Raw genomic sequence first — 57671 nt, 5'->3', positions numbered from 1 at the left:
AGCTTTTAAACGTGCAATTAAATTTTCGGTTGTTTTGTGTTCGTTGTGCATGTGATGGCTGTGCATGTGCGTGCCAATTTCAAAATGCTTCAACAATTTTCCACTCGTTCTGGTGTCTTCGGCCAAAATCAAATCGACTTCTTTTAAAATGCGAATGGCACGAAAAGTCATATCTTCAAGATTGCCGATTGGCGTTGGAACGATATATAATTTAGACATAGTAATTTATATTTGAACACGAATTTCACTAATTAACACAGATTGTAATTGCTTTTAAAAATTTCACAAAGCAGGAATTCGTGTTAATTCGTGAAATCTGTGTTTTATTTTTTTATGAGAATTTTTTCTCTACAATTCCCAGAAAACGCTCTGCGTAGTCGTCTTTTCCTTCCCAATTATTATAATCCGGTTTTACCATAGTTTCTATAAATTCCTGAGCTTCTCCGTAGGTGTCAAAAGTCAGTAACTGATTTAAAACACGGCTGTAGTCTTCAGCACTGTTTCCGAAAAGGTTTTTGGTAAAAGCAATTCGGTCATTCAAATCAACGTGAAAACCTTTGGCTAATTTTTCGTTTAATGTTTCTGCTTTTCGTTCAGTCGGAGTTTCCAGAACCTCTGTTTCAATTTTTGTCTCCTGAAATTCATTAAGGGATGGAAAAGGAGTAGAAGAAACAGCTTCAAAACTGTCTACTTTTACAAACTGTGCATCGGCATAATTCACGCCAAGAATATCTTCAAAAGAGATGTGAACAGGATCTGGTTTTTTAGAATCCCTTTTTGGTTCTTCTTTCTTTATTTCTTCTAGCTCTAATTCAAAAGCAGGTTTGAAATCCGGAATTGGTTTTGACTCGTTTATGGTTCTGAAATAAAGCTCTTCGGCAGTTTCTTGTTTTGTTTCAAAAAGAGTTTCTTCGATTGTTTTAACGATTGGTTCTGCTGTTTTTTCAACTTCAGGTTCTGCAACTGCTTCAATCTCGGTTTCCGGAATCTCTTCTTCAGAGACTTCAGTGATAATTTCAGCTGGTGTTTCTTCAATGATTTTTGGTTCCGGAGTTGCTTCCGCTTCGCCCTCAATTGGAGTTTCTTCTGCAACAGTTTCTGCGATTGCAACCGGAGTTTCGATTCTAACTTCTGTCGGAATTATTTCTTCTTTTTCAAAAATAGATTCAACTTCCGATTCTACTTCGCTGCGCCCAATAGTTGGTTTTGCGTTGTCGAAATTTTCGTCGATGAATTTTAAAACCGCTAATTTCTCATATAACTTCTGCGTTTCAAGATACAATTGATTGATATCGGATTTATTTTTAAGTTTTAAAATTCGATGTGCAATGCTGATTAAATCGGCTTCCAATTTTTTTTTCATAACTGTTGAAATTATAGTGAATAGGGTATTTTAATATATTTTGTCTCTGAATGTCTTTATTCGTGAAGGAAATACGCGAAACATTTTTTATTTCTGTTAATAAGCGTTCGCGAATCTTCGATTTGATAAAAATTTTCTACTTTTGAAAAAACGTAAAACATCAAAATTTTGCGTCAATTTATTACCAGTACAAAGTAATAAAAACTATTCATTTTTAAAGGTAGAAAAATACAAAATGTTTCTCGAAAATACAGTAAATCACAAAGAACAATTTGGTTGGATTGAAGTTATTTGTGGATCAATGTTTTCGGGTAAAACCGAGGAGTTAATCCGCAGATTAAAACGCGCCCAATTTGCCAAACAAAGAGTCGAAATCTTTAAACCTGCTATTGATACCCGCTATCATGACGAAATGGTGGTATCACATGATGCCAACGAAATCCGCTCAACTCCCGTTCCGGCGGCAGCCAATATTGCAATTTTAGCACAAGGCTGCGATGTAATCGGAATTGACGAAGCACAATTTTTTGATGATGAAATCGTTACGGTTTGTAATGATCTTGCCAATCAGGGAATTCGTGTGATAGTTGCAGGACTTGATATGGATTTTAAAGGAAATCCTTTTGGACCTATGCCAGCACTTATGGCAACTGCTGAATATGTAACGAAAGTTCACGCGGTTTGTACCAGAACAGGAAATCTTGCCAATTATAGTTTCCGTAAAACAGATAATGATAAATTGGTTATGCTCGGTGAAACCGAAGAATATGAGCCGTTGAGCCGTGCAGCGTATTACAATGCAATGAAAAAGAATCAGGAGAAATAGATTTTTAATTCCTTTCAAGCCAAAATAGACATGCAAGACAAGCAAACTAAAAGAAAACAAAATCTCTTACTATTAATTGTGATTGGAATTGCAGTGGCTTTAGCTGTCTATTTTCAGTTTTTTCTTTCTGAAAATAAGGGTGAAGTAAAAACTGAAATAACGGAATTGGTTTCAAAATATAATAAAAATTGTCCGCTGAAAATTCAGGAAGGAATTCGATTGGATAGCGTCAATTTAGCGGAGGACAGTATAGTTCAATATAATTTGACATTGCTGAATGTAGAAAAACAAACTGCAGAGATTAATGTAATACAAGAAGAAATAAGAAAAAGTCTGATCAGTACCGCTAAAGCAAATCCGGGACTTCAGGCTTTTAGAGACAATGATTATACCTTGATTTACAGTTATAGCGATAAAAAGAAAGCTTTTTTGTTTAATGTGAAGATATTACCGGACCAATATAAATAATTTATAAGATTTTTATATAAAACAAAAAACCGACAAATTCAAAATTTGTCGGTTTTTTGCTTTGTCTAAACTGGACTGAAGTCCAGCTCTACAATATAAAATGTTCCTCCGGAACTATAGAAGAGCCTTCGGCTCGATCCATATTGTAGGGCTGGACTTTAGTCCAGTTTAATATAGATTACGGTGATTATATTAAATTTTAAAAAACCTAAATCTTCTTCCTCATTCTCGCAACCGGAATATCAAGCTGTTCACGGTATTTTGCAATTGTTCTTCTGGCAATCGGATAGCCTTTTTCTTTTAAGATATCAGCCAATTGGTCGTCTGGTAAAGGTTTCTTTTTGTCTTCTTCTTCAATGGTGTTTTTAAGGATCTTTTTGATTTCTAAAGTCGAAACATCTTCACCCTGGTCATTTTTCATCGCTTCAGAGAAAAACTCTTTAATCAGTTTTGTTCCGTATGGTGTTTCAACATATTTGCTATTCGCTACACGCGAAATTGTCGAAATATCCAATCCAACCATGTCCGCAATGTCTTTTAAGATCATTGGTTTTAGTTTGGTTTCATCACCATCTAGGAAATATTCTTCCTGATAATGCATAATCGCATTCATTGTTACAAAAAGTGTTTCCTGACGTTGTCTGATCGCATCAATAAACCATTTCGCTGAATCAAGCTTCTGTTTGATAAACTGAACCGCATCTTTCTGAGCCGACGATTTATCACGGGAATCTTTATACGTCTGCATCATTTCCTGATAATCTTTAGAAACGTGCAGCGACGGAGCATTTCTTCCGTTTAAGGTCAATTCCAGTTCGCCATCCACAATTCTGATAGCAAAATCGGGAACTACATTTTCGGTAACTTTATTGTTTCCGGTATAAGATCCGCCCGGTTTTGGGTTTAATCTTTCGATTTCGTGAATGGCTTTTTTAAGCTGTTCGTTTGAAACCGCGTATTTCTGCAATAATTTATCGTAATGTTTTTTTGTAAAAGCATCAAACTGATTTTCGATAATATCAATCGCTAAATCAACATATTCAGTTGGCGTTTTATGCTTTAACTGCAATAACAAACATTCCTGCAAGTCACGCGCACCAACTCCCGAAGGTTCCAGTTCGTGAATAACATGCAGCATTTTTTCGACCATCACTTCATCGGTATAAATACCTTGTGTAAAAGCCATGTCGTCCACCATATCAGCAACGCTTCTGCGGATGTAACCCATATCATCAATACTTCCAACAAGGAATTCAGCGATTTCGCGCTCTTCATCGTTCAGAATAAAAGTGTTCAGCTGATTGATCAAATCCTGATGAAAACTAATTGGCGATGCAAAAGGCGTTTCGCGTTCCTCGTCTTCACTATAATTGTTCACCTGAGTTTTATAATCCGGAGTATCGTCGTCGCTTAGATATTCGTCTATGTTAATGTCGTCTGCTTCGATTCTGTCTGATTCAGCATCATCATAATCGTCGTAGTCTTCATTGGCGAATTCATCGGCTTCATATTCGTCTTCTTTACCAGCTTCCAAAGCCGGATTTTCGTTCATTTCTTCTAATAAACGTTGCTCAAAAGCTTGCGTAGGCAATTGAATTAACTTCATCAGCTGAATTTGCTGTGGAGATAATTTTTGTGATAATTTTAAATTTAAAAATTGCTTTAGCATTTATAATGTTTAATCGTTTATTTGTTTAATCGTTAATTCGTTAATTCGTGAAAATCGGTTAACCGAATGAACGATTAACCGATTAAACCATTTTTAGAATTCCGCATTTCCAGGCGTTCTCGGGAAAGGAATTACGTCTCTGATGTTTGTCATACCCGTTACAAATAATACCAAACGCTCAAATCCTAAACCGAAACCTGCGTGTGTTGCAGAACCAAATCTTCTGGTATCTAAATACCATGATAATTCTTCTTCGTCGATTTCTAAAGCTTTCATTTTTTCGATCAAAACATCGTAACGCTCTTCTCTTTCAGAACCACCAACTATTTCTCCAATTCCAGGGAAAAGGATATCCATTGCGCGAACTGTTTCTCTTCCAGGTTCTGTGTTGTCGTTCAAACGCATGTAAAACGCTTTAATGTTTGCCGGGTAATCGTATAAAATTACCGGACATTTAAAGTGTTTCTCCACTAAATAACGTTCGTGTTCTGATTGCAAATCAGCTCCCCATTCTTCAATGATATAGTTGAATTTTTTCTTTTTATTTGGAGTTGAATCTCTCAGGATATCAATTGCTTCGGTATAAGAAACACGTTTGAAGTTGTTCTCCAAAACGAAGTTCAATTTCTCTAACAAAGCCATTTCGCTTCTTTCTGCCTGTGGTTTTGATTTTTCTTCTTCTAAAAGTCTTCCTTCTAAGAATTTCAAATCGTCTTTACAGTTGTCTAAAGCATATTTAATTACGTACTGAATAAAATCTTCAGCCAAATCCATGTTGTCATCAAGATCGTTGAAAGCAACTTCCGGCTCAATCATCCAAAACTCAGCAAGGTGGCGAGAAGTATTTGAATTTTCCGCTCTAAAAGTTGGTCCAAAAGTATAAATCTGACCCAAAGCCATAGCGAAAGTTTCTCCTTCTAATTGCCCAGAAACCGTTAAGTTTGTTTCTTTTCCGAAGAAATCTTCTTTATAATTTACTTTTCCGTCTTCTGTTCGTGGTGTATTGTCGAAAGGCAAAGCGGTAACTTTAAACATTTCTCCTGCACCTTCAGCATCAGAACCCGTAATGATTGGCGTATTTACATACACAAATCCTTTTTGTTGGAAATAGTTGTGAACCGCAAATGACAATACCGAACGCACGCGCATAATTGCTCCAAAAGCATTGGTACGAACACGTAAATGTGCATTTTCTCTTAAAAATTCTAAAGAGTGTTTTTTAGGCTGCATTGGGAATTTCTCCGCATCAGAATCTCCGAGAATTTCAAGTTGTTTCACCTGAATTTCATATTTCTGACCCGCTCCTTTGCTTTCTACCAAAGTTCCCGTTACCGAAACCGCAGCACCTGTTGTAACTCTTTTTAAAGTTTCTTCCGGTGTATTTTCAAAATCAACAACACATTGTATATTATTAATGGTAGAACCGTCATTAAGCGCGATGAACTGATTATTTCTAAAAGTTCTCACCCATCCTTTTGCATTTACTTCCTGTAGCGTCGTCGTACTGTTTAATAAGTCTTTAACTTTTGTGTGTTTCATTTTAATTTTAGATTTTAGATTGCTGATTTTAGATTAAATAAAACCAGTATTTTTTATATCGAATTGCAAATATAAACGATAATAATTAATTTTTGAAGCTGTTTCCTGCTATCCGCTATATCTTTTCCTTGCTAAAGAAGCAAGAAAAAGGATACCGCTCCTATCAGGGCTAGGGCTCTCGTTTTCAAAAAAAACAATTTTTCTTTTTTTTGTCATTTCTCTCATTTTTGTCATTCCGAGGAACGAGGAATCCCCGCAAGTAACTCTACAATCAAAATCGTCAATCTTTGGCGAGCTTCTTACGGAGATTCCTCGTTCCTCGGAATGACAAGATTGTGTGTAAAACCTTTGTCAAAGTTCAAAACTTTGACAAAGATTGTGTTTTATTAATTCGTGCTAATTCGTGAAATTCGTGGCAAAACTTTTACCCCTCTAAATTCTCCAAATCCTCTTTCTTCGCTTTCTTCTTCTCAAAAGTCAAAACTAAAGCCGGTAAAACCACTAAATTTGCAAACATAGCAAAAGCCAATGTACATGAAATTAGTCCACCAAGGGCAATCGTTCCGCTAAAGCTGGAAAGTGTGAAAGTAGCAAATCCTAAAATTAAAACTACTGATGTATAAAACGTACTGATTCCGGTTTCTCTCAAAGCACTGAAAACAGATTTTTTTACTTTTCCGTCGCTCTGAATTAAATCATGTTTGTACTTCGCCATAAACTGAATCGCATTATCAACCGAAATTCCAAATGCAATACTGAATACTAAAATCGTTGAAGGTTTAAGTGGAATTCCAAAATACCCCATCAATCCTGACGTAATGCAAAGCGGTAAAACATTTGTAATCACCGATGCAAAAACCATTTTGAAAGATCGGAATAAATACAGCATCAAAATAGCGATTACAAGAATCGCAAAAATCAGCGATTCAATTAAGTTGTCCACCAAATACGATGTTCCTTTTTGGAAAACCAATGCTTTTCCGGTAACGGTAACTTCGTAACGGTCTTTCGGGAAAATTTCATCAATTTTTGAATGTAATTTTTTCTCGACTTTCGCCATTTCATCGGTTCCAATATCTTTCATGAAAGTGGTGATTCGGGCGTATTGTCCGGTCGAATCAACGTAGGCTTTCATTAAATTTTCTTTGCTGTTTTTAGTCGCATTTTTAGCATAACCCAAAATAAAAGTCTGCTCCTGCGAAGTTGGCAATTGGTAATATTCAGGATTTCCATTATAAAAAGCCTGTTTCGAATATTTAACCAAATTCACAATCGAAACCGGTTTTGCCAATTCAGGCATTTCTTCAATTGTATTTTGCAACTCGTCCATTTTACGAATGGTCGATGCCTTCATAACACCTTTTTTGTGTTTGGTGTCAATCATAATTTCAAGCGGCATAACACCGTTAAACTCTTTTTCGTAGAATAAAATATCTTTAAAGAAAGAAGCGCTTTTTGGCATTTCACCAATCAAACTTCCTGAAACTTTCATTTGAGCAACGCCAATAACGCTGAAAACCAAAAGCAAACCATAAATGGTATAAATTACTTTTCGTTTATTTCTTACCACATTTTCAACAAAATCCAATAAAGTCGAAATGTAGGTTTTTGTTAAGTGATATAAGTGTTTTTCTCCCGGAACAGGCATGAAACTGTAGACAATTGGCACAATTAAAAGCGTCAATAAATAGACAGAAATTACATTGATCGAAGTCACCAAACCGAATTCAAAAAGCAAATCATTTCCGGTAATCATGAACGTTGCAAAACCAATCGCAGTCGTTAAATTCGTCATCAAAGTCGAAACTCCAATTTTAGAGATAATACGCTGTAAAGCCTTTGCCTGATTGTTGTGCAGTTTAATTTCCTGCTGGTATTTATTGATCAGGAAAATACAATTCGTAATTCCGATTACGATAATCAATGGCGGAATAATAGCCGTTAAAATCGTGATTTTATAATGAAATAATCCAAGCGTTCCAAACGACCAGATTACACCCACAATCAAAATACAGATCGAAATAAACGTGGCTCTGAATGAACGGAAAAAGAAAAAGAAAATCAAGGAAACCGTAAATAAAGCCGCCCCGATAAACAATCCGATTTCGCCTTTCATATCCGCAGCATTAATCGTTCTGATGTATGGCATTCCCGAAACTTTCAAATCGATTCCGGTTGTTTTTTCAAATTTATCGATCTTCGGAACTAAATTTTCCAGGATAAAAGTCTTTCTTTCCGCAGTATTTACCAGCGCTTTGTTCATGTAAATTGCTGAACGAACACTTCCGCTTTGTTTGTTAAACAACAGACCTTCGTAAAAAGGCAGATTATGAAATAAGTCGTATTGAATTTGTTTTAAATAAGCAGGATCAGTGGCTTTGCTTTGGTCGATAAACGGATTAAGAACGAATTTTTCGTTAACCGTATCTTTTTCCAGTTTCTTCAAATCATTTAAAGAAACAACCAAATCAACTTCTTTAGATTTTTTCAAACCCGTCATCAATTCATTCCAGGCGGCATAATTTTTTGGGGTGAAGAAATTTTTGTCCTGAAAACCAATTACAATCAGGTTTCCTTCCTCGCCAAACTTGTCCAGAAATTTTTGATAATCTTTATTTGCAACGTGATTTTTTGGAAGTAAGTTGGCTTCAGTATACGTCATAGCAAGGTTTTTCCATTGATAACCAAGGAAAATGGTTAAGGCTGCTACACCAACTAATATTGCGATTCTATTTTTAAGTATGATTCTGGCGATTTTTTCCCAAAACCCAACTTGTATAGTATTTTTCATAAGTTTTTAAAATGGATGCAAATGTAGTGAAAAGTGCTATAAATCATAAAAAATAGCTTTGGTTTTTACCTTTTGTTAACATAAATTAACAGGTTTATTTCTGAGAAATTTCTTTGTTTTCAGTAATTTCTACGTCAGCTTTTCTCATATTTGTACTAAATTTAAAAATGAGACGAAAATGAATTGGATTTTATTAGTAATTGCGGGCCTTTTTGAAGTTGGATTTGCCTCCTGTTTGGGCAAAGCCAAAGAAACAAGCGGAATTGTATCAACGTATTGGATGGGTGGCTTTTTTGTCTGCCTTTCAATCAGTATGATTTTACTTTATAAAGCCACGCAAGTTTTACCAATAGGAACCGCTTATGCCGTTTGGACGGGAATTGGAGCTGTTGGAACTGTTTTAGTCGGAATATTTATTTTTAAAGAACCGGCTACTTTCTGGAGAATATTTTTCCTTTCAACATTGATTGCTTCAATTATTGGGTTGAAGTTTGTTTCTAGTCATTAAAAAGATAGCACACGGATTTCGCGGATGAAACGGATTTTACGAAGATGAATTTATTTAGGAATTAAAAAATATGCCACAGATTTACTGATTCACACAGATTGAAAATCTTTAAAATCATTTTAATCTGTGGCAAAAAAATATTTCCCGCGGATTTCGTGGATTAAGCAGATTTTAGAATAAAAAATAATTCGCGCTTGTTAGTGAAATTGCTTCGCCAGTTCGCTAGCGCTCCGGTCGTGGCAAAAAAACTTTTTAACTTTACATAATAATGCAGGAAAACAATACCATCACTTTTATTTTTTTAGCGATAATTTTATTGCTGGTTGTCATCATTTGTTTTATGGTGTATCAATTAATGCAGGCCAAAAAGTCAAAAGATGATGCCGAAGAAAGTTTTTATGCTTTAGAAAGAAAAGTGAATGACTTGCAGTTAGAAACATTAGAATCAAAACTGAATCCACATTTGTTTAAGAATATTTTGAATTCGATTCAATCACACGCGTATCAAACTTATTTTGCTTTGGATAAACTTGCCAATGTTCTGGATTATATTTTATACGAAAGCAAAAAGAAATTTGTCACCGCCAAAGAAGAAATTGATTTTGCACTGAATCTTATCGAAATCAATAAAATTAAAATCAGTCCGCTTTTCGAATTAAAGATAAAAACCAACATCAATAAAGAAGATAAATTATACGACCAGCCGTTACTGGCACCGTTAATTTCGATTGACTTAATTGAAAATGCCTTCAAACACGCAGATTTGCAAAGTGCCGACGCTTTTATTTCGGTTGTTTTTGAGTTCAAAGACAATTCTTTTTTTATGACGGTTTCCAATAAAATCTCGGATAAAAAAGCGTTGAAAAAGGAGCGAAGCGGTTTTGGTCACGCCACTCTGGAACATCGTTTGAAAATCATCTACAAAAACAATTTCAAACTTGACAGGTTTGTAGAAAATGACATTTATATAGCTCATCTAAAAATAGATTTACTTGAATACAAAACTGAAATGCTTGCTTCTGGACGATGAGTTGCCCGGATTAATGTATCTAAAAATGCTTTGCGAACAAATTCCCGAAGTTGAAATCGTAAAGACGTTCAATAATCCGGAGAAACTTCTTGCCGAAATTCCCAATCTCGATTTTGATTTATTAATATCAGATATCGAAATGCCCGGAATTGACGGTTTGCATCTGGCTGAAATGATTCAGGATAAATTGGTGATTTTTTGTACCGCGTATAAAGAATATGCCGCCGATGCTTTTAATATTGATGCGGTAGATTATATTACAAAACCAGTAAAACTCGAAAGACTTCAAAAAGCAATCTCAAAAGCTTTAGAACGTTTCCATAAACCGGATTCGGCAAAAAAATTCATGCAGCTTAATACCGACAAAGGAAAAACGTTATTGTATTTTAATCAGATTCAGTACATCAAAACAGCAATTAGCGATAGTCGTGATAAAACAGTGCTTTTGGAAGACGGCAGCTTCCTGAATTTGAAAAATATTAAATTTGATACACTTTTGAAAGAATTGCCGGAAGCTGATTTCTGTCGAATTAATAAAAAAGAAATTGTCGCAGTAAAAGCCATTAAATTCTTTAATCACAACGAAATTGTTCTGCATCATTTAGAAAAAAACGGCAAAAATAGTACGCTAATTTTAAGTGAAACTTACCGAACAGATTTTCTGAAAAAGGTGAAAATCTAACTTATTACAAAGTTTTTCCGACTTGTTACATTGATTGAAAATTTGACTCAATTTTGCTTTTCCACTAAATATTCTGTGCAGATATTTGTTCAGTAATTTAAAAGAAAACGGGTTATGAATAATATTAAAAACTCTCTATTTTATGTGACAATTATTGGAGGCTTCGGCGCTCTGATATATTGGGTAATTTCAAAGGGAGCTTCGCTTGAAGTTGGCCGTGGGATTGTTCCAAAAAAAATAGAAAGCAATCATTGGAATGATTTTCTGCACTCCATGATTGAAAACCTGCAACATCCGCTGGCTATTTTATTGGCTCAAATTGTGACGATTATTTTGGTTGCACGTTTGTTTGGGTGGATTTTCAGAAAAATTGGTCAGCCTTCTGTAATTGGAGAAATGATTGCCGGTGTTGTTCTCGGGCCGTCTTTGGTCGGAATGTACTTTCCTGAATTTTCCGCAGCTTTGTTTCCGAAGGAATCTTTAGGTAATCTGCAATTTTTGAGCCAGATTGGTTTAATACTTTTCATGTTCGTGATCGGAATGGAACTCGATTTAAAGGTTCTTAAAAATAAAGCGCACGAATCGGTAGTAATTAGTCATGCGAGTATTGTAATTCCATTTGCCTTAGGATTGACTTTTGCCTACTTCATTTACGGAACTTTTGCACCCGAAGGAGTTGAATTTTCTTCCTTCGGATTATTTATGGGGATTGCGATGAGTATAACTGCTTTTCCGGTTTTGGCCAGAATTGTTCAGGAACGCGGCTTGCAAAAAACAAAACTCGGTACCATTGCGATCACTTGTGCTGCTGCTGATGATATCACGGCCTGGTGTATATTGGCTGTTGTAATTGCAATTGTAAAGGCGGGTTCATTCACTAGTGCTTTATATGTTATTGGTTTAGCTATTTTGTATGTAATTGTCATGTTGAAAATAGTTCGTCCGTTCTTAAAACGTGTCGGTGATTTGAATTCTACTCGTGAAAGCTTGAATAAACCAGTTGTTGCTATTTTCTTTATCACACTTCTGTTTTCTGCGTATGCTTCTGAATTAATTGGAATTCATGCTTTGTTTGGAGCATTTTTAGCCGGAGCAATTATGCCGGAGAACAATAAATTCAGAAATATTTTCATCGAAAAAGTAGAAGATGTTTCTATCATCGTTTTATTACCATTATTCTTTGTGTTCACTGGTTTACGTACGCAAATTGGATTGTTAAATGATCCGTACTTATGGAAGGTGACTGCCGTAATTATTGCAGTTGCCGTAACAGGTAAATTCTTTGGAAGTGCTTTAGCAGCTAAATTTGTAGGACAAAACTGGAAAGATAGTTTAGCGATTGGTGCTTTAATGAACACAAGAGGTTTGATGGAATTAGTTGTTTTGAACATCGGATATGATTTGGGTGTTCTTTCGACCGAGATTTTTACGATGATGGTCATTATGGCTTTGGTAACGACATTTATGACCGGTCCGGCTTTAGATTTTATCAACTTTATTTTTAAAGATAAAGTTAAGGCTGTTCCGGATGAAATTGGAAACAAAAGTAAATACAAGATTTTGCTTTCGTTTGCAACGCCTGAAAAAGGGAAAAAATTATTGCGAATTGCCAACAGTTTAGTTAAAAAACAAGGAGACAATTCGATTGTTACCGCGATGAATTTGTCTGTAAGTACCGAAATTCATTCATTTGATGTAAAGGATCATGAGCGAAAAATGCTGGTTCCTATAATTGAAGAATCAGAACGTTTGAGCCAAAATATGGTTGGCGTTTTTAAAGTGACAACGGATATTGATACAGAAATTATTGATACAGCCAATCAGGGAGATTATGATTTACTGCTGGTAGGTTTAGGGCAATCTATTTTTGACGGGACTTTACTAGGGAAGATACTGGGTTTTACAACCAGAATCGTTAATCCGGATCGTTTGATTGATAAATTTACCGGAAAAGAAGGTTTGTTCGAAAATTCTCCTTTTGATGAAAGAACACGTCATATTATTGCAAAGACTAAAATGCCTGTCGGAATTTTTATTGATAAGGATCTGGAAGAGGTAGATCGTATTTTTATGCCGATTTTCAGTAAAGAGGATTCGTTTTTGATTGATTATGCCAAGAAATTAATTAATAATAATGGTTCTCAAATAACGGTTCTAGATGCAAGTGGCGAAGTAAAAAACACGCGCGATATTCAGGAAAGTATCCGTTCGATTGAGCAAATTGCCCCAAACCATATTATGATTATGCACGACAGAACGATTAAAAAAGAATTTTTAGAAAGTCAGAACTTAATGATTATAAGTTTAGATAGCTGGAAAAAACTAATCGAGTCTCAAAGCACTTGGCTGAATAATACGCCTTCGGTTTTGATTTTGAAACCATGATCGAAAATTAAATTCCAATATAATAAATCCCAAATTCCAATTGTTATGATTGAAATTTGGGATTTTTTTGTGTGGTGTAATCTTTGTCAAAGTTTGAAATTTTGACAAAGATTGTGCGTTTTTGTTATCTCGATCCCGAGGCTTCGGGAGAGAAATTACACTCGTAACTCGCCAAAGATTGTTGATTCCCTTTGCGGAATTTCTAGTTTGTAATTTGGGATTTTTAAATATTGGAATTTAATTTACAATCCTAAATCAAGTACATACGAAATCTTCACCGCAATATTATCTTCTACTTTTGGTAATTGATTTGGTCCGTAACGGTAGAATCCGCCTAAACCAAAACCTTTAAAAATTCGGTTTAGTTCAATCCCTGATTCAAAATAACCTTTGTTTAAAGTTTTATAGGCCGGGCCAATATGCTGTTCCGGGTGTTCCATATTTCCCCAGGCCATTCTGGTAACCACTACTAATACCGGACGCACTTTTTTGAGGATCGTAATTCGGTCAAAACCATGTTTTACCTGAAAAAACACGTATTGGCTAGAGAAGAACTCATTAAAATACATGGTCTCGAAACTGTTTCTTCCGGCAAAAGTAATACGCTGAACGATCGTTTCTTTGGTAAGGTTGTTAGGCATGGTGTTGTACAAATGTGTAATTGGTACGTCGCCTATGGCATAACCCCCTTGAAATAATAAACTGGTTTTTTGACCGTTGAGGTATTTTTTTTCGTACTCGGTTTTGAAATCTATTTTACCAAACGTAAAATCATTCTGTAATACATTGGGTAACGATTGTGTGTATTGAAAAGTAAAGCGCGGAAATCTTTTATCTGATTCTGTTCTTCCGTTTGGCGTTTGCATAACATCACTAAACGGTGTCCAAACAATCGATGCCATAGCCGTCGTCATGATGTAACTTGAATATAATTGTCCGTGTAGATTAAACATATAATCAAATTTCGGTTCAACGTATGTTCGGGCTAATTCAAAAATAGCTTCAGTTTTCGGAATGATTTTAGTTTGAACATTTGCCTTCCAGCTGATGTATTTGTAAAATGTGCTAATATTGATGGGGCGTGGATCGTAAATTTTAAAAACACGTTTGTCAACTGCAAAAACGGTACTCGCGATCTCTCGAACGTCATCTGTATAAGATCCGTTTAACCAGGTGTTGGTCGTTTTGTCTAATAAAACCCCTGAACCTATATTGTATTTAAAAATACCGTCTTTTGTTCCGTAAGCAGTATATCCTTCAATTCTGAAGCTTTTAGAAAAACGATCGTTTGTAATTCCGCCAACTCCTAAACGAAATCCTTCGTAATTATTGTAACTGATGATTTTCTTTAAATCTAGGTCAATTGGGCCAAGTGGAACGTAGCCATTAATAATCTTTCGTCCAAGTCTTAAGCGATTTTCGATTCTTTTCTTAATTGAAATACTATCTAATAATTGATATGTTTTTTGGCCTTTTAAGTCCAGACTTTCTTTACGATATTCATTCCAGAAGCTTTCCGGCTTTTTTGCAGCATCCTCTTTAACTTCCATATAAAGAGAAGGATTTTTTATTGGATCTTCAGTGTTGTAATGAATGTCAAAATTGTTGCTTTCTGATAATAAATAAGTAAAGTCTGAAGCTGATTTTTTTCTGGTTGAAAAGGCGTCATCGACATCGCCATCAAACTGAATTGTTCCGCCCAAAATTTTAATGTCATCATTGTTTTTTCCTTTTACAATTTTGAACGTTGTGTTACTCTGGAACCAGATTTTTTCATTAGGAACATAGGTAAATTCGTGTATTCCGCTAATATCCAAAACACCTTTTATTCGCATTACTGCTTTCGCAATAGCGTAATTTTCCTGATCGATGTACAAAACTCCTTCCAGACCAGATGACTTTCTTTTTTGTTTATTTTTAAAGTAAATCATGTAGGTATTTCTGCCTTTTATGGCAACAGTATCGAGAAGTTTATAGTTATAATCTTTAAGTGCATTGTCTGCAATTGGGTTTTGGTATTTTGTTTCAAACAACTCATACTTTGGGTCGTAAATAGAAATGGATTGTAAATTGAAAGCCAAAACTTCATACACAGGTTGTTTAAAACCTGCCATTTTGGTGCCCAACACGGTCTCTTTTAATTTTTTGTCTTTAAATTGATATTGCGAAACTTTTTCAGTTTGAAACAAATGCTGTTTGCTGATGATCTCCTTGAATTTATAATCAGATGAATCTATATTGATTTTTTTCTTGTTGAAATCTTTATATGCCGCAGATGAGTCGATTCTGCCATCAATCGAATCCGGATTGGCAGTAACAATTAACTTGTTGTATGTTTTATATTCAAAACTACTAAGCTTTTTTTGTGGATTGTTACTGTTTTTATTGGCAATAACTTGCCTTAAAATCGCTAAAGCCGGATTTTCGTTTGAAATTACAACTTCATTTAAATTGTCCGTTTTCTGCGAAAGCGAAACCAAATAAAATTTTTTGTTGCTGAGGATTGTTATAATCTTTGTTTCAAAACCAATATAAGAAACCGCAAAAGTGGTAACGTTTGATGACGGGGTCACATTGAATTTTCCATCGACATCTGTGATTGTATTGTTATTGTCTGAAGTGGTAATCGTGGCAAACGGCAGCGGTTTGTTGTTGGAGTCGGTTACAATTCCGTTTATTTGAAATTGCGCCTGAATGGTAAGCGTAAAGAACAAAGTCAATAAACAAAATAGCTTCATACTGAGGATTATAGTTTCAAAAACGTAAAAATTGTTGTTTTTGGTATGCAAAAATAAGAATAAAAAAATCCGTCTGATACAAATTGATCAAACGGATTTTTATTTTGTGTCGAATAAAATTACACTTTCATGATCTCAGCTTCTTTCGTAGCTAATAATTCATCGATTTTTTTGATGTAAGCATTCGTTAAGTTCTGAACTTCTTCTTCAGCAGATTTACAAATATCTTCAGAAGTACCTTCTTTTTCTAATTTTTTAATGTCAGTATTGGCATCTTTACGTACGTTGCGAACACCAATTTTCGCATCTTCCGCTTCAGATTTTGCCTGTTTGGCTAATTCTCGACGACGGTCTTCTGTTAATGGCGGAACACTGATAATAATCATGTCTCCGTTATTCATTGGGTTGAAACCAATATTAGCTACCATAATCGCTTTTTCAATTACATGAAGCATGTTTTTTTCAAACGGTTGTAAAGTAATTGTTCTTGCGTCTGGAACACTAATTTTTGAAACTTGAGAAAGCGGCGTTGCAGATCCGTAATAATCTACAAAAACACTTCCAAGCATTGCCGGAGAAGCTTTTCCTGCGCGGATATTTAGAAATTCTTTTTCTAAATGCGCAATCGAACCGTTCATTGATTCTTCAGTACTTTCTAATATAAAATCTATTTCTTCGCTCATTTTTTTTCTCGATTTTTAGTCCCGAAGCTTCGGGATAGACTTTTGGATTTTTAGATTCTAAAAATAGGTCTGTCTAATTTACTAACTATAATTTTTATTTTTTAATGATTTATTGTCTATAGATTATCATAAAGTCGAATAATCTAAAAGTCCAACAATCGAACAATCTAAATATTAACTACTGTTCCGATATTTTCTCCTTCGCAGATTTTCAATAAGTTTCCAATTTTGTTCATATCAAAAACAACGATTGGCAATTTGTTTTCCTGGCTTAATGTAAAAGCGGTAGTGTCCATTACGTTTAATCCTTTTTTCAGAACGTCATCAAACGAAATGAAATCAAATTTAACTGCCGAAGCATTTTTTTCAGGATCGCAATCGTAAACACCATCAACGCGGGTTCCTTTCAGGATAACATCAGCATTAATCTCAATTCCTCTTAAAACAGCTGCAGTATCGGTTGTAAAATAAGGATTTCCGGTTCCGGCTCCAAAGATTACGATTCTGCCTTTTTCAAGGTGACGGTCGGCTCTTCTTTTGATGTATGGTTCTGCAATAGATTCCATTTTAAGGGCAGTTTGCAAACGCGTTTTCATTCCTTTGTCTTCAAGAGCGCCTTGCAAAGCCATTCCATTGATAACAGTCGCAAGCATTCCCATATAATCGCCTTGTACTCTATCCATACCGGCACTTGCTCCAGCAACGCCTCTAAAAATATTTCCTCCTCCAATAACAATAGCAATTTCTACTCCTTTGCTGTGAATCTGCTTAATTTCTTCAGCATATTCGGCTAATCTTTTTGGGTCAATTCCGTATTGTAAGTCACCCATTAAGGCTTCGCCACTTAATTTTAGAAGAATTCTTTTATATTTCATGTGTGTGTTGCGTTAATTTGTGCAAATATAGACATATTCTGATTTTTAAAAATAATGTTTTAAAAAATTAATTGCCCTTTTATCTTTAATTTTCTAAAGATTTTTAAGATTTATTTTCTCAAATCTGACAAAAGTCTTACGAGGGCATTTTAAAATCAGTAAATTTATAGTATTCAAAAAACAAAAGATATATGAAAAGTATTGTTGCCAAAGCACTATTCAATAGTCATTCTTATGCTGAATACCGAAAATTAGTTACCGATTTATTATCCGAAGGAAAATCTACCGGTAGCGTACAATCAGATAGCCTGACGAATTATTCTAAATTGAACGAGGCCCGAATGAACCGCTTAGAGAAAACTATCACAATCTCTGAAGATGTTATCTCAAAATTGCAAAACTTAGACAATCATTACATCTGGCTGGTAATTTCTGAAGGCTGGTGCGGCGATGCGGCTCAAATACTTCCCATCGTTAATAAAATGGCCCTCGACTCGAATAAAAAAGTCGACCTCCGAATTGTTTTGAGAGATGAGAATGATGAATTAATGAGTCATTATCTGACCAACGGCGGAAGAGCAATTCCGAAAATTATTGTGATTTGTAAAGAAGCCGGAATTGTACGTACAGATTGGGGCCCGAGACCAAAAGGAGCAACTGAATTAATGGCAAATTATAAAAGGGATTTTGGTGTTGTTGATGAAAAAATCAAAACCGATTTGCAATTATGGTATTTGACTGATAAAGGAGTTTCGGTTCAGGAAGAGCTTGTCGAGATTATGGAGAATATAAAATATAATCGACTGTAAAATTCTATAATAAAAAAAAAATCGTTGAAACACTTGGTTTTAGTGGTAATTTACTGAAAACAAGAATTTTAGTAATAAAAAATCCGTTAAAATTGTTTTTTTTAAGCGTAAGATTTTGTAACTTGTTCTCGTAATCCCACTTCTATTATTTATTTTTGATTTACTCTTTTTACTGGTGTTTATTTAATGTCTAACAATTAAAAATACACTGTCATGATGAAGTTATTCGACAAATTTTACGATTTTATTTCAGGTTTATTGTTTGGAGGGAAAAATATGACTCACTATTAGCCTTAAAAAAAAACAAGCACGGAAAACAAAATTATTTTAGAAGTTGGCACATTACTATCGCCTCATTCCGTAATGTGCTATTTTTTGTAAAAAAGGAAGGGTAACAGATTTTGCATTTAAAAACTAATCAGGGAAAATCCAAAACTGACACTTCCAATACTATTATATTCGTGCAACGGAAAACCAAAATCAGCTACTTCAAGAAATATAGTGTGATCATCTACTGTTAATCCTAATCGCGCTTTTTTGTATGTACCGCTGAGATCACCGCGACCTAAAGCAAAACTTCTTCCGTATCCAACTTCCATTGTAATTCTGGTATTTTCTGCGATTTTTGGTCGTAATCCCAAATTAAGATAAACTGGAACAGCAACTAATTTTTCATTCCATTTCCAATCCAGACCACTGTGAACACCCAATGTTAACCATTGTTTGTAATGAACGCCATAGCCTAGTTTTGAGCCCAAACCATCCGGAAGGAGCCAGGGTTGTTTGTCGCCTTCATATTCGGGTGCATCTCCATAATCAGGATTTCCTGTTAGGGAAAGACCAACATCAAATTGAATGTAAGTGAATTTTTTCTCCTGAGCAGAAAGCTTCAGAATAAAGAAAAAAAATGTAATAATCGCGAGTAAAGAATATTTCATAAAATTGATTTAAGTTCATCTTTGCAATGAAATCTTTTATTTTCAATATGCTCAGAATCGACAAAATAATCTTTCGAAAGATATTTAAAAATCACGATAATTCGTACAGAATAAAAAAATATTTTAGAGGATGAAATAAGAGGGTAAAACTCTGTTTTATTGAAGACTTTCCTCAAACAAAGTAATGTCAATTGCATTTTTTACATCATAATCACCAATTTTGGTTCTGCGTAAAACGGTTAAATGTGAACCTGAATTCAATGCTTTTCCAAAATCGAAAGCTAGTGAACGAATATAAGTTCCTTTGCTGCAAACTACTCTAAAATCGATTTCAGGCAACGCAATTCTTGTAATCTCAAATTCGTGAATAGTGGTTTTTCTACTTGCAATTTCTACAGTTTCTCCTGCACGTGCGTGTTCATATAATCGTACTCCATCTTTTTTAATTGCTGAAAAAATAGGCGGTATTTGATCTATTTCTCCTAAAAATTGTTTTACGGTTTCATGAATCAAAGCTTCATCAATATGTTCTGTTGGAAATGTTTGATCGATTTCAGTTTCTAAATCATACGACGGAGTAGTAGCTCCAATATAAAAAGTTCCTGTATATTCTTTCGCCTGACCCTGAAGTTCCGAAATTCTTTTAGTGAATTTTCCCGTGCAGATTAATAATAATCCCGTTGCTAACGGATCTAAAGTTCCGGCATGCCCAATTTTAAACTTTTTTGGAAGTCCAACTTTATTAATCAAAAGGTATTTTAATTTATTGACAGCTTGAAACGAACTCCATTTTAAAGGTTTGTCTATCAGTAAAACTTGTCCGTCTAAATATTCTTCAGGTGTCATTATATGATGGTAAGCGGGTGAATGAAAAAGTGAATCAGTAGTAAAATTATTCCGGCGATAATTCGGTAATAACCAAAAACTTTAAAGCCGTTTTTAGTCAAGAATCCAATGAAAGATTTGATTGCTAAAAGTGCTACTATAAAAGCAACAACATTTCCTATAACTAATAAATTGATTTGGTCGTGAGATAATTCAAATCCTGCTTTATAATAATCGTAGCATTTTTTTACTGTTGCCCCCAACATGGTTGGAACGGCTAAAAAAAATGAAAACTCTGCTGCGGTTGTTCTGTTTAATTTTTGAGACATTCCTCCAACGATACTCGCGCCACTTCGTGAAACTCCCGGAATCATTGCCAAACACTGAAATAAACCGATTTTAAAGGCTTGTAAATAAGTGATTTCTTTGGTGGTTTCTGCTGAATTTGGATTGTTGAACCATTCGTCAACTTTCAATAAAATCAAACCTCCTATTAAAAGTGAAATAGCAACCGTAACCGGATTTTCTAATAAACCATCAATGATATCACTCAATAATAAACCTAAAACTACGGCAGGAATAAATGCTACCAAAAGTTTAAAATAAAAATCAAGTGTCTGAAAGAAACGTTTGAAATATAAAACAACAACTGAAAGTATAGCGCCAAGCTGAATAACAATTGTAAAAAGTTTGGTAAAATCTTCGTGAGCAATTCCGAAGAAAGAAGAGGCGATAATCATATGGCCAGTTGAAGAAATAGGTAAAAATTCTGTAATTCCTTCAATAATGGCTAGAACGATAGCTTGTAATGTATTCATTTATTAGATTGTTAGATTTTTAGACATCTTAGATTATTAGATTTTTTCAAGATTAATCTAATAATCTAAAGATCTAAGGAGTCTAAGAAAGTCTAAAATAAGTCTATTTAGATTTTTTGAAGATCGAATAAATCGTGATTCCAAAACCAATTAATACAGTTGTTGGAGCCAAACGGATTCTTCTGAAGCTAAAAACATCTTCATTAAAAACGTTTGGATTATCACTTCCTCCACCAGACATTAAGATAAAGCCAAGTGCGATAACGCCAATTCCGATCAATAAGATTTTGTAATTGATACCATCAAAAAGGAATTCCTGTTTTGGATGTTGTTGTTCTTCTTTAATATTGTTTTTCATCTTGTCATTGCGAGGAACGAAGCAATCTCATCCTCTTTATTAAGTTTTTTTTTATATCTGCAATCTAAAATTAATAAAGATCGTCTGTTCTTAAGTTTAGGAAACGTTGCGTTGCAAAATGTGTGCTTACCCAGGTAATTAAAACACCAATACCAAAAACGGTAAGTAAAACCAAGCCAATTAAGGGTTTGTCTTCTAAAATTCCAAGTCCCGGGAAGTTTGTTTCAACATAAAGTAAAAGTGCGACTAAAGCGACAATTGCCAATCCGGCACCTAACATTCCTAATTTTACACTACGCATTACAAAAGGTTTACGGATAAACGATTTTGTTGCGCCAACCATTTGCATGGTCTTAATGATAAATCGGTTAGAGTGAATAGATAAACGTAAAGAGCTGTTGATTAATAAAACCGCAATTACCGCCAGGAAACCGCTGATAATCAAAATCCACATACTTACTTTTTTGATGTTGTCATTTACAAGATTTACCAATTGTTTATCGTAAACAATATCTTCAATCATGGTATTTTGACGCAAACTGCTCTCGATTTTAGAAATACTGTCTCTCTCAACATAATCTGCTTTTAAGTGGATGTCATATGAATTCAATAATGGATTTTCTCCTAAAAAGGTCAGGAAATCTTCCCCGATAATGTCAGTATGTTCTTTTGCTGCTTTTTCTTTAGAAACATAAGCATAAGATCTTGCGAAAGGAGCTCTTTTCAATTCAGCGTTGAAAGCCTTTATTACACTATCATTAGCTTCATTTTTAAAGAAAACCGTCATGGCGATTTTTTCTTTAAAATCATTAGCCAGTTTTTTAGAATTGATAATGAATAATCCTAGTACCCCTAAAAGGAATAAAACCAGAAATACACTTAATACAACCGAAAAATAAGAGGAAATTAACCTGCGCTTTTGAAATTTATCAAAGTTAGAACTCATAGTTTGCTTAAATTATGTGGTAAAAATAATAAAGAATTTCTTTATTTGAAGTTAATAACGATCAAAGTTTTAACTTTCGTACAATAAATATACGATTAGATATTTAATAAAAAGTTTATTTAGTCTGAAAGTACAGCAAGTTTTAAAGTCTGATCCTGGTTAAAAGTACTAATAGATAAAAACCTTACCTGTTTGGAGACTTGCTATATGCTAAAAGTTAGTGCGCTACGAAAAATGAGAATGTAAGTTTGTGTTTTCGGGAATAGATTTGATTTTCAAATGTTAAAATCGCTTACTATTACTCAGGTAAAAATACATATTTTATTATTTTATTTGTTTGCCAATGAAATAGCTTTGGTACAAACGACAATAAATGTAAATTTGCGCCTAATTAATTAGTGAAAAGCTTTAGAGCCTTAGTCACTTAGAATCTTAGTCACTTAAAAATGAAATACAATCCGAACGAAATCGAAGAAAAATGGCAAAAATATTGGGCTGAAAACCAAACTTTTGCTGCAAGTAATAATTCTGAAAAACCTAAACATTATGTTTTAGATATGTTTCCTTATCCGTCAGGAGCAGGATTGCACGTAGGGCATCCACTAGGTTATATTGCTTCAGATGTTTATTCTCGTTTCAAAAGACATCAGGGTTTCAATGTTTTGCACCCAATGGGATATGACAGTTTTGGATTGCCTGCGGAACAATATGCGATTCAGACCGGACAACGTCCAGAAGATACGACGCGCGTAAATATTGACGGTGGAGTTGATAAAGAAGGAAAACAAATTGCCGGATACAGAAAGCAATTAGATAAAATAGGGTTTTCATTTGACTGGAGCCGTGAGGTTCGTACTTCAAATCCGGATTATTATAAACATACACAATGGATTTTTATCCAATTGTTCAATTCCTGGTACTGCAAGAAACAAGGAAAAGCCTATGATATTTCTGAGCTTGTAAAAGTTTTTGAAGAAGAAGGGAATGAATTAGTTGAAGCAGTTTGCGATGATAATGTTGCGATTTTTACTGCAGCAGAATGGAATTCTTATTCGGAAGATCAAAAAGAAAAAATCCTTTTGCAATACAGAATGACGTATTTGGCAGAAACTGAAGTAAATTGGTGTCCTGGTTTAGGAACTGTTTTGGCAAATGACGAAATCGTAAACGGAGTTTCTGAACGTGGAGGATATCCTGTAATCCGTAAAAAAATGACACAATGGAGCATGCGTATTTCTGCTTATGCAGAGCGTTTGTTGCAAGGTTTGAATGATATTGACTGGAGTGAATCTATAAAAGAATCACAAAGAAACTGGATTGGAAAATCAGTTGGTGCAATGGTTTCTTTCAATGTGCTACCGACAACCAGCAACCAACAACCAGCAACTATTTCAGTTTTCACAACTCGTCCTGATACTATTTTTGGAGTGACTTTTATGACTTTGGCACCAGAGCATGATTTGGTAGCAAAAATCACAACTCCAGAACAAAAAGCGACAGTTGAAGCGTATATCGAAAAAACGGCAAAACGTTCAGAGCGTGAGCGTATGGCTGATGTAAAAACTATTTCTGGAGTATTTACCGGAGCTTATGCTGAACATCCTTTTACAAAAGAAGCAATTCCGGTTTGGATTGGAGATTATGTTTTGGCAGGTTACGGAACTGGTGCTGTAATGGCGGTTCCTTGTGGAGACGAGAGAGATTACGCTTTCGCGAATTTCTTTAAAGGTCAGAACGGAATGCCGGAAATCAAAAATATTTTTGCCAATGTTGATATTTCGGAAGCCGCTTACGGTTCAAAAGACAATGTTGAAATTGCGAATTCTGATTTCTTAAACGGATTAAATTATAAAAATGCAACTCAGGCTGTGATTACGGCTTTAGAAAAAATAGGACAAGGAAGCGGAAAAACAAATTACCGTTTGCGTGATGCTGTTTTCTCTCGCCAGCGTTATTGGGGAGAACCTTTCCCGGTTTATTATGTAAATGGTTTGCCAAAGATGATTGATGCACAGCATTTGCCAATCATTTTGCCTGAAGTAGAAAAATATTTACCAACCGAAGATGGTTTGCCTCCTTTAGGAAATGCAGCTGTTTGGGCTTGGGATTCAAAAAACAATAAAGTTGTCAATACAGATTTAGTTGACAATGTGACGATTTTTCCATTAGAATTGAATACTATGCCAGGTTGGGCAGGAAGTTCATGGTATTGGATGCGTTACATGGATGCGCACAATGAAAACGAATTTGCAACCAAGGAAGCTTTGGCTTACTGGGAAAGTGTAGATTTATATATTGGAGGAAGCGAGCACGCAACCGGACACTTATTGTATTCTCGTTTCTGGAATAAATTCTTAAAAGATAAAGGTTTTGCTCCGACTGAAGAACCATTTAAAAAACTGATCAATCAGGGAATGATCTTGGGAACTAGTGCTTTTGTAAATGGTGTATGGGTAGAATTAAACTATCGTTCTGTTAAGCGAGATTTTGGTGATCAAAGTAAGGATATTGCAGTTGATCAACCTCGTCCTTTTTTTGTTGGAATTTCAAAAAAGGTTTTTGAATCAGATCAGTTTAAATCAGATGAGTATGGTATTATATATAACGATGTCTTAGATAAATTGATTCGTAATAAATTTCCAAATTTAACTTTCGTAGATTCTGAAAAAGATATATTGGATGAGTGTTATGATTATAGGTGTTCAGTTGTAAAACCACATACAGATGTAAATTTTGTAAATGCCTCTGATGAATTAGATATTGAAAAATTCCAAGGATGGAGAGAGGACTATATTACTGCTGAATTTATTAAAGAAGAAAACGAAAAATTCATTGTAAGTCGTGAAGTCGAAAAAATGTCGAAATCAAAATACAATGTCGTAACTCCGGATGATATTTGTGCTGAATACGGTGCTGATACATTGCGTTTGTACGAAATGTTTTTAGGTCCGTTGGAACAGGCAAAACCTTGGAATACTGCTGGAATTTCTGGAGTATTTGGTTTCTTGAAAAAATTATGGCGTTTGTATATTGATGAGAACAATGGTTTAATCGTAAACAATGATGAGCCTACAAAAGACAATTTGAAATCATTATATAAAACCATCAAAAAAGTAGCAGAAGATATCGAGAGTTTCTCTTTTAATACTTCAGTTTCTCAATTTATGATTTGTGTGAATGAATTGTCTTCTCAAAATTGTCATTCAAGAGCTATTTTAGAGCCATTAGCAATTTTGGTTTCGCCTTACGCACCACATATAGCTGAAGAATTATGGTCACAATTGGGTCATACAGGTTCAATAGCAACGGTTGATTTTCCTGTTTTTGATGCCAAACATTTAATAGAAAGCAGTAAAGAATATCCAGTTTCTTTCAACGGAAAAATGCGTTTCACTATCGAATTGCCTTTAGATTTAACCGCGCCGCAAATCGAAGAAATCATTATGAAAGACGAACGAACATTAAAACAACTTGATGGAAGAACTCCAAATAAAGTAATTATTGTTCCTGGAAAAATCATCAATTTGGTTGGTTAACCAAAGTTTTAAATTCTAATATATAAATCCCAAATCCCAAATTCCAATTTTTCGATTGGAGTTTGGGTTTTTTGTTTTTAGGGCTAGTTTGTCTCATCCTGATCCCGAAGCCTCGGGAGAAGGATGACAAGATTGCGGAAAACACTTTGTAACTTTGTAACTTTGCGCGCGAAATAACCTAGCGAACTTTGCGTAAACCCTTTGCGTGCATTGCGGTTAAAAAACGCCCAAAAATTGGAATTTGGATTTTTTTTATTGAAATTTTCATTTTAGTTGTAACATTTTAAAACCTCTCGTATCCAAAGGGCGGATCCGATTATTTAACAACTTAAAATTTATAAAAATGAAAAAGTATATTTTGATTATCGCCCTTTTATTTTCAGCATTGTGTTTAAATGTTTTTGCACAAACCAAATCAGATCCATTTGAGGTTACTAAAACCGGAAAAGGAAAACAAGCTATCATATTCATTCCCGGATTTGCTTCTTCAGCGGATGTTTGGAACGAAACCAAAGTGAATTTCGAAAAAGATTATACCTGTTATACTTTAACAATGGCTGGTTTCGCCGGAGTAAAACCACAGCCAAACCCTTCTTTTAAAAACTGGGAAGACGAAATTGCGAATTACATTAAAACCAATAAAATCGAAAAACCAATTATAATTGGCCATAGTATGGGTGGTGGGCTAGCATTGGCCCTTGCTTCAGATTATCCGGAATTAATCAGTAAAATTGTTGTGGTTGATGCCCTGCCATGTCTGAATGCTTTAATGGATCCTTCTTTCAAATCAAAAGAAAATAATGACTGTTCGCCAATGGTGAACCAAATGACGGGAATGCCTGAAACTCAGTTTTTGGAAATGCAGAAAAAAATGATGCCGCAACTTTTAGCTGATACTTCGAAGTTGGATACGGTCGTGGATTGGAGTGTAAAATCAGACAGAAAAACTTTTGCAGAGATGTTTTGTGATTTCTCCAATACCGATTTAAGAGACAAAATTGCTGCGATAAAATGTCCGTCATTAATATTGCTTGAATCTAATTTTGTAAATTTCAAACCCGCGATCGAAGGGCAATATAAAAACTTAAAAACAGCTCAATTTCAATATGCTACTAAAGGTTTGCACTTTATAATGTATGATGATAAAGATTGGTTTTTGGGGCAATTGAACAATTTTCTAAAATCGTAATGATGGAATTTGAACAAATCTATAAAACGTATTGGGATCGAATATTCAGGCTTTGTATGGGTTTTGTGAATGATTACGACATTGCACAGGATCTGGCTCAGGAAACTTTTATCATTGTTTGGCAAAAGCTTGATACTTTTAGAAATGAATCTGGAATAGGGACCTGGATTTTCAGGATTGCTTCCAATAATTGCTTAAGGCAGATTGAGAAAGATAAACGTTTTCTCAAATCAGATTTACCACATCATCTTACGGAAGAAAAACAACAGTCAATAGAACCTCAAATTCAGTTTTTGTACAAATGTATTGCTGAATTACCTGAAACCGAACGTATCATTATTTCATTAGAACTGGAAGATGTAAAACAGGCTGAAATTGCCAAAATCGTTGGGCTTTCTGAGGCGAATGTAAGAGTGAAAATTCACAGGATTAAAGAAAAATTGACTCAAAAATTTAAAGAAAATGGACAACAATAATATAGATTTCAAAGATTTATGGAAAAAACAAGCCGTAAGTCAGCCTGATATGGAGGATTTGTTAGCACGATTACAAAATTTTAAAAAAGTAGGTTTACGTTGTTTATGGATTACCAATCTTTTGCTTTTTGCAACAAGTGCTTTTATAATTTTTATTTGGATTTACTACCAGCCGCAGTTTATTTCGACTAAAATTGGAATTGTACTGACGATTCTTGCGATGATGATTTATTTATTGGTTTACAATAAATTATTAGGAAACTATAAAAACATCGCAACGACTCAAACTAATCAGGAATATTTAGAAAAACTGATTTTAATTAAAAAGAAACAGCAATTTCTACAGACCAAAATGATGACTTTGTATTTTATTCTTTTAACTGCCGGAATTTGTTTGTATATGTACGAATACGCTAGCAGAATGAGCGTTTTGGGAGCTGGTTTAACATACGGAATAACTTTATTTTGGATGGCTTTTAATTGGTTTTATATTCATCCGAAACAAACAAAAAAGCAACAATCAAAAATAAATGATCTAATTGCGAAATTTGAGGAAATGAATGAGCAATTAAAATAAGGAATGTTAAAATTCCAAAGTTCAAAGTTCAAATTCCAAATTCCAATTTTACGATTGGGTTTTTGGAATTTTTTTTCGCCACGAACTCACGAATTGATTTAAAAATTCGTGAATTCGTGGCGAAAATCTATCTTCATTACTATTGGAATTTGGAATTATCCCGTTCCAAAGTTTCGGAATTGGGATTGGAATTTAATACAAAATTGGGATGTCATTTTGGCATTTTAGAAAAATGGTTCGTAAATTGTAGTTTATTTGGAAACAGATTTTAAAAACAATTTAAAAATATATAGATATGGGAAGTGGATATTTAATCATTGCCGGAGCAATTATGTTGTTCAGTTGGCTGGTGAGTTCAAAGCTCAAGAGCAAGTTTGAGTTATATTCTAAACTGCAATTACGAAACGGAATGAGTGGTGCTGAAATAGCAGAAAAAATGCTGGCTGATAACGGAATCACAGACGTTCGTGTTATTTCGACTCCGGGGCAATTAACAGATCACTATAATCCGTCAGACAAAACGGTTAATTTAAGTGAAGCAGTTTACAATCATCGTAACGCGGCTGCGGCGGCAGTTGCCGCGCATGAATGTGGTCATGCTGTGCAACATTCAGTAGGTTACCAATGGTTAGCAATGCGTTCTACGTTAGTGCCAATTGTAAACGTTGCTTCAAATTTTATGCAATGGATTTTGTTGGCTGGAATTTTAATGATTCAGATCTTTCCTCCGTTATTATTAATCGGAATAGTGCTATTTGCAGTAACGACCTTATTTTCGATTATAACTTTACCTGTAGAATACGATGCAAGTAACAGAGCATTGGCTTGGTTAGAAAATAAGCATATGCTGACACAAGAAGAGCAGGCCGGAGCAAAAGACGCCTTAAAATGGGCTGCAAGAACATATCTTGTGGCTGCACTTGGGTCAATCGCAACGTTATTGTATTATATCTCAATTTATGCAGGAAGTAATAATAGAAGAGATTAATTAATGTGCCAATTTGTTAATTAGTCAATTAGATAATTTGTAGCAAATCCGACAGGTTTTTAAAATCTGTCGGGTTTTGTTTTATAAGTTCTTTGATGAATTATCTAATTATCAAATTGGCACATTTTCTAATTAAGGAAATTATCTAATTGCCAAATTATCTAATTGGCACATTATAATTGAATCTGCCTGTCAATCTGCTGATCCAATGAAATGAAAGTCTCCGTTCTCGAAACACCTTCAATAGCTTGAATTTTAGTATTCAAAAGCTGCATTAAATGTTCGTTATCGCGGCAGATAATTTTAATCAAAACCGACCAGTTTCCGGTAGTATAATGACATTCTAAAACTTCGGGAATTTTTTTTAAGTCTTTTACAGCTTCTGAGTTTCGAGAAGCTTTATCCAGATAGACGCCAATAAACGCCATAGTGGTATAGCCTAAAACCTTCGGGTTTACAGTAAACTTCGATCCTGAAATTACACCTGATTGTTCTAATTTTTTTAAACGCTGATGAATTGCGGCTCCCGAAATGCCAATTTTATTAGCAATTTGTAAAATAGGTTTTCGGGCATCATCCATTAAATAGCGAAGAATTTCTTTGTCGATACCGTCGATTTCAATTAAAAGGGAGTTGATTTTCATTAGAGTTGTAATTTGAAACTAATTTTAGTTGTTTGGGTTTTAGTTAGAAATCAAATGTACTCAAAATGCTTTAAAAAAGAAAATTCCAATACTTAAATCCCAAATTCCAACTTGTTAAGATGAATCTGAAATTTAAGATGCAGAGCTGACTTTATGAGAATGCTATTAGAGATTAATTGTATGATATAGCCCACGGTTTCAACCGTGGGAAACGTAATGTGCTCTAATGATTAACAGTGGTGGAACGTTAGCGGTTGTGTTTGTTTAAGCTGCAGTTAAAAAGAAAAATTCCAAATCCCAAGAGAAGTTGGAATTTGGAATTTTCAATATTGTAATTTAAAAAGAATTTATTTTCCTTTGTTTGCTTCACTAATGTATTTTTCTAAAGCCATTGTCATAGAAGGAGTTTCAGGTGTTGGAGCAAGAATATCAATTCTCAAACCATAGTCCAAAGCTTCTTTTTGAGTTGTGCTTCCAAAAACAGCAATTCTGGTATTGTTTTGTTTGAAGTCCGGGAAATTCTTAAATAAAGATTTAATTCCGGTTGGACTAAAAAATGCTAAAACATCATAATACACATCTGCCAAATCAGATAAGTCACTCATTACCGTTTTGTAAAAAACAGCTTGTGTCCAATCTACTTTTAAATTGTTCAAAGTGATAGGCGCGTCAGCGTTTAGCTGATCTGAGGCCGGTAAAAGGAATTTTTCGTCCTTGTATTTTTTAATTAACGGCGACAAGTCTGCAAAATCTTTTGCTCCCACATAAATTTTACGCTTTCTGTACACTACATATTTTTGCAGGTAAAACGCAACTGCTTCAGATTGACAAAAATATTTCAATCCTTCAGGAACTTTATAGCGCATTTCATCCGCTACTCTGAAAAAATGATCTACCGCATTTCTGCTTGTCAAAATTATCGCAGTGTAATGATTAAGATCGATTTTTTGTAATCGAATCTCTTTTGCGTTAACCCCTTCCACATGAATAAATGGTCTGAAATCAATTTTTATTTTGTGTTTTTGTTGGAGCTCAAAGTAAGGAGAATTCTCCACTTTAGGTTCAGGCTGTGACACCAAAATTGTTTTCACTTTCATATTATAAACATTTTCTAAGCACTCCCTTTTGTAATCCAATAATAAAGAAAATAATAAGGGGCTATTTCAAGTGCGCAAAGATATAAAATAAAATAAAATAACTTACTGAAAATTGCGTTTTGATACGTTTTAATTGAAATAAAATATGAGTATAGACTAATACACAGCGAAATGCCTATTATTGCTAGTGGAATGACTTTAGGAATATTTTCATAATAAAACAAAACTGCATTAATTGGGAGTATTAAAACGCCAATATAGGTTCTGTAAGTTACTTTTTGTAAGTTAAAAAGATCCGCAAACTCATCAATGTTGAATGAAGTTGCCACAATTTTTTCAATTAAATATTTTGCAAGAATAAAATAAAGCAAGAAAGTCGCGATCTGAATAAATAAAATCCAGTCGGTTTTTGATGCATATCCAAAAGTGTGCATCGTAAGCTGAATAAAAAAAGCAAACGAGATAATTTGCACAAAAAACAAACCTATCGTAAAACTGCTTTTTAAATTGTTGTTATCGCGATAAATTTTTGCGTATTTATCTGAGAAAATAAGCTTGCTAAATTCACTAAATCTAGTTTCGTAAGCTGATTTTGTCATTGCAACAACGGCAAAGGTCACCACAAATAAAAGTGTTGCCCAATCTTTGTTTTCGAGTATTCTGGGGTGAAGCTGTTCAATCATAACGACACAAAATTAGTAATTTTTTGTCTCAATACTTTTATTATATATTTATTATGAATCAAATGCTATAAAAAGTTTACTTTTGCGGTGAAATTACCGAGAAAAATGAATGATTGTATTGTCATAATTCCCACTTACAACGAAATTGAAAATATTGAAAGTATTGTTAGAGCTGTACTTTCACAACATAAACCTTTTCATCTTTTAATTATTGATGATAATTCGCCGGATCACACTGCAAATAAAGTGATTGCATTACAGGAAGAATATCCTGGAAGGTTATTTTTAGAAAAAAGAGCAAAAAAATCAGGTTTGGGAACAGCTTATGTTCATGGTTTCAAATGGGCTTTGGAACGCAAATATGATTTCATTTTTGAAATGGATGCTGATTTTTCACACAACCCCAATGATCTTGAAAAATTGTATGATGCCTGTCATTTTGGTGGCGCATCTTTAGCTGTTGGTTCTCGTTATGTAACAGGTGTGAATGTGGTTAACTGGCCTTTAAGCCGTGTGTTAATGTCTTATTTCGCTTCAGTTTATGTGAAGTTTATCACGGGAATGAAAATTCATGATGCCACAGCAGGTTTTGTTTGCTATAAAAGAGAAGTTTTAGAGAAGATTAATCTGAACAAAATAAAATTTGTTGGATATGCTTTTCAAATTGAAATGAAATATCGAACATATTGTGGTAAATTTGAAATAACCGAAGTTCCGATTATTTTTACAGATCGAACTAAAGGAGTTTCAAAAATGAGTAATGCCATTATCAAAGAAGCAATCCTTGGAGTAATTTCTCTTCGATTAAAAAAATTATTCAATACATTATAAACCCAGGGCGATGAACAGGATTTTAATCAAAAATGCTAAAATTGTAAACGAAGGATCAATTTTTGAAGGTGATGTTTTGATCGAAAACGACTTAATCGTTGAAATTTCGGATAGCATCAGCTTAAAAACATCCGATTGTAAAGTAATAGATGCCGAAGGAAGTTATTTAATTCCGGGAGCTATTGATGATCAGGTGCATTTTAGAGAGCCTGGACTAACACATAAAGGTGATATAGAATCTGAATCCAGAGCTGCGGTTGCGGGCGGAATTACTTCTTTTATCGAACAGCCAAATACGGTTCCAAATGCCGTTACTCAGGAAATCCTTGAAGATAAATATGAAATTGCAGCTAAAAAATCATTTGCGAATTATTCGTTTATGATGGGTGCAACCAATGATAACTTGGAAGAAGTTCTAAAAACGAATCCAAAAAATGTTGCCGGAATCAAGATTTTTCTAGGTTCTTCAACAGGAAATATGTTGGTGGATAAAGAGGAAACTTTGGAGAAAATTTTCTCAAGTACCACGATGTTAATCGCGGTACATTGTGAAGATGAAACTACAATTCAAAATAATCTAGCGGAATTTAAGGAGCAATATGGAGAAGATATTCCGGTAACGGCGCATCATTTAATTCGAAGTGCAGAGGCTTGTTATATTTCCTCTTCAAAAGCAGTGGCGCTGGCGAAAAAAACAGGTGCACGACTTCATATTTTCCACCTTTCGACTGCGAAAGAAATGGAATTGTTTACGAATAAAATTCCGTTAGAAGATAAAAAAATTACTGCTGAGGTTTGTGTACATCATCTTTGGTTTACCGATCAGGATTATAAAACTAAAGGAAATTTTATTAAATGGAATCCTGCCGTAAAAACTGCTGAAGATCGCGCTGAACTTTGGAAAGCATTAAATGACGGTCGTATTGATGTTATTGCAACAGATCATGCACCGCATACAAAAGAAGAAAAGGCACAATCCTATTTAAAAGCACCATCTGGAGGTCCACTAGTTCAGCATGCTGTGGTAGCGATGTTTGAAGCACATCATCAGGGGAAAATTACCGTGGAGAAAATTGTGGAGAAAATGTGCCACAATCCGGCTAAAATTTTTAAAATCGAAAAAAGAGGTTTTATAAAAGAAGGTTATTTTGCTGATTTGGTTATCGTTAATCCGAGTTTGCCATGGAGTGTGAAGCCTGAAAATATTTTATATAAATGTGGCTGGTCTCCGTTTGAAAATTTTACTTTTAAATCGAGAATCACGCATACTTTTGTAAACGGACAAATGGTTTACAATAACTTCAAAGTGAAAGATATCCGTGCTGGAAAAAGATTATTGTTTGACAGATAAAAAGCTGAAATGAAGAATTTTGTATTTATAATATTGGTTTTGTTTCTTTCTGTAAGTTGTAAAGATGATTTGGTTAAAGAGCCTAAACGACTTATTGAGAAAGAGAAAATGGTTGATATTATGTACGATTTGTCACTTTTGGAGGCAATGAAATATCAAAATCCAATGTCTTTGGATTCGGTAGACGCTGATCCGAAGAAATTTGTTTTTAGAAAATATAAGGTAGACAGTCTTCAATTTGCGCAAAGCAATATTTATTATGCTTCTGATTACAATACATACAAAGACATGTTTGATGAAATTGGCAAGCGATTAGCAGTAAAGCAAAGAGCAGTCGATTCGATTGTTAAGATTGAAGAAAAAGCGGCGGCTAAAAAGAATAAGGTGAAAGTGAATCTCAAAGATTCCATCAAAAAACCTTCCAAACCTATCAATATTGATTCAATAAGAAGAACAAGACAGTTGAAATAGTTTTTACAACTTCGAAACGTCTTTAATGTATTGATGCACATCTAAAAAAACCGTTCCTAGAGCGGTTTTTATTTTTTCATTCGAATATAAATTTTTAGAATAAGAAGCTTTTGCAGTCGCTTTTGTAATGGTTTTTCTCTGAAAAAATAGCGTTGAAAATATTCCGTCAGCAAGCCAAAGGATATTCATAAATAGGGGACTTGCGTGTATGCGGGGTTTCTTTACTTTTAATGTTTCAGCGATCGTATTTAAAATATCACGGAAAACAATGTTATCTGAAATTAATGTAAATCGCTCATTTTTGATGTCACTTTTCATTAATTCAAATGCAATCCTCACAACATCATTTACTGTTACAAAACCAGTGCTTCCGAGTGTATAGAATGGAAGTCCATTCGCGACTCTTGTGTAAATTTCGGCGCTTCCCTGATCGTTATTTTTTGTTTTCGGAATTGGCCCCAGGATTACGCCGGGGTTGATGATAACGATGTTTAATCCTTCCTGAAGCGCGCGCCAAACTTCCATCTCAGCACCGTATTTAGAAATGGCGTAATCGCTATGAGGTTTTTCCGGATTCCATTCTGTTTCTTCTGTAATATAAGTTTCATGCGGTGCTAAATCTCCTAAAGCTGCAATAGAACTTACAAAGCAAAATTTTTCGATTCCTTTTGCAATCGAAAAATTGACCATGTTTGCAGTTCCTTCTATATTGGTTTTTCGAAGTCCGTCTTCATTTTTTGGATCGAACGAAATCAAAGCGGCACAATGATACACAAATTTAATATCAGCAAAAGCAAGTTCTAAAGAAGGGACGTCTAAAATATCGGCTTCAAGCCAATTAATTTTGTCAAATAATTCGGCTTTTTTATACAATTCAAAAACTGATTTTGCCTTTTGGATGTTATTTTGATTTCGGTAAATAGCCCGGACATTTTCTCCATTTTCAATTAAATGAAGTAATAAATGTGCGCCAACTAAACCTGTTCCTCCAGTTACTAGTATCATTTTGTAAATATATCGATTTTGGTTTAAAGGTGCAAAGGTGCAGAGGTTCAAAGGGACAAAGTTTTTTAATTGTTTTTTGAAATTGGCATTGCTTTTTGATATTGATATTGACATTGATTACATTTGCACAAATTATTTAAAAAAATGAACAATCTAGTTGAAGAATTAAAGTGGCGCGGGTTATATCATGATAGCATGCCAGGAACGGAAGAACAATTGCTAAAAGAAGTAACAACGGCATATATTGGTTTTGATCCAACGGCAGATTCACTGCATATTGGCAGCATGGTTCAGATCATTTTATTAGTTCACTTAAAGAATTTTGGTCATCAGCCTATCGCTTTAGTGGGTGGTGCAACCGGAATGATCGGGGATCCATCTGGTAAATCTGACGAAAGAAACTTGCTGAACGAAGAAACTTTGGCTAAAAACGTTGCCGGAATTAAAAGTGTTTTGTCCCGTTTCTTAGATTTTAATTCATCTGATAAAAATGCTCCGGTTATGGTAAATAACTATGACTGGATGAAAGAATTCTCTTTTATTGATTTTGCACGTGAAGTTGGAAAACGCATCACGGTAAATTATATGATGGCGAAGGATTCTGTGAAAAAAAGATTGAGTGGAGAAGGAGAAGGAATGTCTTTCACCGAATTTACATACCAATTAATTCAGGGTTACGATTTTTACCATTTATATAAAAATAACGGCTGCCTTTTGCAAATGGGAGGTTCTGACCAATGGGGGAATATTACCACGGGTACAGAATTAGTGCGCAGAATGGGTGGTGAAAGTGCTAAAGCTTTTGCATTAACCACACCATTAATTACAAAAGCAGACGGATCTAAATTCGGGAAATCTGAAGGAGGAAATGTTTGGCTGGATGCTGATAAAACTTCGGTGTATAAATTTTACCAATTTTGGGTAAACGCAACTGATGTTGATGCTGAAAAATACATTAAAATCTTTACTTTCTTAGATAAAGAAACCATTGATGCTTTAATCGAAGAGCATAAAACGGCTCCGCATTTAAGGGTATTGCAAAAGAAACTTGCTGAAGAAATCACGATTTTTGTTCACAGTAAAGAAGAATTGGAAAAAGCAATTCAGGCTTCGAATATTTTGTTTGGAAATTCCACTGCAGAAGATTTGAAGCAATTAGATGAAGCGACTTTTTTAGAAGTTTTTGACGGGGTTCCGCAAGCAGAAATTGCAAAAGCTGATCTTGAAAACGGCTTGGAGATTGTTTCGGTTTTAAATGAAAAAACAGGTTTCTTTAAATCAAACGGAGAAGCGAGACGCGCCTTAACTGCAAATTCAATTTCGGTAAACAGAGAAAAAATAAAAGAAGATTTTGTTTTAACAGCAAATGATTTAATCAACAATCAGTTTGTTTTATTACAAAGCGGAAAGAAAAATTATTTCGTTATTAGAGCAAAATAAATTCTTAACTTTACGAGAATACAATTTTAGATCATGAAAACACAATTTATAACAGATGATAAAGGAAATAGAACTGCGGTTTTATTGCCAATAAAGCAATACAATAAGCTTCTGGAAAAATTAGAAGATTTGGAAGATGTAAAATTGTATGATGAAGCTAAGAGTAATGATGATGGTTTTAGAATTTCGATAGATGACGCTTTCAAAATTATTGAAGAAAAGCGAAAGCTGGCGAAATAATGACTTATAATATTGAATTTAGAAATAAGGTTTTAAAAGTTTTAATTAAAATTAATTAACCTTATTATTCTGCTATAAAAAAGCATATTTACGATTTAGCTGAAAATCCAAGACCAAAAGGTTATAAAAAGGCTAAAAGGAAGACCGGGTTATAGAATTAGGGTTGGTGATTATAGAGTTATCTATGAAATATTTGATGATATGCTTTTGATAGATGTTATTGATTTAGGACATCGAAAAGATATTTACGAATAATTGTTTAACTGTTTAATCGGTTAATTGTTTAATCGTTTTTAAAGCGATTAAACGATTTAACAAATCAACGATTAACCTTTTTACAAAACCATCAAATTACAGCCACGAATATCAGAATTATCAAAACGTCCCAATACCTCGAAAGAGTTGTTGGGATATTTTTTGCCTAAATCCTGCGTGGCGATAAAAGAGCACGAATTGATATTGGCCAAATCAATAACATTAATTCCGCCGGTTTTTCCATTATTCACGTAAGTGAGTGCGTCTTCGGGATCGCGAACCAAAATATGCATCCAGGACGGACATTCGAACACGCCTTCACCTAAAGAGTACGCTTGCGCCAAAAGTTCTGTCATGCCATATTCTGAGTGAATGGATGAAACGCCAAAACCTTTGCAAAGCTGTTCGTGCAATTCTTCACGAATCATTTCTTTACGTTTGCCTTTCATTCCTCCAGTTTCCATAATAATGGTATTTTGAAGGTTGAATTGATGCTTTTCGATCAAATCTAATAAAGCATAAGTAACGCCGATTAAGATTACATTTTGCCCGGATTCGTCTAAAGCAGTCAGTTTTTTAATTAAGTCGTCGTGATTGTGCAAATAAAACCCGCTCTCAGGCTGATTGGATAGTTTTATTAAATCTTCGACCATGTAGATAAGCGAAGATCCATCGCGCTCAAGATAAGACGGCAAAAGCGCTAAAACGACGTAATCTTCAATATTGCCGTAAAACTGCGAAAATCCTTGGCGGTAGCTTTCCTCGTAAAGTGAAACATCTGTAACAAGATGTCTGCTGGTTATCATTCCGGTGGTTCCGCTGCTGGTAAAAGTAACCTGAGGAAAATCTGAAGTAGAAACTACTTCATGGCTTTTGAAAAACTGAATAGGCAAAAACGGAATTTGTTGAAGTGATTTTACCTGTTGTGGATTGACTTTTAAAAAATCACAGAAATCGCGATATACCTTATTGTTCTCGTGTTGAAAACGAAACACTTTAAGTGCTGTTTTTTCAAATTGTTTATGACCCGAAATGGTAAATATATCGTTAGCTGTAATCAAAACTTTTTTGTGCAAAGATATTAATAATTAGAAGAAGTAAAGACAATAAAAAAGCTCCAATGTTATTTTGGAGCTTTGATTTTTATGTTTTATCGAATGATTAACTTTCGTGTTGCCGAGGCGTTTTCTTCGTATATTTTGATAATATAAACACCTGGAACCAAATCTGAAACGTTCAGTTCTTTTGAAGTCAAATGCGTCTGGATTACTTTTTTCCCAAGGATATCAAAAACGATAATTTCTTTTTCTAAATCATTTTTAGATGAAATATATACTTTTCCGTTTGTGACAGGGTTAGGGTACAAGCTTAGTCCCTCAATAGTAGTTGCCTCTTGAGGTTTTGGTAATTGCTTACTGTCTTGTGCAGAAGCACTTACAGTAAAGAAAAAAGCCAATAAGAATGTAATATAAAAGTAGTTTTTTGCCATCGCGTTATTTTGGTTACAGTAAATATACAAAAAAGTTTTCAAAAATTACGCCAAAAAAAAACATCCTAAATATTTAGGATGTTTTTTAACTTTTTTATAGTGTGTTCTTATTTTAGTAAGCTAACTCCATCAACAGTTGCCCAGGCACCCGCATTTAATGAAGCTCCAGTTGCAGCAGCACTTTGAACGAAAGTTCCAGCTGGGAAAGCAACAACGATAGCATCAGTAGCTCCGATTGGCAATACATTTGTTGTGTTAGTGATTTTAACATTTAAAAGTTTGATTTTAGATGTTTTCACTTGGTGATCATTAGTTGCAGCATCTAAGATACTAACTGCACTCCCTTTGAAAGTATTTGCTCCAAATGTGAAGTTACCGTAACCATCAATGATGATGTTGCTGTATTCTCCGTTACCTTCTCTTTTGAATTGGAAAGCATCAACTTGGTTGTCATTCGCTTCAGGAACGTTACCAGCTTCTCTTTTTAAAGTAATGTTAGAAACCTTTGGGAAAAAAGCATTGTCATTTAAAGATGCTTCGATTTCCATTCCGTAGTTACCTTTTCCAGTTTGGTAAGCATACCAGTTTGTGTTTGCTTGACCTTGCCATCCATCTTGCCAGTCAAATGAATCATCTGTATTTCCGTAAGAAATAGCATTTGTTAAACTTACAGTTCCTCCGAAGAATTCGTATCCGTCATCAGCACCTTTGTAAGATACTAAGTGGTCTAAAATTGTCCCTGAACCTACTGAATAGAAAGTAAAACCATTGTTTTCTTTTTCTCCGTCAGCTAATTTAGATCCGGCATATTCTACTCTTGTGTAAACTAATGAACCACTATTGTCAGTTGCATTTGTTCCTCCGTAAGAAATTTTGTTACCATCTTCAGATGTACCTGTAGTTCCTCCACCAGCTACTTTAGCAGGAGCATCACCATAAACGATGATACCTCCCCAAGAACCTGGAAGTTTAGATTTTTCTGTAAATACTACTGGTTTGTCAGCAGTACCGTTTGTGATTAGTTTTCCACCTTTTAAAACAACTAATGCGTTGTCTCCAGTAGCTTTATCGATAGTGATAGTTGATCCTGCATCAAATGTTACAGTTACACCAGCATTAATTTTTACGATTCCTTTTAAAGTGTAGTTACCATAAGCATACGTTTTGTTTGCAGTGATAGTACCTGAGATTTCGCCTGTTGCAGGTGGAGTAACAGGAGTTGGATCATCACTACTTGAGCAAGAATTTAAGAATAAACCTGTAGCAAGAGCTAAAGCAAAAAGTTTAGTTTTCATAATTTGTGTGTTGTATAATTCGTTTTTATTTTTGTCAAAATTAGAATGTAAATCTCTTTAAGGTGTTATCTGAATATTACATTACAGTTATCAAAAACTATATAAAATGTGAAGAGAATGTTAAGAGGTTTTTTGTATTGCCTCAAATAAAAAAAAAGCTCCAGATATCTGGAGCTTTTCATTTTATATAGTTTGAGAGATATTAAAAAGTATATCCTAATTTTACAGAGAAACCAACCCCTTTTTTATAGCTCTGAGCTAATAAAGATTCTTCGGCTACTTTTATTGTTCCGTTGTTTCCAAATTCTAATTTTCTTTCAGGATTTAATAAGTTGTCAGCAGTAAATTTCACATCAAAGTGCTCTGAAATTTTGCTTGACCAAACAAGATCCAATTGCGAAACCGGTAATTCATAAGTATGATCCTGACCATTTGTTCCTACTGCAAATATTCTTTTTCCGAATACGCCATACACAAGAGACATTGTGTTTGTCCAGTCTTTTCCTAAATTGAATTCATATTTCAAATCTGAATTTACCAACCAGTTTGATGCACCTTGCAGATCTCTTGATCCTTTATGAGTTTCGATAGAATTATTTACTGTAACAACTCCATTTTCATCTACTGAGCTGTAAGTTGGACTTACATTTACTTTGGTAGACATTAATGTACCGTTTAAACCAAATGAGAATGCTTTAAGATTATCACTAATTCTGTCTAGTCCAAAAAGAAATTCAGCTTCAACTCCGTATAAGTTTGCATCATCAGAATTTAAGAACGTTGTAACAGTTCCTGTAGTAGCATTCGAAACAAAAGTTCTTTCAATTGGGTTGTCCAAATATTTGGCAAATACGCCTACAGCAAACATCTCTTTCCCAGTTGGGAATAATTCATATTTTAAATCGGCGTTATAATTGTCGCTGTTTTTCAATAACGGATTTCCTTGTACTGAAGTTCCATCGGCATTTTGGTATGTGATAGGGAACGATTCCATTATTACTGGTTTTGTATAAGTTTTACTTGCAGCAAAACGCAGGTTTGATTTTTCATTCATCAGATATTTTACATTCAATGAAGGTAAAACATACAAGTTATCATATTTACTTACGTTGAATGGAGCATCAAAACTTCCAAGTCCTCTGTACTTCGTTTCTTTAGTTGTGCTTTCAACTCTAACACCAGCGTTAAGCTCGTATTTTTCTCCAAATTTCAAAAGTAAATTAGTGTAACCGGCATTTGCAGTTTCAGCAAGTTTTACTTTCCAGGTTGAATTAGAGTTTTCTTCAAAAGAAGTTCCATTATTAGCTTGAAGGTCGCTTACGATGTGATCATTAATGTTGTTTATGCTTGATGTGAATAATCCACCTCGGCTTGAAACAAATCGATAAGAAGATTCCATTCCAGAAGCATTACCGTTGTAACCAACTGTTAATTTGTTTTGTTTTCCGTCTTTTCCAAACTTAAGGTTGTATTCAGCCATTGCTGATAGAAAGGAATTTCCATCTACAGTTAAGTATTGACGTAAAAAGTTATTTGCTCCGTATGAAGTGTTAATCACGTCTTCACTTGTTTTTTGTCCTGAAAAGAACTTTCTGTCAGGTTGTTCAAATTTAGTATCAGCGTAAGAAACACCAGCTTTTATAGTTTGATTTTTATCTTCAGTCAAATTATATTCGCCTAATAATTGAAGATTCAAATAATCACTTTTGTCTAATTGGTTGGTACGGATAAGTGTATTTTGAATCGCTGTTCCGTTTGATTGACCAAATTGATCTTTAATAGAGTTTAAAGTAGTTTTAATATAAAGAGTATTAAATGCTATTTTATATCTGCTTGCATTGTAGTTTAATCCCACTAATGCAGATGTAGTAGTTTTAAAACGGTAATCTGTAGTTACAAAATTATTAACGTACTTTGAACCGGTTGTTTGTAAATCTAAAGTTCTGTCTACACCTTCTCTTATCGCATAGTTATTGTCATAATTGATAGATAATAAATAAGCGAAAGAACGTTCGTTACTTAAGTCAAATTTCTCTGAGTGAAGTAAGTTTAAGCTTGAGTTTAATGGACTTTTGCTTTGGCTTGCATTAAAACCTTTATTGCCACTTACAGAGTTTAATGCCTGGTCGTTTGTAAAAGTTGTTTTGGAAGCATTTGGGCCTAAGAAACTTGGTAATTCTCTGTCTTTTCCGTTAAATCCGAAGAAACCAGCAGCAGTGTCAGCATCGCTTGAAAGCAAGAAATCTTTAAGACTGTTTCCGGTTGTATATCCAAATCCAAGGTTGATTTTCGTAACGCTTTTTGACGCTTTTGAAGTTTGAATGTTGAAAGTTCCACCAGCAAAATCTCCGTAGATATTTGGATTGAATGTTTTATAAACATCGATTACACCCACAATGTTTGTTGGAAACAAATCTAAAGGAACGATTTTAGAAAACGGATTGTTTGATGGAGCCGCAAGTTCATTGATCAATAAGTTGTTGTAACGGTCTTCAAGACCACGAACAAATAAACCTCTTGATCCTACTTTACTGATTCCGGTAATTTTTGTCAAACCTTCCTCAACATCACTAACGCCTTTTCTTGACATTTCCTGTGCACCAATACTTTGTTTGATAACAACAGCATTTTTTTGGTCTAATAATAAAGCAGTTTCTTTTTCTCTGTTGGCAGTAGATTTTACTACAACATCTTTTAAAGTATAACCTCCTGAAGAAAGTACTTGATTAACAGTAATAGTTTCGTTTGCTTTAACGGTAACAGGTTTTTCTACAGATTCGTAACCTACGAAGCTAAAAATAACAGTATAAGTTCCTGGGTTTACATTTATGGAATATTTTCCGTCAATGTCAGTGTTAGCGCTAATGTTTGTCCCTTTTATAAGAACATTTGCAAAAGGTAAAACTTCATTATTCATTTCTTTATCGGTTAATACACCAGAAATTGTACCTTTGTTTTGTGCGATCGAAATCGTGCAGATAAATAATGTTATAAATAGAAATTTTAAATTGAATTTCATTTCAGTGTTGTGTTTAATTTATTTTGGTGCAAAGAAATAAACGCTTTGTAAAGTTCATGTTAGGTACTTGTTATGTTTTTGTTCGGGATACATTATCAAATTGTTACCAGATTAAATTACCGTTAACATGACTTTTTAACCGTCGATTTATCATTATATTTACCATCGCAATTAAAAATCATCGGATTAGAAGAAGAGAATTTGATGAAAAAACTCAATTTTTGCTACTTTATGAAAAAAACACAAACCAAGATTTTATTAGTTGATGATGAACCGGATATTCTGGAAATTGTAGGCTATAACCTTGCTCAGGAAGGCTATCAGATTGTAACTGCTTCAAATGGTAAAGATGCCATAGCAAAAGCTCAAAAAGAACTGCCGGACTTAATTATTATGGATGTGATGATGGCGGAAATGGATGGAATGGAAGCTTGTGAGCACATCAGAAAAATTCCTGAATTAAATAATGTTATCATAACATTTTTAACAGCGAGAAGCGAAGATTATTCGCAAGTAGCTGGTTTTGATGCAGGTGCAGATGATTATATCACAAAACCAATAAAACCAAAATTATTGGTCAGCAAAGTAAAGGCTTTGTTAAGAAGGTTAAAAGAACAAGAAGTGGTCAGCGACACCTTAAACGTTGGCGGCATCGAGATTAACCGCGAGGAATATAAGATCATTAAAGGCAATGTTGAAATTGCTCTCCCAAGAAAAGAATTCGAATTGTTTTACCTATTAGCTTCAAAACCCGGAAAAGTTTTTAAAAGGGATGAAATCCTTGATAAAGTTTGGGGTAATGAAGTAGTTGTAGGAGGAAGAACAATCGATGTTCACATCAGAAAACTTCGTGAAAAGATTGGAGAAGATCTTTTTAAAACAATAAAAGGAGTAGGTTATAAATTTGAAGTGTAATTTTAAGATGCTAAGTTACTAAGGGGCTAAGGCTCTAAGTAATTTGATTGAGATCTAAAATAAATTAGATTTTCGTACTATGTCATCAAAGTCAATCATTGTCAAAGTTTTAAATTTTGAGAATGATTGACTTTTTAAAATTATAGAAATAAGCCTTACTTTTATATGATCTTATATCACTTATATGGTGAAAAAAAAATCCTTAATGGTTAAATAATATCAATGAAAATTAATTTTAAAAAAACATACAAATTTGCTGTAAAATCGGCATTATACATAAGCCTTTTTGCGACTGGATTTGTATTGATTCTAATGTCATTATTTTATAAAGGTCAATTGAATCATCAAATCGCTTTTGGAATAATTTTTATGATATCAATTTATATTTTCTCTTTTTTGGTTTTACAATATCGTGTAGAGCGCTTCATCTATAGAAGAGTAAAGAAAATCTACGATGATGTTTCGTTATTAGAATCTACAACGCTTATCAATCAGCCCATTACGACAGACATGGAAACGCTTTCGCGCGAAGTGAAAAAATTTGCTACAGATAAAAAACTCGAAATCGAAATGCTCGAAATTCGTGAGCAGTACCGAAGAGAGTTTTTAGGAAATGTTTCGCACGAATTAAAAACACCGTTATTTACCGTTCAGGGTTATGTCTCGACCTTGCTGGATGGCGCAATGGATGATAAAAATATCCGAAAAAAATATTTAAAACGTGCCGAAAAAGGAGTGGAGCGATTGATCTATATTGTTGAAGATTTAGATATGATTACCAAACTGGAATCTGGTGATTTGGATTTGAATATGACCGATTTTGATATTGTCGAACTGATTCAGAATGTCTTCGATTTATTAGAAATGAAGGCTGATAAAAAGAAAATCAAATTGGCTTTTGAAAGCCGAAATGTAAAGTCAGTTATTATTCGTGGCGATCAGGACAGAATACAGCAGGTTCTTGAAAACCTGATTGTAAACTCAATTAAATACGGAAAAGACGGCGGTTTAACCGAAGTTGGTGTCGTAAATTTAACCAAGAAAAAAGTCTTGATTCGAATTAGTGATAATGGAGAAGGGGTTGAAAAACAAAATATTCCAAGGCTTTTCGAACGTTTTTACCGAGTTGACAAAAGCGGAACCCGCTCTGAAGGTGGTTCTGGTTTAGGTTTGGCCATTGTAAAACATATTATTGAGGCTCATAAAGAGAAAGTTTATGTTGAAAGTGAGTTCGGAATTGGTTCTGAATTCTCTTTTACACTCGAAAAAGCGAATAAAACACAAAAGACTGAGGTTAAATAATTGTAAGTTTTAATTAATTGGCAACATCCCAAAATGGAACTTATTGAAGCCAATAATAATTACCTAACTATTCCGAAACAATTCTTTTTATAATGGTAACATGCTGTTAATGTTTTCTTAACATTGTTGATACATCTTTGCACTGAAAATTCAGTGCGAAAAAAAAAGAAACAATGAAAATAAAACTATTAGCGATTTTGTTGCTGTTTACTTGTGTATTAAGCGCACAGGAACTAAGTAAAGAAGATGTAAAAAAAGAAGTAGTTCGTCTTCTTGATTCTATCAATAAAGCAAAACTTCCGGAAACTAAATCTGGTGGAGGTGTCGAAGAACATTGGTATGATAGAATTTCATTAAGAGGATATGCCCAAATCAGGTACAATGGCTTGCTTTCTACGAATGATAAAGTTACCTGCGATCAATGTGATAAATCCTGGGGAACAACTTCAACGGCTCCGGATGCAAAAGCAAACAACGGACTTTTCCTTAGAAGAGCACGTTTAGTGTTTTCCGGGCAGGTTCATCCAAATGTATATTTTTATTTTCAACCCGATTTTGCCAGTTCTCCGGTTACGGGAATTAATAATTTTGTGCAAATTCGTGACTTATATTTTGATCTTTCTTTTGATAAGAAAAGAGAATATCGTGTTCGTGTTGGGCAAAGTAAAATTCCATATGGCTTTGAAAATTTGCAGTCCAGCTCACAACGTTTAACTTTAGACCGTGCCGACGGTATAAACAGTTCAATAGCAAATGAACGTGACTTGGGGATAATTTTTTATTGGGCTCCCGCAGAAATCAGGAAACGTTTTGCAATGTTAGTCAATGACGGTTACAAAGGTTCTGGCGATTATGGAGTTTTTGCCTTTGGAGTTTATAATGGACAAATCGCCAATAAAATTGACGCAAACAGAGATTTAAATGTTGTAGCGAGAGTAAGTTATCCTTTTGTAATTGGAAGTCAGATTATTGAGCCAGGCATTCAGGCTTATAATGGTAAGTGGGCTTTTACAGATGAAATTTCAACTGGTGTTATTGTCAATGATCCAAAATATGTGAAAGATCAAAGAATAGGGGCGACTTTTGTTTTGTACCCAAAACCTTTCGGTATTCAAACAGAATATAATATAGGTACCGGACCACGTTACAATCCTGCAACTAATACCGTTGACGAAACAGATTTAGACGGAGGTTATGTTTTATTGAACTATAAATGGGACTTAAAAAAGCAACATGTTTATCCTTTTGCCAAATTTCAATATTATGACGGAGGTAAGAAATACGAAAAAGATGCCAGAAGTTATGTTGTAAGAGATTACGAATTAGGTATCGAATGGCAGCCAATCAAAGCCTTCGAATTAACAGCCGAGTACGTTATCGCTGACAGGACTTTTGAAGACAGCGCGCGCCCGGTTAACAGACAAGAAGGTAATTTACTGCGTTTACAAGCACAGTTTAATTTCTAAATCAATCTTCGAAAACAGAAAATAATGTGTCCCAGTCAATTTCATTGTTGAATTGAGACAATCCTTTAAACGACTTTACTTTTGAGAGATCTTCAATGGTAAAGTCGTCTTGCATTGCATACGGTACCAAATTTTCTTTCTGAAGTTTTATCGCCAGATATTCCTGTTCGTACTGTCCCGGTGTTGGAATAAAAAAAGCTTTTTTGCCCAATTTCGCCAAATCCATTACAGTTGTGTAACCGGAACGGCATAGCACAAATTCGCTTTCATTGAAAGTTTGTTCCAGCTGTTTCGAGTTCATGAAATTATAATACGTTACATTTCCGGATTGCCATTTCGTTTGGGTTTTCTCTACAATTCCCTGTACGAAAACAACTTTGCCATTAAAGTTTACAATCTCTTTCTGCAATTTTTCATCTAAATAAGTACGCTGAGGTTCAGGCCCGGATAAAATGATCATTAAATCATATATTTTTGGAGTTTCCTTTTGACGCATTCTGCTTAGCGGACCAATATATTTTAAATTTAGAGTATTGGTTTTCAAATGTCCTAAATCGCCAGTAAGATTGGTTGTTTCGTTAGTGTCCGGAACCCAGCATTCTGTGTATTTTTTTATGATATGCTGATGATATTTACTCGTAAACCATGTTGTGTTTCCTGTCATTACATTCAACTGATGTGTCATAAAAACAGATGGGATTTTTCGGCTAAAAACACCTAATCGATTGTCTGAAATGATGCCATCAATTCCGTGTTTTTTAATCCAGGAATTCACTATTTTTTTTTCGTCTAAAATGGCGGTAATCATTTTAGGAAGATTCTTAATCAGCTTCCACTTAAAATTTTTACCATTTTTAGCATATTCAATATGGTAAGACGGCAATTCTAAAGTTTGTATATAAGGAAATTCTTTGCGAAGTAAAGCAAGCGCAACTCCATCAGAAGCAATAATCGGAATGAAGTTATTTTCCTGAAGCGCTTTAATAATTGGGATACATCTTGTGGCATGGCCTAATCCCCAGTTTAATGGAGCAACTAAAATTGTTTTGTTCGCAGAATAGTCAATGCTCATAGTTTAACGCTTTTTGTAAACGAAGATAAAGAAATATGTTTTTTTTGTTATTTCGGATACATTACTAAATTATTAACTCTAGTGTAAGGTTCTAAGATGCTAAGGGACTAAGGTGCTAAGGTTTTTTCTTAACAAATAAAAAAAAGCCGAACGTACGTTCGGCTTCAAAGTCTTGTATCTTACAATCTCAGCATCTTAGAAACTTAGTACCTTAGTCCCTCAGTCCCTTTCTTTAATCCTGAATATAGGTTTTGTTTCCGTTTTTATTAATGTAATATTTACCGCCTCGTGGTCCTGTATATACTTTTTTTCCATTGTATTCTCCAGTAATTTTATCCGGAACAGACGGTGCTTTTTCGTTGGTTTCTTTTAAAGTTTTAGTTGCTGTTTTTTTGGTTGCTGTAGCATCTTTTTTGGCTGCTTTTGATGCTGCATCAGCTTTGGTCTCAGTCTTTTTTACGTCAGCTTTTGTGCTTTCAGCTTTAGCGGCAGTTTTTTTAGCTTTGTCTGCTTCACTTTTGGCTTTGTCAGCGCTGCTTTTAGCTTTGTCAGCACTGCTTTTAGCTTTTGCAGCTTCTTTATCTGTTGTGCTCTTAGTTGCTTTCGCCGATTCTTTTTTGGCTTTCGCCGATGCTGCAGTTGCATCATCTGCGGCTTTTTTGGCTTTTGCTGATTCTTTTTTTGCATCTGCTGCGGCCTTATCTGCTATTGCTTTATCAGCTTCTGCTTTTTTCTTTTTAGCAGTTGCTTCACTTTTGGCTTTGGTTGTTGTCGCTGTTTCCTGAGCATAAAAATTACCAGACAAAACAACTAGAAAACATAGTAAAAATAATTTTTTCATGAGGTTAGAAGTTTAAAATTCAATTAAAATTAATCAATTTATTGTAATGTTTTCGTAAAGTGTTAAAAATAAGCACGTAGCTGAATGTTTCCTGTGTGAACAGTCGCTCCAGTTTCGCTTTTACGCCCCTGATAGTTTAAATTGATATCTAAAAATTGTGTGATATTTTTCTGTAAGAGCAGCTTCCAGACTAAGTTTTGTCCGGCCTGAAGTCCTTCCAGCATTTGGAATCCTACTGATGAGAATTCGTTCCCGTCAAATTTATTTTCATAAAAAGAGAACTCCCCATTAACCGTAACTTTTTTATCTCCGGCATAAGAGAAGGAGGTGCCGAGACGATTTTGATGCAAGGTTTCAAAATTTCCAATTTGATTTTCTTTGCTTTGTAATTCATAAAAGAAATCTAAACTGGTATTTTTTGAAAACAAATAACTGATTTTGGGCGCAATTTGATAACCTTCTAAATCGTAATTTTTCTCTATGAAATCTTCGGAAACCAAATCGGTTTTAATGGTTTTAGTAAAGAAATTAAACAGCCAGCTCTTTTGATACAAATGCGTGTATTGCAATTGATTAGAGCTATTTTTGACAGTTTGAGAACCTACAGAAAGTAAATTTTTTCCTTTATTGACCAAGTAAGAATAAGTAACAGAATGTTTCTGTTTTCCTCGATTGTAAAATAAACTGTTTCTGAAACTCGAATTTAATCCCAAAATATTTTCTTCAGAAGAAGCAAACGGATTTAGTTCTAAACGTTCGCCATCGCTTTTTACTTTTCGGTCCATAATAAACGACGTCTGATTGTAGAAGTACGAGGCGAATTTTTTGAAACCTGTTCCATTTTGCCATTGCAGCGGATTCAAAGCAACAGATTGTGAAAATTTATTTTGATTGGTTTTAATGTAAATCTGATTCGGCAAAAAGATCCTGATAAATCGCGCCTGATCTGAATATTGTGCGATTTCAAATTCCTCTAATTCCTGAATTCCGTTGCCGTTGTAGTCATTCCAGGTATAAACTCCTTGTCCGGTTGGGACTTCAATATAAGTGAATTCCTGCTGCGCGATAGTTCCAGAGCTGGTTTCATAAGCCGTCCCGAGTTGTATCAACTGATTAAAAAATCTGTCGTTGTATAGAATTCTCGAATTTAAGGAAGGTTCATTTTTGCGGGAAGCATCCGTGAAATCTAATGTTCTATAACTTGTATAAACCGCTAAATCTGTTGTTTTGTTTTGAATCAATTTCGATCGCAAAAAATAGGTTTGCGAATTGTTTACGTGCTGTAGCAATCCGTTTTGCAAACTATCATTTCGGCGTTGAAGGAAACCAATTTCCGCATAAACTTTGGTACTGTCACCGCGGCCAATGAAAGCGCCATATTCAGAAAATCTTTGGCTCAAGGCCGAAAATTGATCCGTAATTTTATCTTTTTCCTGATTGTCTTCAATTTGAAAACTTCCGCCAATCCAGTTTTTGCCAAAATGATATTTAGTTCTCGCCTGATTTCTTATGAATTTTGAAGTAGAAGTCGTGGCATCAGAATTTAAAAAACTTCCCTGATTTTCAATCGTCCATTTGTTTAATTTAAAAAATGCCGTTGTGGTATGTCGTGCTCCGGAATAACTTTCAGAATAATCTAATTTTTCAAATTGATAGTTAAATAAGCCAATGTTTGAAGTTTCTTTTTTAGCAAATAAATTAAAGTTTAAACCACCAACTATAAGGCTCTGATTACCTAAAAGAGGCATGTTTAAATTCCAATCCCTATTAAATTCGATATTATATAAACGTTCCACTGACCTGAAATCATTCTGCACATATTGATAATTGGCAAAACCATCCAAAGTCCAGTTTCTTGTAAAAAGCCTCTTTTTGACATTGGCCTTAAAAGCGATTCCATCATTATTAGCGTCATCAATAGCCGAAAATAAATTCTGATCGTTGTTGCTCATGGCGACTTCAAAATCAACAAGGGTTTTTTCGTCAGGATAGTATTTACCCAAAAAAGTAGCCACCTGAATTTTTATTGGGGCAATCAATTGAACAATAGGTTCGTAATTTCCCTGCGGAATGCCATTTACAGGCGCAATATATTCAAAAATTCGTTCTACGGAATTGTTGTTTTGAATGATGTAATTTCCAATATTATTTCCAACAAGACTGAATTTTACATTATACAATACTTCGCTGGGATCTTTAGAATATTCATAAATTTCAACCGAATTAGCAATCGTTTTTCTGTATAGAATTTTGTTGTCTGCATATTTGTCAACATAGGCAGATGGCGCAGTCATCAAACTCGGATCATCCCCTGCCTGACTCAAAATCTGAACCTGATCTGGTGAAAGATTTTGTTGTAGCGGCTGGTTTTTTAAGTCATTTTCAGAATATAAATAGCCTCCAAAACTCCAATTTTTATTCTCATGTGTTGCTCCCGCATAAGTTACCAATCGGTTGTAATTTCTGTCGGAATATTGGTATTCGACATTAATTCTCATTTCAGAAGTAATGGTAAAAAGTGAGGTAAACACAATTTCGCCGGCATTATAATCAATCACATAATCGTTGTTTTCACCACGTTTCAGCAATACACCATTTACATAAACACGCTCTGAGCCTGAAATAACCAAAACATACAATTCGCCATTTTGTCCTTTTAGTTTATACGGACCCTGATTGCCTTCCTGACCTGTAAAAGTACTTTTGGCATATTGCCCTTTTACAAATGCGACCGATGCAAAAACGTTCGTTTTACTTTCTTCGGTGCCAAAATTAAAGCTTGTCGAAAGTCCCTGAACTTTTTTATTGAAACTTAAAAATTGTGTTTTTCTGTTTTCTAAAAAAACATCGCCTGCGCGAATGTTCCAGTCTTTGCTGAAAAGTTCCATGAAAATATTATCAAACTGATCGAGTTTTTGAGAATAGCCACCATCCTGCAACGGAATATTACTGTCCTGAAGTGAGGCCCTTAAACTTACTTTGTCTGATATTTTTCCGGTAATCTGAAGATCCAGATTGGAGTTTAAAACCGTATTTTGATTATTTCCAACGGTCACACCACGTGTAATGCTTCCAGAAGTATTCAGACCATCAAACGGGGTGACTTTTTTAGTGTTTTCAGTTTCAATCCGATATAATTTCTCAGTTCCAACATCGTTGCTCACGACCTGACTTTCTTTGTAAAGCCCGTATTCTTTGGTTAGGAAATCGGGATATTTAAGGTAATTGACAATTAAAGTGTCGGCAGCTGAAGTGAATTTTTCGTTTAAAAGTAAAGTCCCTTTTTGAAAATCAATCTTATAAAAAGTGGAATCAATGGGTTCGTTTTTGGTGTTTAAAAGCTGAAAAAAACTAGAGTTGATGCTGAACTTTTCCAGATGAATTGTGTCTTTGGTCGCGATTACTTTTTTTGTCTGATACGGAGATTCCGTTTCCTGCGCATGAAGCCCAGAAAACCAAATAAACACAGTTAAAAACAGTAATTTTTTCAACATAAATACTCTAACTCTGAAAAATCAAAAGTAGTATTTAATACTCAAAATAATAAGCAGTTATAAATTGTATTTGTTGGGCTAAAAATGCTGTGAGAGTTTGTCTAGGTAATTAAATCAAATTCCCCATTGTTGTAATTCGTGATTATTTTTTTGGCATCATTATATTCTGTTTCCGTCACTTTTAAAATTGCCGGAGCATTACCTCCTGCAGAAACTGACCATGGCTGAATATTTGACATATTTTCATTAGCAATAAAAGCATCAATATTATTATTTTTTAATAAATTTTTAATGCTCATTACTTCTATATAGGAACCTCTGAAAATTTCGATCATGATTGTTTAATTGTTTAGTGTTGAAAATTAGTGTCGTATTCTTTCCAATAGGCACTGTAAAAATTGATTTTATTTTTTAAAGTAAAGCCTTCTGAAATATTTTCATTCCCAATCGGCAATATAAATCGGAAAATATCTTTTTTCGTAAAGATAAATTTACATATTATTTAAGAAAAGTCTTATGCGAAAATCGACTTTTTTAAATCTAATATTGCATAACCGTAAAACAATTCTTATGTTTATATTTGATAAAAAATGAAACATGAATGTTGTTGTAGGAAATAAGTTAAAAATCTTACATAAGGCTAAAAATTGGTCACAGGAGCAAGTAGCTGATTATCTGCATATTTCACAATCCGCTTATGCCAGAATGGAAAGCGGTGAAAGTACTTCTTGGGTAAATTACATATTGAAGATATCTAAAATCTACGAAATAAACCCTGATGAATTACTACGAATAGATGGAAACCGAGATTTTTCATCCGAAAATTTTTTATCAGAAAAAGTTATTGAGCAATACGAAGAAAGAATAAAAGAGTTGAAAAAAGTAATTAAAGACTTGAAAAAGGAACGTAAACGATAAAAAAAGGCTTCATTTCAATGAAGCCTCAAATGTATAATATTTATTTTTGATCATTTTTTGGAAATTTTATTCCATGTCTAATGAATAGCAGAAAAGCGATTGCTAATGCTATTGCCAAATATAACTTTAAGTCAAATTTGTGATCAATTATCTTTTGAATGGTGAAAGAACTTCCATCAAAGAAAAGAGTCCAAAAGATAATGAGAATAACTACAGGACTAAATATGTAGTTATAGATAAAAACGAGTTTTTTTCTATTATTAGGCTTCATAATTTATTCAATAAATCTTATTAATGTGTCATCGGGGATAGTTAAAACAGTATTCATTAAAACTTCAGAATTCTCAAATATATAAAAATTTAATTCTTCAGGATTATTTGGATTAATAATCTCTAAATAGAAATCATCAGCATACATATAATTTGCATCTAGGGTTTTACGTTCCATTGCACAATCTATAAAAGCCCATGTAAGTTCAACAAGACCACCACCAACGGCGCCCTTAGCGGCTCCAAAAACTGCTCCTCCTATAGCTCCTGCTGCACTTCCTATTCCAGGTAGGGCTACTGTTCCTCCTGCAGCGCCTGTTAGAGCTCCTCCTACTGCACCTACTAATGCCCCTGTTGCAACCGCTCTTCCTATGGATTTCCCTTTTTGTGCTACACAATCTCCAAAACCTGCACCTTTTCCGGTTTTATTTGTTTGGGATTTATTTAAAATAGCGCCTATCTCATTTGTAGTTTTCTCAATCGTATTAAATATAAAACTTGCTTCATTTTTAAAATCTGATGAAAAACTACCTTGATTAAGTAAAATTCTTTTTGAATTTAAAAGTTCTACTATTTTATTATCATAACAGTTCGCTAAATCCTGATAAAAACTTAACATGAATTGACCCTCTTCTGTATTGTAATGAGGAGCTAATTTAATTTTAATTGTCTCTTCTTTTCGAATATTTTTCTTGGCAACTGAGGATAATGGTTCTGTTTGGAAATATTTCAAATATTTATCTTCAACATTAGTGTTTACAATTAAATCTTGGAATCTACTAATTTGATTGTCTACAGATTTATTTAAAGCAGAGTAATCAAGGGAATTGGCAGATTCATTTTTTATAGACTCATTATTAGTGCATGAGTAGGATGTACCAATAAATATTATTGCAATTAAAAAAAGTTTTTTCATAAGGTGATAATTAACTGGTTAATAAAGTTTTTTGATTAAAAAGCTAAATTAACAGAATCGGCATTATTGTATTATGCAGTTTTAGGGTATTCTTACCCTAAATCTGCATAAATCATAGTTTTAGTATTAAATACAAAATTAATTTAAGAGTTGAAAAAGTAATTGGCATTTGAAAGAGAATAAAAAATAAAAGGCATAATTTTTTTTAGCTTTGTTACAACATATAACGAATTTAAATTATGGATACTAGCAAAGAACTTTTATTCTTTTTTAGTGCTTTAGGGAGTTTTCAACGGAATTATTCTGGGCGTCTATTTCTTTTTCTTCACCAAGAAAAAATACCTGACCAATTATTTCTTAGGAGCGCTTTTATTTGCGTTAAGCATCCGAATTGGAAAATCGGTATTTGTATATTTTTATTCGGCTTTGCCAAAAATGTATTTGCAATTTGGACTTACAGCTTGTTTTTTTATTGGTCCTTGTTTGTATTATTTTCTTAAATCGGCAGTGGAAGAAATCAATATAATGCCGAAAGCGTGGAAAATCACACTTTTATTCTGGGCGTTACTTATTGTTACGATTGGAGTTATATTTCCATATAAGTAATATCCAAAACTTTGGGGCGGTTATTTTATAAGAATTATTTATTTTCAATGGTTTGTTTGCCTTGTTTTTTCAGGTCTTACAATCAAAAATATATTAGCCAAAATCGTAAACAGAAAACACAAATCAACTCCGGCAGAAACTTGGTTTGGAATGCTTTTTCTGGGTAATTTTCTCTTATTTCTTTTTTATTTTTTATCAATAATGGGAGCTCCGGGAGCAACTTATATTAGCGGAGCGGTAGTTTTTTCTTTTATTTTGTACTTGATTATTTCAATTCTTTTATACCGAAAAAAGACAGACGATTTGTTTCTTTTGAATAATCAGATGTAAATGTGGCTAACACTTTGCTTTCGACAAGCAGTTCTGTAAATGAAGTGTTAAGTAGGGTTCCGAATGTCGTTGTCTCCGAAGGACAAATCAGTGTAATCGGAAAAGGCGAGGCGATTATTTACCTAAACGGAATATTGATTAATTACGAACGTTTTGCTGCTATTCCGGTTTCACAGATTTTAAAGATTGAAGTAATTTCAAATCCTTCAGCAAAATATGACGCTGAGGGAAAAGCGGTAATTAACATTATTACCAAAAGAAATATTGAAAGCGGAATTATGGGAACGGCAAGTCAGCACATAACGGTTTCTGAATTTGCAGGAACAAGTACCAATACCTTACTTGATTTTAATTATACAAAAGGGAAGTTTTCATTTATAACAAATTATGGCTTGCAATTAGGAAAGGGAAGAGAACTCTTGTACACGACCAGAACGCGGCCGAATCCGAAGGAATTTATAAAGTCGGAATTGACAACAGATTGGAAACGTGAGTTTAATAATTATTCTAATTTTGGGTTTGGCATTCAATACACTTTTTCTGAAAAGAATTATATTTCACTTGCCTACAGCGGTAACATTGAAGATTTGGGCGGTGTTGTTGAAAGTCGAAATTCAATCGAAAATAATGCGGGAAATAATTTTTATGCCACAGATATTGATAAAAATGATGTGTTGCTCAATCAGTTTGTGAATTTAAATTACAATGCAATAACCGATAAAAAAGGTTCGTCATTATTTATCGGATCGCAATATTTCAATTATAACGGAACAGTCCATGATTTTATTGATGAAAATGGTTGGGTAAATGACGTTAATACGCAAAAGTATCTGAAGAATAATGTTGGAAATACCATCAATATAATTTCAACTCAGCTTGATTATTCCAAAAAAATTAAAGAAAATACCAGACTGGAAACGGGAGCGAAATATAGTTATGCGACCATCAAATGGGCTACAGATTTTTTAATTTCAGATGCTACTGATATTGATTTTGAGTTTGATGATGCACTATCGAGTGATTTTCAATATGTCGAAAAAATTAGTGCGGCCTATTTTAATTACGGAAGTTCAATTGGTAAAAAGTTCGATTTTTCTGTAGGCGCTAGAGGCGAATGGACGAATTATGATTTGTACACCAATGCAAACGGGATTCAGAAATTCAAGAAAAGTTATGGGAATATTTTTCCGAATTTACTTTTAAACATGAATTTTTCTAAAGATTGGAAAGGGCATTTTTCATATGTGTCAAGAATTACAAGACCGAGATATCAGGCTCTAAATCCTTTTGTTATTTATCAGGATCCGTTTACGACCATTGAGGGAAATCCTAATTTGTTGCCGGAAAAAATCCATGCGTTTGAAATAGGAGCAATGTATCAAAAGTTTGATTTTAAAATGGGTTATACCTATAAAATTGATCCTATGTCAGGAGCTGCTTTACGGGGAAACACTCCAAACAGTTATATATTACGATCATTAAATCTTGATAAAGGACATGTGTTTTTTACTTCGCTTTCTAGATCTTTTAATGTGAAATGGTGGAATTCTACTAATACAGTAAGTATGAATTTAACCAAATCCATAGATAATTTTTATTCGTTTGAAATGGGCCCGGTTCGGCCTCAGATTTATTTGTACTCGAATAATACATTTGCAATTCCGAATCTTTTTAAACTGCAGCTTCTCGCCTGGTATTTAGGAGACCGAAGTTATGGATTGGGAAGTGATAACAGCCGATCAATAGTAACAGTAGGAATCGAAAGAAATTTTTTTAAAGATGCTTTAAAACTGAATTTTACAGCAAATGATATTTTTCATGACTTTATGGTTTCAGGAGATTATAATGTCGGGCAAACTCAAATATATTATCATAGAACTTACACGACAAATTATTTTAAATTGATAGCGACGTATAATTTTGGGAATTCGAAGAAAACAAATTATAAGAAATCAGAATTAGAACAAACCGAGAATCAGCGGGCAAGATAAAACGCAAAAAAGGCTTCACAATTTCGTGAAGCCTTTTTTAGTATGTTGAATTATAATTAACTTTTTATAGCAGAATTAATTTAGTTCTTTAGTCACAATCTGCATAGTTTCGCGACTTACTTGTTTCAGTAAAACGGCTTTGTTTTCTTCCACAGTTTCTGCAGCTTGTTCGGTGAAATGACGAATCGTGTATAAAGTCACATTTTCGTTATAGTCCACTTTGAATTTTTTCGAAAGAATCGCATTCAAGTCATTGAAGTTCTCAAATTTATCTTCCACACAAACAGAAAAACTAATTGCCGAGTTCTGAATCAGATTTACTTTGATTTTAAATTCATGAAACAAAGCGAAAATCTCACTGATGTTTTCTTCCATAATAAAAGAGAAATCTATTGATGAAAGTGAAATCAACAACTGATTTCTTTTCACAATAAAACAAGGATATTGCGGCTCCAAATCAACACCTTTAGAAACACAAGTTCCTTTTAATAATGGGTTGATGAAAGATTTTACATATAATGGAATTTCTTTTTTCTGTAACGGTTGTAATGTTTTTGGGTGAATTACCGTAGCTCCGTAAAAAGCCAATTCGATTGCTTCACGATATGAAATTTGGTTTAACAAACTTGCATTTTCAAAATAACGTGGATCGGCATTCATAACACCCGGAACGTCTTTCCAGATTGTAACGCTTTCAGCATTTAGGCAATAAG

At 34.1% G+C, this 57671-nt stretch carries 50 protein-coding genes (2 of these 50 cut by a window edge); 23 read left to right on the top strand and 27 right to left on the bottom strand.

Annotation, left to right across the window (positions count from 1 at the left end):
* Both rsmI and J2X17_RS16575 read right to left on the bottom strand, forming a co-directional pair.
* Positions 1–219 carry the 5' portion of a 16S rRNA (cytidine(1402)-2'-O)-methyltransferase gene (rsmI, locus tag J2X17_RS16580; protein WP_310300449.1) on the bottom strand. Its footprint begins 504 nt before the window's first position, so 219 of the gene's 723 nt are visible here — the first part of the coding sequence; its start codon is at positions 217–219; its stop codon lies beyond the left edge, outside the window.
* Positions 220–331: 112 nt separating this feature from the next.
* On the bottom strand, positions 332–1363 hold the full coding sequence (locus J2X17_RS16575; protein ID WP_310300446.1) for a hypothetical protein: 1032 nt from the start codon (positions 1361–1363) through the stop codon (positions 332–334).
* A gap of 235 nt (positions 1364–1598) precedes the next feature.
* On the opposite strand from J2X17_RS16575, the gene J2X17_RS16570 reads away from it, so the two are divergent.
* Both J2X17_RS16570 and J2X17_RS16565 read left to right on the top strand, forming a co-directional pair.
* Positions 1599–2189, top strand: coding sequence for a thymidine kinase (locus tag J2X17_RS16570; protein ID WP_078006879.1), 591 nt, complete (start codon positions 1599–1601; stop codon positions 2187–2189).
* Positions 2190–2219: 30 nt separating this feature from the next.
* Positions 2220–2657, top strand: coding sequence for a hypothetical protein (locus tag J2X17_RS16565; protein ID WP_310300443.1), 438 nt, complete (start codon positions 2220–2222; stop codon positions 2655–2657).
* Positions 2658–2865: 208 nt separating this feature from the next.
* On the opposite strand, the gene rpoN is transcribed toward J2X17_RS16565, so the two are convergent.
* The 3 genes from rpoN to J2X17_RS16550 form a co-directional block, all read right to left on the bottom strand.
* Positions 2866–4326 carry an RNA polymerase factor sigma-54 gene (gene rpoN, locus J2X17_RS16560; RefSeq protein ID WP_310300441.1) on the bottom strand — a complete coding sequence of 487 codons (1461 nt, stop codon included), beginning with the start codon at positions 4324–4326 and terminating at the stop codon, positions 2866–2868.
* A gap of 93 nt (positions 4327–4419) precedes the next feature.
* The gene (gene asnS, locus J2X17_RS16555) at positions 4420–5865 is read right to left on the bottom strand and encodes an asparagine--tRNA ligase (RefSeq protein WP_310300438.1); all 1446 of its coding nucleotides are present in this window, start codon (positions 5863–5865) and stop codon (positions 4420–4422) included.
* Positions 5866–6289: 424 nt separating this feature from the next.
* Positions 6290–8656 carry an efflux RND transporter permease subunit gene (locus J2X17_RS16550; RefSeq protein ID WP_310300435.1) on the bottom strand — a complete coding sequence of 789 codons (2367 nt, stop codon included), beginning with the start codon at positions 8654–8656 and terminating at the stop codon, positions 6290–6292.
* A 178-nt stretch (positions 8657–8834) separates the two neighbouring features.
* Between J2X17_RS16550 and J2X17_RS16545 the strand changes: the two genes are divergently transcribed.
* The 4 genes from J2X17_RS16545 to J2X17_RS16530 all read left to right on the top strand — a co-directional run bounded on the left by J2X17_RS16545 (position 8835) and on the right by J2X17_RS16530 (position 13261).
* Positions 8835–9164, top strand: coding sequence for a DMT family transporter (locus tag J2X17_RS16545; RefSeq protein ID WP_310300432.1), 330 nt, complete (start codon positions 8835–8837; stop codon positions 9162–9164).
* A 268-nt stretch (positions 9165–9432) separates the two neighbouring features.
* Complete coding sequence (locus J2X17_RS16540) at positions 9433–10194, top strand: sensor histidine kinase (protein ID WP_310300429.1); 762 nt, start codon at positions 9433–9435, stop codon at positions 10192–10194.
* Entirely contained in the window at positions 10157–10876 is a 720-nt protein-coding gene (locus J2X17_RS16535; RefSeq protein ID WP_310300427.1) for a LytR/AlgR family response regulator transcription factor, read from the top strand. Before J2X17_RS16540 ends, J2X17_RS16535 begins: the two co-directional genes overlap by 38 nt.
* Positions 10877–10990: 114 nt before the next feature.
* Positions 10991–13261: a cation:proton antiporter gene (locus tag J2X17_RS16530; protein ID WP_310300424.1), complete on the top strand. Its 2271-nt coding sequence runs from the start codon at positions 10991–10993 to the stop codon at positions 13259–13261.
* Positions 13262–13503: 242 nt separating this feature from the next.
* On the opposite strand, the gene J2X17_RS16525 is transcribed toward J2X17_RS16530, so the two are convergent.
* The 3 genes from J2X17_RS16525 to pyrH all read right to left on the bottom strand — a co-directional run bounded on the left by J2X17_RS16525 (position 13504) and on the right by pyrH (position 17557).
* On the bottom strand, positions 13504–15999 hold the full coding sequence (locus tag J2X17_RS16525; protein ID WP_310300422.1) for a DUF5686 family protein: 2496 nt from the start codon (positions 15997–15999) through the stop codon (positions 13504–13506).
* Between the two features lie 119 nt (positions 16000–16118).
* Positions 16119–16682, bottom strand: coding sequence for a ribosome recycling factor (gene frr / locus J2X17_RS16520; RefSeq protein WP_310300419.1), 564 nt, complete (start codon positions 16680–16682; stop codon positions 16119–16121).
* A gap of 167 nt (positions 16683–16849) precedes the next feature.
* Complete coding sequence (gene pyrH, locus J2X17_RS16515) at positions 16850–17557, bottom strand: UMP kinase (RefSeq protein WP_026983543.1); 708 nt, start codon at positions 17555–17557, stop codon at positions 16850–16852.
* A gap of 191 nt (positions 17558–17748) precedes the next feature.
* Between pyrH and J2X17_RS16510 the strand changes: the two genes are divergently transcribed.
* A complete protein-coding gene (locus J2X17_RS16510; RefSeq protein WP_310300416.1) occupies positions 17749–18366 on the top strand; it encodes a thioredoxin family protein in 618 nt (205 codons plus the stop codon).
* 407 nt (positions 18367–18773) lie between these two features.
* Here J2X17_RS16510 and J2X17_RS16505 read toward each other — a convergent pair whose 3' ends face one another.
* The 5 genes from J2X17_RS16505 to J2X17_RS16485 form a co-directional block, all read right to left on the bottom strand.
* Entirely contained in the window at positions 18774–19304 is a 531-nt protein-coding gene (locus J2X17_RS16505; RefSeq protein WP_310300413.1) for a hypothetical protein, read from the bottom strand.
* Between the two features lie 156 nt (positions 19305–19460).
* Entirely contained in the window at positions 19461–20150 is a 690-nt protein-coding gene (truB, locus tag J2X17_RS16500) for a tRNA pseudouridine(55) synthase TruB (RefSeq protein WP_310300410.1), read from the bottom strand.
* Positions 20150–20947: an undecaprenyl-diphosphate phosphatase gene (locus J2X17_RS16495; protein ID WP_310300407.1), complete on the bottom strand. Its 798-nt coding sequence runs from the start codon at positions 20945–20947 to the stop codon at positions 20150–20152. Before J2X17_RS16495 ends, truB begins: the two co-directional genes overlap by 1 nt.
* 103 nt (positions 20948–21050) lie before the next feature.
* The gene (locus tag J2X17_RS16490) at positions 21051–21305 is read right to left on the bottom strand and encodes a DUF3098 domain-containing protein (RefSeq protein ID WP_310300404.1); all 255 of its coding nucleotides are present in this window, start codon (positions 21303–21305) and stop codon (positions 21051–21053) included.
* Positions 21306–21375: 70 nt separating this feature from the next.
* A complete protein-coding gene (locus tag J2X17_RS16485; protein WP_310300400.1) occupies positions 21376–22251 on the bottom strand; it encodes a cell division protein FtsX in 876 nt (291 codons plus the stop codon).
* Positions 22252–22697: 446 nt separating this feature from the next.
* On the opposite strand from J2X17_RS16485, the gene J2X17_RS16480 reads away from it, so the two are divergent.
* From J2X17_RS16480 to J2X17_RS16460, 5 genes are all read left to right on the top strand, one after another.
* A complete protein-coding gene (locus J2X17_RS16480; RefSeq protein ID WP_310300395.1) occupies positions 22698–25787 on the top strand; it encodes a leucine--tRNA ligase in 3090 nt (1029 codons plus the stop codon).
* 343 nt (positions 25788–26130) lie between these two features.
* On the top strand, positions 26131–26976 hold the full coding sequence (locus J2X17_RS16475) for an alpha/beta fold hydrolase (protein ID WP_310300393.1): 846 nt from the start codon (positions 26131–26133) through the stop codon (positions 26974–26976).
* A gap of 2 nt (positions 26977–26978) precedes the next feature.
* Complete coding sequence (locus J2X17_RS16470; protein WP_310300546.1) at positions 26979–27452, top strand: RNA polymerase sigma factor; 474 nt, start codon at positions 26979–26981, stop codon at positions 27450–27452.
* Positions 27439–28029 (top strand): hypothetical protein, encoded by a 591-nt coding sequence (locus tag J2X17_RS16465; RefSeq protein ID WP_310300390.1) that lies wholly within the window; start codon positions 27439–27441, stop codon positions 28027–28029. Before J2X17_RS16470 ends, J2X17_RS16465 begins: the two co-directional genes overlap by 14 nt.
* Before the next feature lie 295 nt (positions 28030–28324).
* Positions 28325–29017: a zinc metallopeptidase gene (locus J2X17_RS16460; RefSeq protein ID WP_310300387.1), complete on the top strand. Its 693-nt coding sequence runs from the start codon at positions 28325–28327 to the stop codon at positions 29015–29017.
* 173 nt (positions 29018–29190) lie between these two features.
* Here the strand turns inward: J2X17_RS16460 and J2X17_RS16455 are convergent, their stop codons facing one another.
* The 3 genes from J2X17_RS16455 to J2X17_RS16445 all read right to left on the bottom strand — a co-directional run bounded on the left by J2X17_RS16455 (position 29191) and on the right by J2X17_RS16445 (position 31441).
* Positions 29191–29661 carry an Lrp/AsnC family transcriptional regulator gene (locus J2X17_RS16455; protein ID WP_310300384.1) on the bottom strand — a complete coding sequence of 157 codons (471 nt, stop codon included), beginning with the start codon at positions 29659–29661 and terminating at the stop codon, positions 29191–29193.
* A gap of 347 nt (positions 29662–30008) precedes the next feature.
* Positions 30009–30758 carry a uroporphyrinogen-III synthase gene (locus J2X17_RS16450; RefSeq protein ID WP_310300382.1) on the bottom strand — a complete coding sequence of 250 codons (750 nt, stop codon included), beginning with the start codon at positions 30756–30758 and terminating at the stop codon, positions 30009–30011.
* Between the two features lie 14 nt (positions 30759–30772).
* On the bottom strand, positions 30773–31441 hold the full coding sequence (locus tag J2X17_RS16445) for a DUF4271 domain-containing protein (protein WP_310300379.1): 669 nt from the start codon (positions 31439–31441) through the stop codon (positions 30773–30775).
* A 105-nt stretch (positions 31442–31546) separates the two neighbouring features.
* Here J2X17_RS16445 and J2X17_RS16440 point away from each other — a divergent pair, with 105 nt between their 5' ends.
* From J2X17_RS16440 to J2X17_RS16430, 3 genes are read left to right on the top strand one after another with little or no spacing between them, the layout of a single operon-like run.
* Positions 31547–32272: a polyprenol monophosphomannose synthase gene (locus J2X17_RS16440; protein WP_310300376.1), complete on the top strand. Its 726-nt coding sequence runs from the start codon at positions 31547–31549 to the stop codon at positions 32270–32272.
* A gap of 10 nt (positions 32273–32282) precedes the next feature.
* On the top strand, positions 32283–33623 hold the full coding sequence (locus J2X17_RS16435) for a dihydroorotase (protein ID WP_310300373.1): 1341 nt from the start codon (positions 32283–32285) through the stop codon (positions 33621–33623).
* A 9-nt stretch (positions 33624–33632) separates the two neighbouring features.
* The gene (locus J2X17_RS16430; protein ID WP_310300369.1) at positions 33633–34094 is read left to right on the top strand and encodes a DUF4296 domain-containing protein; all 462 of its coding nucleotides are present in this window, start codon (positions 33633–33635) and stop codon (positions 34092–34094) included.
* 3 nt (positions 34095–34097) lie between these two features.
* On the opposite strand, the gene J2X17_RS16425 is transcribed toward J2X17_RS16430, so the two are convergent.
* Positions 34098–35099 (bottom strand): NAD-dependent epimerase/dehydratase family protein, encoded by a 1002-nt coding sequence (locus J2X17_RS16425; RefSeq protein WP_310300366.1) that lies wholly within the window; start codon positions 35097–35099, stop codon positions 34098–34100.
* 144 nt (positions 35100–35243) lie between these two features.
* Here J2X17_RS16425 and tyrS point away from each other — a divergent pair, with 144 nt between their 5' ends.
* From tyrS to J2X17_RS19060, 3 genes are all read left to right on the top strand, one after another.
* Positions 35244–36539 (top strand): tyrosine--tRNA ligase, encoded by a 1296-nt coding sequence (gene tyrS / locus J2X17_RS16420; RefSeq protein WP_310300364.1) that lies wholly within the window; start codon positions 35244–35246, stop codon positions 36537–36539.
* Positions 36540–36572: 33 nt separating this feature from the next.
* The gene (locus J2X17_RS16415) at positions 36573–36779 is read left to right on the top strand and encodes a hypothetical protein (RefSeq protein WP_310300361.1); all 207 of its coding nucleotides are present in this window, start codon (positions 36573–36575) and stop codon (positions 36777–36779) included.
* Positions 36780–36878: 99 nt separating this feature from the next.
* Positions 36879–37034 carry a type II toxin-antitoxin system RelE family toxin gene (locus J2X17_RS19060; RefSeq protein ID WP_409025265.1) on the top strand — a complete coding sequence of 52 codons (156 nt, stop codon included), beginning with the start codon at positions 36879–36881 and terminating at the stop codon, positions 37032–37034.
* Positions 37035–37114: 80 nt separating this feature from the next.
* Here J2X17_RS19060 and J2X17_RS16410 read toward each other — a convergent pair whose 3' ends face one another.
* The 4 genes from J2X17_RS16410 to J2X17_RS16395 form a co-directional block, all read right to left on the bottom strand.
* Positions 37115–38095, bottom strand: coding sequence for a LuxE/PaaK family acyltransferase (locus J2X17_RS16410; protein ID WP_310300544.1), 981 nt, complete (start codon positions 38093–38095; stop codon positions 37115–37117).
* Between the two features lie 89 nt (positions 38096–38184).
* Positions 38185–38523 (bottom strand): T9SS type A sorting domain-containing protein, encoded by a 339-nt coding sequence (locus J2X17_RS16405; RefSeq protein WP_310300359.1) that lies wholly within the window; start codon positions 38521–38523, stop codon positions 38185–38187.
* Positions 38524–38630: 107 nt separating this feature from the next.
* Complete coding sequence (locus J2X17_RS16400) at positions 38631–39818, bottom strand: hypothetical protein (protein ID WP_310300357.1); 1188 nt, start codon at positions 39816–39818, stop codon at positions 38631–38633.
* Positions 39819–40020: 202 nt separating this feature from the next.
* On the bottom strand, positions 40021–42837 hold the full coding sequence (locus J2X17_RS16395; RefSeq protein ID WP_310300353.1) for a TonB-dependent receptor: 2817 nt from the start codon (positions 42835–42837) through the stop codon (positions 40021–40023).
* Positions 42838–43068: 231 nt separating this feature from the next.
* Here J2X17_RS16395 and J2X17_RS16390 point away from each other — a divergent pair, with 231 nt between their 5' ends.
* From J2X17_RS16390 to J2X17_RS16380, 3 genes are all read left to right on the top strand, one after another.
* Positions 43069–43752 carry a response regulator transcription factor gene (locus J2X17_RS16390; RefSeq protein WP_026983516.1) on the top strand — a complete coding sequence of 228 codons (684 nt, stop codon included), beginning with the start codon at positions 43069–43071 and terminating at the stop codon, positions 43750–43752.
* A gap of 222 nt (positions 43753–43974) precedes the next feature.
* Positions 43975–45054 carry a sensor histidine kinase gene (locus tag J2X17_RS16385; protein WP_310300347.1) on the top strand — a complete coding sequence of 360 codons (1080 nt, stop codon included), beginning with the start codon at positions 43975–43977 and terminating at the stop codon, positions 45052–45054.
* 173 nt (positions 45055–45227) lie between these two features.
* Positions 45228–46520: a porin gene (locus tag J2X17_RS16380; RefSeq protein WP_310300344.1), complete on the top strand. Its 1293-nt coding sequence runs from the start codon at positions 45228–45230 to the stop codon at positions 46518–46520.
* A gap of 1 nt (position 46521) precedes the next feature.
* On the opposite strand, the gene J2X17_RS16375 is transcribed toward J2X17_RS16380, so the two are convergent.
* From J2X17_RS16375 to J2X17_RS16360, 4 genes are all read right to left on the bottom strand, one after another.
* Positions 46522–47592, bottom strand: coding sequence for a glycosyltransferase (locus J2X17_RS16375; RefSeq protein ID WP_310300341.1), 1071 nt, complete (start codon positions 47590–47592; stop codon positions 46522–46524).
* Between the two features lie 232 nt (positions 47593–47824).
* Positions 47825–48433 carry a hypothetical protein gene (locus J2X17_RS16370; RefSeq protein ID WP_310300339.1) on the bottom strand — a complete coding sequence of 203 codons (609 nt, stop codon included), beginning with the start codon at positions 48431–48433 and terminating at the stop codon, positions 47825–47827.
* A gap of 62 nt (positions 48434–48495) precedes the next feature.
* Positions 48496–51927, bottom strand: a complete 3432-nt coding sequence (locus tag J2X17_RS16365; protein WP_310300337.1) for a hypothetical protein — start codon at positions 51925–51927, stop codon at positions 48496–48498.
* Positions 51928–52028: 101 nt separating this feature from the next.
* On the bottom strand, positions 52029–52262 hold the full coding sequence (locus tag J2X17_RS16360) for a putative signal transducing protein (protein ID WP_310300335.1): 234 nt from the start codon (positions 52260–52262) through the stop codon (positions 52029–52031).
* Between the two features lie 262 nt (positions 52263–52524).
* Between J2X17_RS16360 and J2X17_RS16355 the strand changes: the two genes are divergently transcribed.
* Entirely contained in the window at positions 52525–52845 is a 321-nt protein-coding gene (locus tag J2X17_RS16355; protein ID WP_310300332.1) for a helix-turn-helix domain-containing protein, read from the top strand.
* 274 nt (positions 52846–53119) lie between these two features.
* On the opposite strand, the gene J2X17_RS16350 is transcribed toward J2X17_RS16355, so the two are convergent.
* Positions 53120–54031: a hypothetical protein gene (locus J2X17_RS16350; protein WP_310300330.1), complete on the bottom strand. Its 912-nt coding sequence runs from the start codon at positions 54029–54031 to the stop codon at positions 53120–53122.
* Positions 54032–54969: 938 nt separating this feature from the next.
* Here J2X17_RS16350 and J2X17_RS16345 point away from each other — a divergent pair.
* Positions 54970–56958 carry a TonB-dependent receptor domain-containing protein gene (locus J2X17_RS16345; protein ID WP_310300327.1) on the top strand — a complete coding sequence of 663 codons (1989 nt, stop codon included), beginning with the start codon at positions 54970–54972 and terminating at the stop codon, positions 56956–56958.
* A gap of 75 nt (positions 56959–57033) precedes the next feature.
* On the opposite strand, the gene J2X17_RS16340 is transcribed toward J2X17_RS16345, so the two are convergent.
* Positions 57034–57671, bottom strand: the 3' portion of a protein-coding gene (locus J2X17_RS16340; RefSeq protein ID WP_310300324.1) for an aspartate kinase. It continues 622 nt past the right edge of the window; the window shows 638 of its 1260 coding nt (coding positions 623–1260); the start codon falls outside the window, past its right edge — the gene reads right to left on this strand; its stop codon occupies positions 57034–57036.

Origin of the sequence: Flavobacterium aquidurense, from assembly GCF_031458035.1 — a bacterium.
Classification (GTDB): Bacteria; Bacteroidota; Bacteroidia; order Flavobacteriales; family Flavobacteriaceae; genus Flavobacterium; species Flavobacterium aquidurense_C.
The sequence above is the reverse complement of the archived record's forward strand: the minus strand, read 5'-3'. Positions and strand labels throughout refer to the sequence as shown.

Bases quoted from the DNA above. Each gene is read 5' to 3' on its own strand.
- J2X17_RS16350 (WP_310300330.1), bottom strand. From the start codon at position 54,031: ATGAAAAAACTTTTTTTAATTGCAATAATATTTATTGGTACATCCTAC.
- J2X17_RS16370 (WP_310300339.1), bottom strand. From the start codon at position 48,433: ATGAAAAAATTATTTTTACTATGTTTTCTAGTTGTTTTGTCTGGTAAT.
- J2X17_RS16390 (WP_026983516.1), top strand. From the start codon at position 43,069: ATGAAAAAAACACAAACCAAGATTTTATTAGTTGATGATGAACCGGAT.
- J2X17_RS16400 (WP_310300357.1), bottom strand. From the start codon at position 39,818: ATGAAAACTAAACTTTTTGCTTTAGCTCTTGCTACAGGTTTATTCTTA.
- J2X17_RS16545 (WP_310300432.1), top strand. From the start codon at position 8,835: ATGAATTGGATTTTATTAGTAATTGCGGGCCTTTTTGAAGTTGGATTT.
- J2X17_RS16480 (WP_310300395.1), top strand. From the start codon at position 22,698: ATGAAATACAATCCGAACGAAATCGAAGAAAAATGGCAAAAATATTGG.
- J2X17_RS16470 (WP_310300546.1), top strand. From the start codon at position 26,979: ATGGAATTTGAACAAATCTATAAAACGTATTGGGATCGAATATTCAGG.
- asnS (WP_310300438.1), bottom strand. From the start codon at position 5,865: ATGAAACACACAAAAGTTAAAGACTTATTAAACAGTACGACGACGCTA.
- J2X17_RS16450 (WP_310300382.1), bottom strand. From the start codon at position 30,758: ATGAAAGTGAAAACAATTTTGGTGTCACAGCCTGAACCTAAAGTGGAG.
- J2X17_RS16355 (WP_310300332.1), top strand. From the start codon at position 52,525: ATGAATGTTGTTGTAGGAAATAAGTTAAAAATCTTACATAAGGCTAAA.
- J2X17_RS16525 (WP_310300422.1), bottom strand. From the start codon at position 15,999: ATGAAGCTATTTTGTTTATTGACTTTGTTCTTTACGCTTACCATTCAG.
- rpoN (WP_310300441.1), bottom strand. From the start codon at position 4,326: ATGCTAAAGCAATTTTTAAATTTAAAATTATCACAAAAATTATCTCCA.
- J2X17_RS16445 (WP_310300379.1), bottom strand. From the start codon at position 31,441: ATGATTGAACAGCTTCACCCCAGAATACTCGAAAACAAAGATTGGGCA.
- J2X17_RS16440 (WP_310300376.1), top strand. From the start codon at position 31,547: ATGAATGATTGTATTGTCATAATTCCCACTTACAACGAAATTGAAAAT.
- J2X17_RS16455 (WP_310300384.1), bottom strand. From the start codon at position 29,661: ATGAAAATCAACTCCCTTTTAATTGAAATCGACGGTATCGACAAAGAA.
- J2X17_RS16550 (WP_310300435.1), bottom strand. From the start codon at position 8,656: ATGAAAAATACTATACAAGTTGGGTTTTGGGAAAAAATCGCCAGAATC.
- J2X17_RS16425 (WP_310300366.1), bottom strand. From the start codon at position 35,099: ATGATACTAGTAACTGGAGGAACAGGTTTAGTTGGCGCACATTTATTA.
- pyrH (WP_026983543.1), bottom strand. From the start codon at position 17,557: ATGAAATATAAAAGAATTCTTCTAAAATTAAGTGGCGAAGCCTTAATG.
- tyrS (WP_310300364.1), top strand. From the start codon at position 35,244: ATGAACAATCTAGTTGAAGAATTAAAGTGGCGCGGGTTATATCATGAT.
- J2X17_RS16475 (WP_310300393.1), top strand. From the start codon at position 26,131: ATGAAAAAGTATATTTTGATTATCGCCCTTTTATTTTCAGCATTGTGT.
- J2X17_RS16485 (WP_310300400.1), bottom strand. From the start codon at position 22,251: ATGAGTTCTAACTTTGATAAATTTCAAAAGCGCAGGTTAATTTCCTCT.
- J2X17_RS16565 (WP_310300443.1), top strand. From the start codon at position 2,220: ATGCAAGACAAGCAAACTAAAAGAAAACAAAATCTCTTACTATTAATT.
- J2X17_RS16380 (WP_310300344.1), top strand. From the start codon at position 45,228: ATGAAAATAAAACTATTAGCGATTTTGTTGCTGTTTACTTGTGTATTA.
- J2X17_RS16505 (WP_310300413.1), bottom strand. From the start codon at position 19,304: ATGAAATATTCTTTACTCGCGATTATTACATTTTTTTTCTTTATTCTG.
- J2X17_RS16365 (WP_310300337.1), bottom strand. From the start codon at position 51,927: ATGTTGAAAAAATTACTGTTTTTAACTGTGTTTATTTGGTTTTCTGGG.
- J2X17_RS16360 (WP_310300335.1), bottom strand. From the start codon at position 52,262: ATGATCGAAATTTTCAGAGGTTCCTATATAGAAGTAATGAGCATTAAA.
- J2X17_RS16430 (WP_310300369.1), top strand. From the start codon at position 33,633: ATGAAGAATTTTGTATTTATAATATTGGTTTTGTTTCTTTCTGTAAGT.
- J2X17_RS16405 (WP_310300359.1), bottom strand. From the start codon at position 38,523: ATGGCAAAAAACTACTTTTATATTACATTCTTATTGGCTTTTTTCTTT.
- J2X17_RS16385 (WP_310300347.1), top strand. From the start codon at position 43,975: ATGAAAATTAATTTTAAAAAAACATACAAATTTGCTGTAAAATCGGCA.
- J2X17_RS16435 (WP_310300373.1), top strand. From the start codon at position 32,283: ATGAACAGGATTTTAATCAAAAATGCTAAAATTGTAAACGAAGGATCA.
- truB (WP_310300410.1), bottom strand. From the start codon at position 20,150: ATGACACCTGAAGAATATTTAGACGGACAAGTTTTACTGATAGACAAA.
- J2X17_RS16530 (WP_310300424.1), top strand. From the start codon at position 10,991: ATGAATAATATTAAAAACTCTCTATTTTATGTGACAATTATTGGAGGC.
- J2X17_RS16495 (WP_310300407.1), bottom strand. From the start codon at position 20,947: ATGAATACATTACAAGCTATCGTTCTAGCCATTATTGAAGGAATTACA.
- J2X17_RS16510 (WP_310300416.1), top strand. From the start codon at position 17,749: ATGAAAAGTATTGTTGCCAAAGCACTATTCAATAGTCATTCTTATGCT.
- J2X17_RS16540 (WP_310300429.1), top strand. From the start codon at position 9,433: ATGCAGGAAAACAATACCATCACTTTTATTTTTTTAGCGATAATTTTA.
- frr (WP_310300419.1), bottom strand. From the start codon at position 16,682: ATGAGCGAAGAAATAGATTTTATATTAGAAAGTACTGAAGAATCAATG.
- J2X17_RS16465 (WP_310300390.1), top strand. From the start codon at position 27,439: ATGGACAACAATAATATAGATTTCAAAGATTTATGGAAAAAACAAGCC.
- J2X17_RS16575 (WP_310300446.1), bottom strand. From the start codon at position 1,363: ATGAAAAAAAAATTGGAAGCCGATTTAATCAGCATTGCACATCGAATT.
- J2X17_RS16395 (WP_310300353.1), bottom strand. From the start codon at position 42,837: ATGAAATTCAATTTAAAATTTCTATTTATAACATTATTTATCTGCACG.
- J2X17_RS16460 (WP_310300387.1), top strand. From the start codon at position 28,325: ATGGGAAGTGGATATTTAATCATTGCCGGAGCAATTATGTTGTTCAGT.
- J2X17_RS16375 (WP_310300341.1), bottom strand. From the start codon at position 47,592: ATGAGCATTGACTATTCTGCGAACAAAACAATTTTAGTTGCTCCATTA.
- J2X17_RS16490 (WP_310300404.1), bottom strand. From the start codon at position 21,305: ATGAAAAACAATATTAAAGAAGAACAACAACATCCAAAACAGGAATTC.
- J2X17_RS16570 (WP_078006879.1), top strand. From the start codon at position 1,599: ATGTTTCTCGAAAATACAGTAAATCACAAAGAACAATTTGGTTGGATT.
- J2X17_RS16415 (WP_310300361.1), top strand. From the start codon at position 36,573: ATGAAAACACAATTTATAACAGATGATAAAGGAAATAGAACTGCGGTT.